This window comes from Bacillus sp. LSHTCR4 (genome assembly GCF_057197025.1).
Genome location: NZ_JBXUNO010000006.1, coordinates 115,343 through 173,013 on the forward strand (window position 1 = coordinate 115,343; position 57,671 = coordinate 173,013).

Annotated in this window: 50 protein-coding genes and 1 pseudogene (2 of these 51 running past the window's edge); 16 read left to right on the forward strand and 35 right to left on the reverse strand. The window is 34.8% G+C overall.

Features of this window, described 5'->3' with window-relative positions:
- A protein-coding gene (locus tag AC2CGR_RS25360) for an ABC transporter substrate-binding protein (protein WP_087967089.1) crosses the window boundary here: on the forward strand, positions 1 to 83 show its end. It extends 871 nt beyond the left edge of the window; 83 of the gene's 954 nt are visible here — the last part of the coding sequence; its start codon lies off the left edge, out of view; it ends in the stop codon at positions 81 to 83.
- 381 nt (positions 84 to 464) lie between these two features.
- Positions 465 to 1,850 (forward strand): peptide MFS transporter, encoded by a 1,386-nt coding sequence (locus AC2CGR_RS25365; protein ID WP_000338322.1) that lies wholly within the window; start codon positions 465 to 467, stop codon positions 1,848 to 1,850.
- 41 nt (positions 1,851 to 1,891) lie between these two features.
- Here AC2CGR_RS25365 and AC2CGR_RS25370 read toward each other — a convergent pair whose 3' ends face one another.
- Both AC2CGR_RS25370 and AC2CGR_RS25375 read right to left on the reverse strand, forming a co-directional pair.
- A complete protein-coding gene (locus AC2CGR_RS25370; RefSeq protein WP_000382683.1) occupies positions 1,892 to 2,071 on the reverse strand; it encodes an acid-soluble spore protein H in 180 nt (59 codons plus the stop codon).
- A gap of 189 nt (positions 2,072 to 2,260) precedes the next feature.
- On the reverse strand, positions 2,261 to 2,548 hold the full coding sequence (locus tag AC2CGR_RS25375; protein WP_000081427.1) for an ArsR/SmtB family transcription factor: 288 nt from the start codon (positions 2,546 to 2,548) through the stop codon (positions 2,261 to 2,263).
- A gap of 811 nt (positions 2,549 to 3,359) precedes the next feature.
- On the opposite strand from AC2CGR_RS25375, the gene AC2CGR_RS25380 reads away from it, so the two are divergent.
- Complete coding sequence (locus tag AC2CGR_RS25380) at positions 3,360 to 4,979, forward strand: L-lactate permease (RefSeq protein ID WP_087967092.1); 1,620 nt, start codon at positions 3,360 to 3,362, stop codon at positions 4,977 to 4,979.
- 39 nt (positions 4,980 to 5,018) lie between these two features.
- Here AC2CGR_RS25380 and aspA read toward each other — a convergent pair whose 3' ends face one another.
- The 3 genes from aspA to gloA2 all read right to left on the reverse strand — a co-directional run bounded on the left by aspA (position 5,019) and on the right by gloA2 (position 8,406).
- On the reverse strand, positions 5,019 to 6,452 hold the full coding sequence (aspA, locus tag AC2CGR_RS25385; protein ID WP_029437426.1) for an aspartate ammonia-lyase: 1,434 nt from the start codon (positions 6,450 to 6,452) through the stop codon (positions 5,019 to 5,021).
- A 161-nt stretch (positions 6,453 to 6,613) separates the two neighbouring features.
- Positions 6,614 to 7,912: a hemolysin family protein gene (locus AC2CGR_RS25390; RefSeq protein ID WP_087967095.1), complete on the reverse strand. Its 1,299-nt coding sequence runs from the start codon at positions 7,910 to 7,912 to the stop codon at positions 6,614 to 6,616.
- 107 nt (positions 7,913 to 8,019) lie between these two features.
- On the reverse strand, positions 8,020 to 8,406 hold the full coding sequence (gene gloA2 / locus AC2CGR_RS25395) for an SMU1112c/YaeR family gloxylase I-like metalloprotein (protein WP_087967096.1): 387 nt from the start codon (positions 8,404 to 8,406) through the stop codon (positions 8,020 to 8,022).
- Positions 8,407 to 8,497: 91 nt separating this feature from the next.
- Here gloA2 and AC2CGR_RS25400 point away from each other — a divergent pair, with 91 nt between their 5' ends.
- The 3 genes from AC2CGR_RS25400 (at position 8,498) to AC2CGR_RS25410 (ending at position 12,377) form a co-directional block, all read left to right on the forward strand.
- Entirely contained in the window at positions 8,498 to 9,676 is a 1,179-nt protein-coding gene (locus tag AC2CGR_RS25400; protein ID WP_087967098.1) for a NupC/NupG family nucleoside CNT transporter, read from the forward strand.
- A gap of 187 nt (positions 9,677 to 9,863) precedes the next feature.
- Entirely contained in the window at positions 9,864 to 10,880 is a 1,017-nt protein-coding gene (locus AC2CGR_RS25405) for an LCP family protein (protein ID WP_327918740.1), read from the forward strand.
- Between the two features lie 234 nt (positions 10,881 to 11,114).
- Positions 11,115 to 12,377 carry a VanW family protein gene (locus tag AC2CGR_RS25410; protein WP_087967102.1) on the forward strand — a complete coding sequence of 421 codons (1,263 nt, stop codon included), beginning with the start codon at positions 11,115 to 11,117 and terminating at the stop codon, positions 12,375 to 12,377.
- 48 nt (positions 12,378 to 12,425) lie between these two features.
- Here AC2CGR_RS25410 and AC2CGR_RS25415 read toward each other — a convergent pair whose 3' ends face one another.
- Both AC2CGR_RS25415 and AC2CGR_RS25420 read right to left on the reverse strand, forming a co-directional pair.
- Positions 12,426 to 12,698 carry a hypothetical protein gene (locus tag AC2CGR_RS25415; protein WP_048552733.1) on the reverse strand — a complete coding sequence of 91 codons (273 nt, stop codon included), beginning with the start codon at positions 12,696 to 12,698 and terminating at the stop codon, positions 12,426 to 12,428.
- Positions 12,699 to 12,713: 15 nt separating this feature from the next.
- On the reverse strand, positions 12,714 to 13,232 hold the full coding sequence (locus AC2CGR_RS25420) for an RNase A-like domain-containing lipoprotein (protein ID WP_000822712.1): 519 nt from the start codon (positions 13,230 to 13,232) through the stop codon (positions 12,714 to 12,716).
- Between the two features lie 398 nt (positions 13,233 to 13,630).
- Here AC2CGR_RS25420 and AC2CGR_RS25425 point away from each other — a divergent pair, with 398 nt between their 5' ends.
- The gene (locus AC2CGR_RS25425; protein WP_029437419.1) at positions 13,631 to 14,179 is read left to right on the forward strand and encodes a TVP38/TMEM64 family protein; all 549 of its coding nucleotides are present in this window, start codon (positions 13,631 to 13,633) and stop codon (positions 14,177 to 14,179) included.
- A 63-nt stretch (positions 14,180 to 14,242) separates the two neighbouring features.
- On the opposite strand, the gene AC2CGR_RS25430 is transcribed toward AC2CGR_RS25425, so the two are convergent.
- The 3 genes from AC2CGR_RS25430 to AC2CGR_RS25440 form a co-directional block, all read right to left on the reverse strand.
- Entirely contained in the window at positions 14,243 to 15,943 is a 1,701-nt protein-coding gene (locus AC2CGR_RS25430; RefSeq protein ID WP_029437418.1) for a M4 family metallopeptidase, read from the reverse strand.
- A 168-nt stretch (positions 15,944 to 16,111) separates the two neighbouring features.
- Positions 16,112 to 16,243 carry an NprX family peptide pheromone gene (locus AC2CGR_RS25435; protein WP_000735750.1) on the reverse strand — a complete coding sequence of 44 codons (132 nt, stop codon included), beginning with the start codon at positions 16,241 to 16,243 and terminating at the stop codon, positions 16,112 to 16,114.
- A gap of 1 nt (position 16,244) precedes the next feature.
- Positions 16,245 to 17,516, reverse strand: coding sequence for a tetratricopeptide repeat protein (locus AC2CGR_RS25440; protein ID WP_087967107.1), 1,272 nt, complete (start codon positions 17,514 to 17,516; stop codon positions 16,245 to 16,247).
- Between the two features lie 200 nt (positions 17,517 to 17,716).
- On the opposite strand from AC2CGR_RS25440, the gene AC2CGR_RS25445 reads away from it, so the two are divergent.
- Positions 17,717 to 19,180, forward strand: coding sequence for a nicotinate phosphoribosyltransferase (locus AC2CGR_RS25445; protein ID WP_074564762.1), 1,464 nt, complete (start codon positions 17,717 to 17,719; stop codon positions 19,178 to 19,180).
- Positions 19,181 to 19,406: 226 nt separating this feature from the next.
- On the opposite strand, the gene AC2CGR_RS25450 is transcribed toward AC2CGR_RS25445, so the two are convergent.
- The 7 genes from AC2CGR_RS25450 to fdhF form a co-directional block, all read right to left on the reverse strand.
- Positions 19,407 to 21,773, reverse strand: a complete 2,367-nt coding sequence (locus tag AC2CGR_RS25450; RefSeq protein WP_087967108.1) for a heavy metal translocating P-type ATPase — start codon at positions 21,771 to 21,773, stop codon at positions 19,407 to 19,409.
- A gap of 23 nt (positions 21,774 to 21,796) precedes the next feature.
- Positions 21,797 to 22,174: an ArsR/SmtB family transcription factor gene (locus AC2CGR_RS25455; protein ID WP_000918377.1), complete on the reverse strand. Its 378-nt coding sequence runs from the start codon at positions 22,172 to 22,174 to the stop codon at positions 21,797 to 21,799.
- Positions 22,175 to 22,440: 266 nt separating this feature from the next.
- A complete protein-coding gene (locus AC2CGR_RS25460; protein ID WP_042515738.1) occupies positions 22,441 to 23,856 on the reverse strand; it encodes an amino acid permease in 1,416 nt (471 codons plus the stop codon).
- A 103-nt stretch (positions 23,857 to 23,959) separates the two neighbouring features.
- Positions 23,960 to 25,093, reverse strand: a complete 1,134-nt coding sequence (ald, locus tag AC2CGR_RS25465) for an alanine dehydrogenase (RefSeq protein WP_001219742.1) — start codon at positions 25,091 to 25,093, stop codon at positions 23,960 to 23,962.
- Positions 25,094 to 25,461: 368 nt separating this feature from the next.
- The gene (locus AC2CGR_RS25470; RefSeq protein WP_484481327.1) at positions 25,462 to 27,333 is read right to left on the reverse strand and encodes a glycerophosphoryl diester phosphodiesterase membrane domain-containing protein; all 1,872 of its coding nucleotides are present in this window, start codon (positions 27,331 to 27,333) and stop codon (positions 25,462 to 25,464) included.
- 155 nt (positions 27,334 to 27,488) lie between these two features.
- Positions 27,489 to 27,971 carry a helical membrane plugin domain-containing protein gene (locus AC2CGR_RS25475; protein WP_001040529.1) on the reverse strand — a complete coding sequence of 161 codons (483 nt, stop codon included), beginning with the start codon at positions 27,969 to 27,971 and terminating at the stop codon, positions 27,489 to 27,491.
- A 12-nt stretch (positions 27,972 to 27,983) separates the two neighbouring features.
- Complete coding sequence (fdhF, locus tag AC2CGR_RS25480) at positions 27,984 to 30,920, reverse strand: formate dehydrogenase subunit alpha (protein ID WP_087967110.1); 2,937 nt, start codon at positions 30,918 to 30,920, stop codon at positions 27,984 to 27,986.
- Between the two features lie 300 nt (positions 30,921 to 31,220).
- Between fdhF and fdhD the strand changes: the two genes are divergently transcribed.
- A complete protein-coding gene (gene fdhD / locus AC2CGR_RS25485; RefSeq protein WP_087967112.1) occupies positions 31,221 to 32,027 on the forward strand; it encodes a formate dehydrogenase accessory sulfurtransferase FdhD in 807 nt (268 codons plus the stop codon).
- A 225-nt stretch (positions 32,028 to 32,252) separates the two neighbouring features.
- Positions 32,253 to 32,759 carry a GNAT family N-acetyltransferase gene (locus AC2CGR_RS25490; RefSeq protein WP_484481328.1) on the forward strand — a complete coding sequence of 169 codons (507 nt, stop codon included), beginning with the start codon at positions 32,253 to 32,255 and terminating at the stop codon, positions 32,757 to 32,759.
- 505 nt (positions 32,760 to 33,264) lie between these two features.
- Here AC2CGR_RS25490 and AC2CGR_RS25495 read toward each other — a convergent pair.
- Positions 33,265 to 33,387, reverse strand: a complete 123-nt coding sequence (locus tag AC2CGR_RS25495) for a hypothetical protein (protein ID WP_001068392.1) — start codon at positions 33,385 to 33,387, stop codon at positions 33,265 to 33,267.
- Positions 33,388 to 33,716: 329 nt separating this feature from the next.
- Here AC2CGR_RS25495 and AC2CGR_RS25500 point away from each other — a divergent pair, with 329 nt between their 5' ends.
- From AC2CGR_RS25500 to AC2CGR_RS25510, 3 genes are all read left to right on the forward strand, one after another.
- A complete protein-coding gene (locus tag AC2CGR_RS25500; RefSeq protein ID WP_000238949.1) occupies positions 33,717 to 34,388 on the forward strand; it encodes a response regulator transcription factor in 672 nt (223 codons plus the stop codon).
- Positions 34,389 to 34,453: 65 nt separating this feature from the next.
- A complete protein-coding gene (locus tag AC2CGR_RS25505) occupies positions 34,454 to 35,917 on the forward strand; it encodes a HAMP domain-containing sensor histidine kinase (RefSeq protein ID WP_087967114.1) in 1,464 nt (487 codons plus the stop codon).
- Positions 35,918 to 36,062: 145 nt separating this feature from the next.
- Positions 36,063 to 36,575 (forward strand): GNAT family N-acetyltransferase, encoded by a 513-nt coding sequence (locus tag AC2CGR_RS25510; protein ID WP_000351212.1) that lies wholly within the window; start codon positions 36,063 to 36,065, stop codon positions 36,573 to 36,575.
- Between the two features lie 43 nt (positions 36,576 to 36,618).
- Here AC2CGR_RS25510 and pdxR read toward each other — a convergent pair whose 3' ends face one another.
- Complete coding sequence (pdxR, locus tag AC2CGR_RS25515; RefSeq protein WP_087967115.1) at positions 36,619 to 38,010, reverse strand: MocR-like pyridoxine biosynthesis transcription factor PdxR; 1,392 nt, start codon at positions 38,008 to 38,010, stop codon at positions 36,619 to 36,621.
- A 120-nt stretch (positions 38,011 to 38,130) separates the two neighbouring features.
- Between pdxR and AC2CGR_RS25520 the strand changes: the two genes are divergently transcribed.
- On the forward strand, positions 38,131 to 39,057 hold the full coding sequence (locus tag AC2CGR_RS25520; RefSeq protein WP_087967117.1) for a DMT family transporter: 927 nt from the start codon (positions 38,131 to 38,133) through the stop codon (positions 39,055 to 39,057).
- Positions 39,058 to 39,172: 115 nt separating this feature from the next.
- Positions 39,173 to 39,697 (forward strand): DUF4871 domain-containing protein, encoded by a 525-nt coding sequence (locus AC2CGR_RS25525; RefSeq protein ID WP_087967119.1) that lies wholly within the window; start codon positions 39,173 to 39,175, stop codon positions 39,695 to 39,697.
- 83 nt (positions 39,698 to 39,780) lie between these two features.
- On the opposite strand, the gene AC2CGR_RS25530 is transcribed toward AC2CGR_RS25525, so the two are convergent.
- The 14 genes and pseudogenes from AC2CGR_RS25530 to AC2CGR_RS25595 all read right to left on the reverse strand — a co-directional run bounded on the left by AC2CGR_RS25530 (position 39,781) and on the right by AC2CGR_RS25595 (position 54,419).
- Entirely contained in the window at positions 39,781 to 40,980 is a 1,200-nt protein-coding gene (locus tag AC2CGR_RS25530) for an NAD(P)-dependent malic enzyme (protein WP_087967121.1), read from the reverse strand.
- 59 nt (positions 40,981 to 41,039) lie between these two features.
- Positions 41,040 to 42,386: a 2-hydroxycarboxylate transporter family protein gene (locus AC2CGR_RS25535; RefSeq protein WP_074540599.1), complete on the reverse strand. Its 1,347-nt coding sequence runs from the start codon at positions 42,384 to 42,386 to the stop codon at positions 41,040 to 41,042.
- Positions 42,387 to 42,508: 122 nt separating this feature from the next.
- Positions 42,509 to 43,216: a response regulator gene (locus AC2CGR_RS25540; protein WP_087967123.1), complete on the reverse strand. Its 708-nt coding sequence runs from the start codon at positions 43,214 to 43,216 to the stop codon at positions 42,509 to 42,511.
- Positions 43,213 to 44,817: a sensor histidine kinase gene (locus tag AC2CGR_RS25545; RefSeq protein WP_087967126.1), complete on the reverse strand. Its 1,605-nt coding sequence runs from the start codon at positions 44,815 to 44,817 to the stop codon at positions 43,213 to 43,215. The genes AC2CGR_RS25540 and AC2CGR_RS25545 overlap by 4 nt, the downstream gene beginning before the upstream one ends.
- Positions 44,818 to 44,895: 78 nt before the next feature.
- Positions 44,896 to 45,843, reverse strand: coding sequence for a methyl-accepting chemotaxis protein (locus AC2CGR_RS25550; RefSeq protein ID WP_442868810.1), 948 nt, complete (start codon positions 45,841 to 45,843; stop codon positions 44,896 to 44,898).
- Positions 45,835 to 46,878 (reverse strand): annotated as a pseudogene (locus AC2CGR_RS25555) (HAMP domain-containing protein); the annotation flags it as partial. The gene AC2CGR_RS25550 and the pseudogene AC2CGR_RS25555, both read right to left, overlap by 9 nt.
- Positions 46,879 to 47,125: 247 nt before the next feature.
- On the reverse strand, positions 47,126 to 47,872 hold the full coding sequence (locus AC2CGR_RS25560) for a C39 family peptidase (protein ID WP_131101362.1): 747 nt from the start codon (positions 47,870 to 47,872) through the stop codon (positions 47,126 to 47,128).
- A 13-nt stretch (positions 47,873 to 47,885) separates the two neighbouring features.
- Positions 47,886 to 48,707: a transporter gene (locus AC2CGR_RS25565; RefSeq protein WP_087967131.1), complete on the reverse strand. Its 822-nt coding sequence runs from the start codon at positions 48,705 to 48,707 to the stop codon at positions 47,886 to 47,888.
- A gap of 222 nt (positions 48,708 to 48,929) precedes the next feature.
- Complete coding sequence (locus tag AC2CGR_RS25570; RefSeq protein WP_131101359.1) at positions 48,930 to 50,165, reverse strand: sensor histidine kinase; 1,236 nt, start codon at positions 50,163 to 50,165, stop codon at positions 48,930 to 48,932.
- An 11-nt stretch (positions 50,166 to 50,176) separates the two neighbouring features.
- A complete protein-coding gene (locus tag AC2CGR_RS25575) occupies positions 50,177 to 50,848 on the reverse strand; it encodes a response regulator transcription factor (RefSeq protein WP_087967134.1) in 672 nt (223 codons plus the stop codon).
- 150 nt (positions 50,849 to 50,998) lie between these two features.
- A complete protein-coding gene (locus tag AC2CGR_RS25580) occupies positions 50,999 to 51,703 on the reverse strand; it encodes a metallophosphoesterase family protein (protein WP_087967136.1) in 705 nt (234 codons plus the stop codon).
- A gap of 514 nt (positions 51,704 to 52,217) precedes the next feature.
- On the reverse strand, positions 52,218 to 53,090 hold the full coding sequence (locus AC2CGR_RS25585) for an ankyrin repeat domain-containing protein (RefSeq protein WP_102990409.1): 873 nt from the start codon (positions 53,088 to 53,090) through the stop codon (positions 52,218 to 52,220).
- A 436-nt stretch (positions 53,091 to 53,526) separates the two neighbouring features.
- Entirely contained in the window at positions 53,527 to 54,030 is a 504-nt protein-coding gene (locus tag AC2CGR_RS25590) for a nitrous oxide reductase accessory protein NosL (RefSeq protein WP_029437389.1), read from the reverse strand.
- Between the two features lie 134 nt (positions 54,031 to 54,164).
- Positions 54,165 to 54,419: a hypothetical protein gene (locus AC2CGR_RS25595; RefSeq protein WP_029437388.1), complete on the reverse strand. Its 255-nt coding sequence runs from the start codon at positions 54,417 to 54,419 to the stop codon at positions 54,165 to 54,167.
- A gap of 252 nt (positions 54,420 to 54,671) precedes the next feature.
- Between AC2CGR_RS25595 and AC2CGR_RS25600 the strand changes: the two genes are divergently transcribed.
- Positions 54,672 to 55,976: a CitMHS family transporter gene (locus tag AC2CGR_RS25600; RefSeq protein ID WP_000880457.1), complete on the forward strand. Its 1,305-nt coding sequence runs from the start codon at positions 54,672 to 54,674 to the stop codon at positions 55,974 to 55,976.
- Positions 55,977 to 56,019: 43 nt separating this feature from the next.
- Here AC2CGR_RS25600 and AC2CGR_RS25605 read toward each other — a convergent pair whose 3' ends face one another.
- Together AC2CGR_RS25605 and AC2CGR_RS25610 are read right to left on the reverse strand one after the other, a co-directional pair.
- Positions 56,020 to 56,712: a response regulator gene (locus tag AC2CGR_RS25605; protein WP_087967138.1), complete on the reverse strand. Its 693-nt coding sequence runs from the start codon at positions 56,710 to 56,712 to the stop codon at positions 56,020 to 56,022.
- Positions 56,712 to 57,671: the 3' portion of an ATP-binding protein gene (locus AC2CGR_RS25610; protein WP_087967139.1), read on the reverse strand. 651 nt of this gene lie beyond the right edge of the window; the window shows 960 of its 1,611 coding nt (coding positions 652–1,611); its start codon lies off the right edge, out of view; the stop codon is at positions 56,712 to 56,714. The genes AC2CGR_RS25605 and AC2CGR_RS25610 overlap by 1 nt, the downstream gene beginning before the upstream one ends.

The following is a 57,671-nucleotide window of genomic DNA, read 5'->3' on the forward strand; positions in this document are numbered from 1 at the left end:
ACGATGTGATTTGGAATACAGCTGGCGGTGTAATGGCTGCTAACCTACTATTAGATGATATCGAAAAACGCTTTGTTAAATAGTATTTCCTTAACCAGCTCCCCTTCTGTGGAGCTGGTTATTTTTCAATTCACTTAAATGTCACATTATTTCGTTTTGTATTTTTATTCCCAATATGTTATATTATAAAAGTAAATAGAATATACTTTCTCTATATCAGAATAAATATTTTAATCTAAATTTTCTGATTAATCACTATTTTATTTTCTTTTAGAATTCAATTATTACATTTGAAAACGCTTATCATCTCGTTTTCAGGGCAAAATACAGTAACGGTCGAAGAACAATAGAAATTTTTTAGAAATTTTCTTTCTATTTCCATATAATTCTATTGACTTCTAAATATTTTGTAAATTAAAATGATTACATAAATATCCGTTATACAGGATTAGGGGGAAACAAAAATGGATGCAGCTTTAAAATTAGACAAAGCTGGAGAGCAACAATCACCAAAAAAACATCCACCAGGATTGTACTTGTTGTTCTTAACAGAAATGTGGGAAAGATTTAGTTATTATGGAATGCGTGGCCTTTTAGTTCTTTATTTAACGACTGCTGCGGTTAGTGGCGGGTTAGGATTTGATAAGGCGTTTGCAGTGCAATTATATGGTACTTTTACAGCGGCAGTATATTTCATGCCAATTATAGGTGGATGGCTAACGGATCATTATATTACAAGACGTCATGCCATTACTCTCGGCGGAATTATTATGGCAATCGGCAACTTTGTACTATTCTCAATGAATACAAAAACAGGACTATTTCTAGGATTAATACTATTAGTTATTGGTAATGGGTTCTTCAAACCAAATATTTCTACACTGTTAGGTGAATTGTATAGTGAAAATGATTCACGTCGTGACAGTGCATTTACTATCTTCTATATGGGTATTAACGTAGGTGCTTTCTTCGCTCCACTTATTTGTGGATTTTTAGCAGAAGATTTCTTTAAAACAAGCGTTGATGGCGTTATGGTTATGGGATATAAATACGGATTCTTAGCAGCTTGTATCGGTATGATTATTGGACAAATTGTTTTCAACTTATTAGCTCCTCGCTATCTTGGTACAGCAGGAACAACAGTTGTTGGTAAAAAAACAAAAAATCAACCTGCAGTCGAAAAGAAACCTTTAACAAAACAAGAAAAAAACCGCACTTGGGCAATTGTAATTTTAACTTGTTTCGTAGTATTCTTCTGGGCAGGCTTTGAACAAGCTGGTAGTTCTTTAACACTTTATACAGATAAATTTGTTGATCGTACAATTTTTGGATGGGAAATTCCAACATCTTGGTTCCAATCCGTTAATCCAGCGTTCATCGTACTCCTTGCACCATTCGTATCTATGCTATGGTTAAAACTTTCTAAATCAAAGCGTGGCGATTTAAAAATACCAACAAAAATGGCATTTGGTATGATTTTATTAGGTATAGGTTACCTTGTTTTAACATTAGCGGTTCTAAAAACTGGAAGTAGTGAAGCTGATATAACTGTTAAAGCAAACTTATTATTCATCGTTATCACTTATATGTTCCATACAATTGGAGAACTATTCTTATCACCAATCGGTCTATCAATGGTAAGTGCAATTGCACCTGTTAAATTAGCATCATTACTAATGGGTGTATGGTTAGCTGGTTCAGGTATGGCTAACTGGTTAGCTGGTAAACTTGCTTCCTTTACACAATCATTAGGATACCTTGAAGTATTTGCAAGTATTGGCATTATCGTTATCGTCTTAGGACTTGTACTCCTTCTCTTCTCTAAAAAAGTTGCGAGTATGATGGAATAATACAAAAACAGACGCTTCTAAAATCAGAAGCGTCTTTTCTATTACTTCTCCTCTAAAGCCGTCACGTTCACGTGAACGCTTTCTCCAGGATTAGATACATCATACACTTGAGCAACCCCGCTCTGCTCGTCACAGCTCTCAATCCATACTGGTACGCCCTCATATGTAACGTCAATTCTACTTGAAGAAGATAAAATTTGTTTCACACGTTTTACATCCATACTACCATTCCTCCTTTTACTTGCTACACTCCTTTCTATCTTTTCTTTTCCCTTTAGAATATATTCCATATAGCAGCATGTTAATTAATAGCCTTTTCTTCCTTACATTCCAACATTTTCTCATGTTACCTTTCTGACAAATAAAAAAAGACGTATATCCCATACGTCTTTTTCCATAATATTCAAATTTTAAGAAAATAATGTTTTTACTACTTCACTTACTTTATCATTATGAATTTGATAATACACTTCTAGTCCTCGTCGTTCAAAGCGTACTACTTTATTTTGTTTTAATTTCGTTAAATGTTGCGAAACTGTTGATTGCGGAATTTCTAACACTTCCTGTAATTGTGTTACATTACAAGTTCCGCGCTGCATTAGTTCCATTACTAGGCGTAGACGCAACGGATGCGCTAACGCTCTTAACATTTGTACATCTTCTTCTGAAATATGACATTCGAATTGATTTTGGCTCATAAAGTTCCCCTCATTTTCGTTTTTATTTTCTTTTTATTTATTTATATATCTGTTCTTATATTTCCTGTTACGACATAACTTTATCAACCTATAAAGCTGAAAATTTTTTCCACCTTAACCAGCAAAGAACTCCGGAAAAATTCCTTGCTGATTTTGAATATTATACTATATGATATAACGAAAAAGCAAAACAACGGGCTGCAAATACTTTGCTTGCAAACGTTGTTTTATCAGGCTTTTTGTTATATTTTCACCTCATTGCAACGTGCAGTAATGATATTGTAAAATACCGTCTATAATTGATAACCTATCGTAACGTATTTGGGTTATATTTAACCTCTTTGTTACGCTAAAAGGAATTTTCAGTAAAAAGAGCTGCCGTAACATTAAATATTAACTTATTACTTTTTAATTAATATTCAATCGCTTGAACTATGATGGAACACTTCCTATTAAGTACATTTACTGTCCCACCCCTGACCTGATCAAATGGGACAAGCGGTACATTCTGCAGCTCTATATTCGATACAAAGACGGTCTCTACTATAGAGCTGTAGCATCAATACTGTATAAACAACTACAAGAAAAGAATATGCAAATCCTTTATCCCGCCCACTCAAATAGATTTGAATGGGCTTTTTGTCTACTTTATGAACAAAGTATTTCTTTTAACACTATTATGGAATAATTATACTTTTTTACGTTGACAATAGTGTTGAAGGAGAATATACTAAGCATGTAAGTTGATTGTGAATAGTTTCACAAATAATGTGAATTTCTTCACATAAAATAGATAGGAGTTGTCATTATTATGAGTACTTGGACACAAATTTATGACCCATTAAACAATATTTGGTTATCTGCTCTAATCGCAGCACTTCCAATTTTTTGCTTCATTATTTGTTTAGTGGGATTCAAAATGAAAGGTTACATGGCTGGTCTTTACAGTGTAATTGTTGCTATTATTCTTGCTATATTTGTTTATAAAATGCCTACAACTGCAGCAGTAGCATCTGCCGGATTTGGTGTTTTATCTGGATTTTATCCAATTTGTACTATCGTTATCGCAGCTATCTTCCTTTACAAATTAACTGTTAAAACAGAACAATTCAATGTCATTCGTGATAGTATTTCAAGTATTACAAATGATCAACGTTTACAAGTATTATTAATCGCTTATTCTTTCGGCGCTTTCTTAGAAGGCGCAGCTGGTTTCGGTGTTCCAGTTGCTATTACAGCTGCATTACTTGTAGGTATGGGCTTTAATCCATTAAAAGCAGCGGGTATTTGCTTAGTAGCTAATATCGCTGGTGGTGCTATGGGGGCTATGGGTATTCCAGTTACAGTACCTGCACAATTAACTGGAATAGATGCATTAACTGTCGGTCGTCAAGCAGTTTACATTTTGCCATTCATTAGCATTGTTTTACCGTTCTTACTTGTTTCAATGGTAGATGGATTTAAAGGCATTAAAGAAACTTGGCAAGGTATTCTTGTAAGTGGTGTTTCTTTCGCAATTACTCAGTTCGTTGTAACTTACTTCTTAGGTGCAGAACTTACTAATATTTTCGCAGCCGTTGTAAGTATGATCTCTCTTGCATTATTCTTACGTGTTTGGCAGCCAAAATCTTCTGCTAAAGAAGAAAAACAAGAAGAAAAAGTATCACATACATTCAATCAAATTTTATATGCTTGGTCTCCATTCGTATTCTTAACTGCATTCGTAACAATCTTTAATTTAAAACCAATTAAAGCTTTATTTGCTCCGGATGGTCCATTAGCAAACTTAGTATTTAACATTCAATTCCCTGGTCTTCATAATCAAGTTATTAAAACTGCACCAATCACAAAAGCTGATACACCTTTCGCAGCTGTTTTCAAATTTGATGTATTCTCATCTACAACTACTGCAATTGTATTAGCAATTATCGTTTCACTTATCGTCTATCGTGTAAACGGCAAAATGATTAAAGAATTAATGATTGAAACAATAAAAGAATTAAAAGTTCCAGTATATACAATTTGTAGCGTTATCGCTTTAGCTTACGTAGAGAACTACTCTGGTATGTCATCTACACTTGGACTTGCATTCTCTTCTACTGGAAATGCATTCCCTATTCTTTCTCCAATCTTAGGATGGATTGGCGTATTCATTACTGGTTCAGTAGTATCTAGTGGTTCACTATTCGCACCACTTCAAGCAGTAACTGCCGATCAATTAAACATCGTACCATCTACTCTCGTTTCATTAAACGTAGTTGGTGGCACAATAGCAAAAATGGTTTCACCACAATCTGTAGCAGTTGCTTGTGCGGCAGTTGGACTAGTTGGTAAAGAATCGGTTCTATTTAAAACAGTGATGAAATATAGTTTAATCTTCTTAGCTATTATTAGCTTACTTCAATTAAATGCTGTATTTAATATCTTTTAAAAATAAAACACCGATCCAAATGGATCGGTGTTTTTCACATTACATCTTCTTATCCTTTAATAAAGAAGCTCCAGCAATTTCAGGATGCGTCATTTCAAATGGATCTAAAATAATATCCAATTCTTCTTCTGTCAGTACACCATGCTCTAAACATAGCTCCCTAACAGATTTTCCTGTTTCAATTGCTTCACGTGCAATACGAGATGCTGCTTCGTAACCAATATGAGGGTTCACTGCCGTAATAATTCCAACACTTTTCTCAACATATTGCTTTAGCAATTCTTCATTTGCTGTAATTCCTTTAATACAATATTCACGGAATACACGGAATCCGTTATTCATAATACTAATAGATTGAATTAAATTAAATACGAGCACAGGCTCCATTACGTTGAGCTCCAATTGTCCTGCTTCTGACGCTAAACAAATTGTATGATCATTACCAATTACTTGGAAAGCGACTTGATTAATTACTTCTGCCATAACAGGATTTACTTTACCCGGCATAATAGATGAACCTGGTTGACGAGCTGGTAATTGAATTTCCGCCAATCCAACACGTGGACCAGATGCCATAATACGAAGGTCATTCGCAATTTTAGACATGTTCATCATACATACTTTTAATGCTGCAGATACTTCTGTGTATGCATCTGTATTTTGCGTTGCATCAACTAAATGCTCTGCACCAACAAGTGGGAATCCGCTAAATGTTCGCAAGTGTTTAACCACTTGTTCAATGTAGGTAGGGTTTGCATTTAATCCCGTACCAACAGCTGTCGCCCCCATATTCACTTCATATAAATGTTGGCGAGACTGTTTAATTCTTTTTATATCACGCGCAAGCACTCGGCTATACGCTTCAAATTCTTGACCAAGACGAATCGGCACAGCATCTTGTAAATGCGTACGTCCCATTTTAATGACATGATCGAACTCTTTTGCTTTTGCACGAAAAGCAGCATGAAGTTCTTCCATTGTAATAAGAAGTTCTTCTAGCATCATAAGAGTTGCAATATGAATCCCCGTTGGAAACGCATCATTCGTTGATTGAGCCATGTTTACATGCGTATTTGGGCTGATTTTTGCATACTCGCCTTTTTCATATCCCATACGTTCTAACGCTCGATTAGCGATTACTTCATTTGTATTCATATTAATAGAAGTTCCAGCACCGCCTTGAATTGGATCTACGATGAATTGATCATGGAATTTTCCATCAACAATTTCTTGCGCTGCCTCTGCAATTTCGTGTCCAATATCTTTCGCTAAGTAACCAGTATCCATATTTGCAAGTGCCGCCGCTTTTTTTACAATTGCCATTGCTGTAATGAGTGACGGATGAATGCGATACCCTGTAATCGGGAAGTTTTCTACAGCGCGTAATGTTTGTACACCATAATAAGCTACATTCGGTACTTCCTTTTCACCTAAAAAGTCTTTTTCTATACGTATATCCTTCGTTGCTATCATTTTCATCACCTATACTTTTCATTCTAAATCCCTATTTAAAAAATTCGCCCTCTAAAAATACGAGTATCGTTCAGAAGAATTTTTCAGTGTCCACCTTCACTATATAGCACCTTTTTTGAAAGCGCAAACATTTAATTTTCTATATATACCTTTTTAAAAAATCATTCTTCTACCTTCTTTATTTCCACTCGTTTAATTTGATGCATATCTTTTTCCAGAACTTTAAAAGAAAAGCCGTGTTTTTCAATAATATCTCCTTCAGCAACGATTTGCTTTTGTACCATAATCCAGCCACCAATTGTATCTACATCATCAGCAATTAAATGTATGCCAAATAAATCATTTACTTCACTAATAAGCACTTTTCCTTCTACAATTTTACATCCTTCACTTATATGTTCTATAGGCGGGTGTTCATCTTCATCGTATTCATCTCGAATTTCTCCAACAATTTCTTCTAAAATATCTTCCAGTGTAACAATCCCCGCTGTACCGCCATATTCATCATACAACACAGCTAATGGAATGTGTTTTCTTTGCATTTGTAATAGTAAATCATGAATTGGAATATTTTCTAGCACTTCAATAACTGGTCTTGTATATGGCATAATCGAGCACTCCTCGTCCCGATTACCATCCATGTAACGAATAAACAAATCTTTTACATTAACCATCCCAATAATTTCATCTTTATCTTCACCAAATACAGGATATCTCGTGTACTTTTCTTGTGCGATTACTTTAATATGTGTTTCAAATGGTTCGTCTTCATATAAGCCTACAACTTCCGTACGAGGCACCATAATTTCCTTTGCGACTCTATTATCAAATTCAAAAATATTATTTACATATTTAAATTCCCTTTGATTAATCTCTCCGCTCTCATAGCTCTCAGATAAGATTAACCTTAATTCTTCTTCTGAATGAGCTACTTCATGTTCAGAAGCTGGATGTAATCCGAATAAACCAGTTACAACCCTTGCTGAACCGTTTAAAGCCCAAATAAACGGATACATAACTCGGTAAAAGTAAATAAGTGGCTTTGATAACAATAAGCTAACTTGCTCCGCTCTTTGTATAGCAAATGTCTTCGGAGCAAGTTCACCAATGACAACATGTAAAAATGTAATCACTGCAAAGGCAATAATAAATGAAACTGTACTGGAAATTGCAGGTGAGAATTTTAATTTTAAAAACAACGGCTCGAGTAAATGTTTAATGGTTGGTTCCCCTAACCACCCAAGCCCTAAAGCAGTAATTGTAATACCTAGCTGACAGGCCGATAAATATTCATCTAAATTTGAAGTGACCTTTTTAGCTGCCAATGCTCCTCGTCGTTTTTCACTAACGAGTTGATCAATCCGACTGCTACGTACCTTAATAATTGCAAATTCAACAGCTACAAAAAAACCTGTTAATGCAATAAGGATGACTACCATCAGTAATTTTAAAATATCCACATATGCCCTTTAGCTTTCTTAGCTAAAGTTACACCTCCTTTTAAAAAGAAGTTTCACTTTAGTTTCTTCATTTACTCAAAAGCAACCCTATATAAAATTCACCAATTTCAAACCTCATACAATTCTAAAGGTAGGCCGTCAGGGTCTTGGAAAAAGACGAATTTCTTCTCCGTTATTTCATCAATACGTATTGATTCCGTCTCAACACCACATTCGTTTAAATGCTTCACAGCTTCTTCTATATTTGTAACAGCAAATGCTAAATGTCTAAGTCCAGCTGCTTCTGGGAAACTCGGCCGCTTTGGCGGATTTGGAAATGAAAATAATTCAATTTGATACGCTTCCCCTACGCATAAATCTAACTTATAAGAATCTCTTTCCTTTCTATATACTTCATTTATCACTTTAAAACCCAATACCCTAGTATAAAAATCCTTTGACACTTCGTAATTCGAACAAATAATAGCAACGTGGTGCACTTTACTTATATTCATAATTTCTCTATTCCTTTCTTTACCAAAGATGCATATTCTCCCTTGAAATGAAAAACATATATAGCAGAATATCTCTTTTAGGGGGCTTACTATGAAATTTATTACTTTTTTCATGGGACTTATCGTTGTTTTCTTCCTTGCTTATATTGCTAGTAACAATAAGAAACATATTAAATTTAAACCTATTTTCATCATGCTTATTATACAGTTAATTTTAACCTATTTGTTATTAAATACAGAAATCGGTCTCATACTTATTCGAGTCATTTCCAGTCTGTTTACAAAGCTACTCGAGTATGCTGCTGATGGTATAAACTTCGTATTTGGCGGCCTTGCCAATAAAGGTGAAATGCCTTTTTTCCTTACTGTCTTATTACCAATTGTCTTCATTTCCGTCTTAATTGGTATACTGCAACATTTCAAAATACTACCATTTTTCATTCGTTGGATCGGTTACTTCCTCAGCAAAATAAATGGTCTTGGGAAATTAGAATCTTACAATGCTATCGCATCTGCCATTGTAGGCCAATCAGAAGTTTTTATTACGGTCAAAAAGCAATTAGCTCAAATTCCAAAACACCGTCTTTATACACTTTGTGCATCTGCTATGTCAACCGTATCTATGTCTATCGTAGGTGCCTATATGACAATGATCGAACCTAAATATGTAGTAACCGCACTCGTTCTCAATTTATTTAGCGGTTTTATTATCGTACTTATTATTAATCCCTACGACGTGAAAGATGACGAAGATATTTTAGAAATAAAAGGCGAAAAGCAAAGCTTTTTTGAAATGCTTGGAGAATACATTCTAGATGGCTTTCGAGTAGCTATCGTTGTCGGTGCTATGCTTATCGGATTCGTCGCATTAATGAGCTGCATTAATGATCTATTCCTCATTATATTCGGCATTACTTTCCAGCAATTAATCGGCTACGTCTTTGCACCAATTGCGTTTCTTATCGGTGTACCAAGTTCCGAAATTGTCTCGGCTGGTAGCATTATGGCAACGAAGCTTGTAACGAATGAATTTGTAGCCATGATGGATCTTAGTAAAATTTCTAATAGCCTTTCTCCTCGTACAGTTGGTATTATTTCTGTTTTCCTCGTTTCTTTTGCCAACTTTTCTTCTATCGGCATTATTTCAGGTGCGGTAAAAGGGTTAAACGAAGAACAAGGAAACGTTGTTGCCAGGTTTGGCCTTAAATTACTATATGGAGCTACTCTCGTTAGCATTTTATCTGCAATTATCGTAAGCATTATGTTGTAATTAGGTAAAATTTTATCATTTTCTTATTTCTATCTTTTGTATACAATAACGAATAGGTGTCTTTATAAATAATCAAGACATCTATTTTTTATACATGTACAATCGCTTTTATTTAGCGTACAATATTTTTTATGTGTTTGAATGCGCTTCTAGATGTATACACTTTGATAGTTTTAAAGGAGAAAAAATGATGAAATCCAATATGAACAAAGATACTCGAGCCAAAAAAGGACGCTCAAAGAAAAAACGCCTACTTTGGTTCCTGCTTATTCCATTACTGGTTGTAGCACTTGGAGCAGGGGGCTATTCCTTCCATATATACAGTAAAGCAAAGTCTGTGTTAAGTAATGCCTATGCTGAACTGGGCCGTGGGGATAAATCCAGCAAACGTGAAAAAGCCGTTAAACCTATGACTGATAACATTTCTGTACTCATTATGGGAGTTGATGAAAGTGAAATCAGGGACAAAAATTACGGAAAAGCAACTCGTACAGATGCGCTATTACTTGCCACAATTAATAAAAACGATAAATCTGTTAAACTTGTCAGTATTCCACGCGACTCACGTGTGTACATTAAATCACGTGAAAAATACGATAAAATTACACATGCGCACGTATTCGGCGGTGTAGACAGCACGATTGATACGGTAGAGAATTTTTTAGATGTTCCAGTGGATTACTATGTAAAATTCAACTTTAAATCCTTTATCAAAATTGTTGATTCCCTTGGTGGGATTACTGTAGATGTTCCAGTGGAGTTCACAGAACAAAATAGTAAAGATGAAGCAGATGCAATTCATCTTAAAAAGGGACGTCAACACTTAAATGGCGAAGAGGCATTGGCACTAGCAAGAACTCGTCATATTGATAGTGATTATATGCGCGGTCAACGACAACAGCTTGTTTTAGAAGCTATTGCTGAAAAGGCATTATCTCTGAATTCCATTAATAAAATCGGTGGTTTATTAGACGCTGTTGATAAAGACTTAAAAACAAATTTAACTTTTGATGATATGATGACAATTGCGAAAAATTCAATGGGTTCAAACTTAAAAATGGACAAATTGCAAGTAGAAGGTACTGATAAATATATAGGTGGTATTTATTATTACGTTCCAAACGAAAAAAGCGTCAATAATATTTCCACAACACTACAAGAACATCTCGGTGTTACGAATAAAAATGAACATAAAAAATTATAATAAAAAGGCTGCTAGAACTTTCTAGACAGCCTTTTTATTATAATTTTCAACATATTTCTTGTACATATTGTGACAAAAAGAGACAATTATTACAACAGTGTAACATATTTTATAAAAACATTACACACACAGTGAAAATAATAGTATACTAGTACGTACATAATGTTATTTTCATCATTTTTATACAAAAAATGTAATACATATATTTATACAAAAATTTCTGGGGGGAAATAAATGAAGCTAAGTAAAATACTGATCGGTTCTGCAATTACTGGAGGCATATTACTTTGTGTAGGCGGTGTTGGTGGATATCAATATGTATCCAAACTGAATAATCAATTAGATACTACTGTATTACCCAATACTACATTTGAAGGTATTTCTCTCGATGGAAAAAATAAAAAAGATATTCAAGCCATTATTGATCAAAAGATAACTGAGTTAGATCAAAAATCACTTACTTACATATTCCAAAATGATAAACAAACTTACACATGGAAAGATTTAGGGATAAATTATAAAGAAAAAGATATTATCGACAAAATCTTTAAAGAACAAGAAGGAAACGCAATGAATCGTTACAAAATGCGGAAGCAGGCTGAAAACGGTGAATTAAAACGTGACTATAAATTAACACCTCAATTAAATACAACTGCTTATGAAAGCTTTATGAAGGATAAATATAATGAAACATTAAAAGATCCTGTTAATGCAGAATTAAGTATTGAAGGCACTACAGTAAATATTAGCCAAAGTCAAAACGGAGAAAAAATCGATAAAAGAAAGTTAACCGATTTAACGAAACAGGCCATTACTTCTGGTACATCTGACGTTACATTACCAGTTACACTATTAAAACCTGAACGTTCTACAGAAGATATACAGAAAATGGGGATTAAAGAAGTAATCGCTGAATATTCAACTCCAATGGCTGGTCGTAACGGGAATCAATCCTTTAACGTAAATAAGTCAGCCAATACTTTAAGTGGCGTTATTGTCGCACCTGATGAAACATTTAGTTTTAATGGCCGCGTTGGTGTAACGGATGCTGCTCATGGTTATAAATCCGCAGCCGTATTTTCACAAGGTAAAGTTATACAAAGTGCAGGCGGAGGCGTTTGCCAAGTAAGTAGTACTTTATATAGCGCAGCTTTAAGAGCAGATTTAGGAATTGTTTCTCGAAGCAATCATTCTATGCCAGTAAATTATTTACCACTTGGGCAAGATGCAGCAGTAGCAGATTATGGTCCAGATTTAAAATTTAAAAACAATACAGGCAATCATATTTATATTCAAGCGTTTTCAAATGGAGGTAGTATTACTACACGCATTTTCGGTACAAATACTGGTAAAAATGTTGAAGTTTCTTCTCAAGTAATTAGTAGGACTAATGATAAAATAACAGCAGTTACGTATAAAAAAGTAACACAAAACGGTGAAGTGATATCTAATGGACAAATTTCAAAAAGCGTATATAAAAGCGCTTCAAAACAATAAGACACTATCAAACGAACAAATTTCAAAAATAAAAAAGGCGTGATCTACTCACGCCTTTTTCTTTTGCAATAATAATAAAAAGGTTGCAAGATGGTCTTTCGTTTCTTCTAACGACCACATACGATTCCCTTGCTTCGCAGCTAATACGCACGCCTCTTCCCAAGCATCCTTTTTCTTCATATATAATAATTCATCGCGTAATTTCAAAACAATTTCTTCGTCTTCTTGCCCTATAAACTCTTCCATCACGCCTACTATTTCATCTTCATGGATACTTAACGTACAATACGATTTGAAAAAATATTGTAATGTCGTATACATATTTACTCCCCCTTCTTATTTATCAGATGGATAAGAAGTAATGATCTTATATCCTAAATCTCCTGACTTATCTCTTGCTAAAACAGTAACAGTTTTTACTAACTTGTCTTTTACATTCATATTTTTCTTTATTACCGTTTTTCCAACTGGGAATGAATGCGTTGTATTTAATACGAGACGAGCCTCTTTAGAATTTTTTAACCAATCTTGAATTTCCTTATCATGCTGCTTCAAACTATCTTTTACAGCTTTCGTCGCTGTTTCCTTGTCATAGTATGTACTTGCTGCTGATACTTTATCTGTCTTCAAGCGATTCTTCAAATCTTCTTCTGATTTGCCTACATGTCTTTCAATCGTGTGACCATTTTTAGGTGGCCCTTCCATTTCATCTAAAATATTATCACTAATTTTTTCTACTGATGTCGATTGATTCCCTGTTTGTTTCTCTGTTTTTTGTTCTTTTCCTGCACATCCACTTAAGATCAGCATGAGTGCCAATAAACTACTCAAGAAAAGACTACTTATTCGTTTCATCATATCACCTCTTTCATGATTATTATCGTAACTCCACTAAAAGTCAATTTCACACCGAAAAAACATACACATTTTTTAAATTCCTCATCTATTTTGCCATATTACCACCTATTTTTCATAAAACCGCTATTTTTGCCTCTTACATAAATATACCCCTATGTTTTTATAATTATTTCCCAAGTTAAAACACCTATCGAAACACCAATAAAACCCTTTAAAATAGGGATTTTATTGGTGTTTTTTAAAAAAGTTAAATATACCCCTCTTCCCGTATACATAGTACCCATATAAGGTATACAGTTGGTGTTTTTTAACGTTTTTCTACATTATGTAAATTTGTACTTGCCTACACAATGGAAATATGGTGTAATGCAAAAAAAGATAAAGGATTTTAAACAATGGCTGAAACAATTCAAAACTTCTTAACAGACTATTATTCAATCGCAATTCCACTTAGTATCTTAATCAACATAGTCATTAGTCTTTTAGGTGTTATTCCTAGTATTTTTTTGACCGCTATTAACATACAGCTCTTTGGTGTAACAAACGGAACCATTATTTCGATCGCTGGTGAGGCATTAGGGGCTATTATCTCGTTTTATATTTATCGTATAGGCCTTCAGAGATTCACTCACAGCAAAGTAAATAAGTACCCAAAGGTAGAACGCCTACTTTATGTAGAAGGTAGAGAGGCCTTTCTACTCGTTCTATCGTTTCGGTTCATACCTTTCATCCCATCAAGTATCGTGACTTTATTTGCCGCTCTAGGTAAAATGTCATTACTATCCTTCAGTATTGCCAGTACGATAGGGAAAATACCGGCTTTGTTAATCGAAGTATATTCGGCCTATCATGTTATGAATGGAACAAATGAAGCAAAGTGGATTGTGACAATCGCAGGTTGTATCGGATTATATTATTTGTGGAAAAAATGGAGAAAAAAATAAAGAAGGAGCATAGGCTCCTTCTTTATTTTTGAGGTATTTTATTAATAGCTATCCTTTAGATCGTTAGTTAATACCAACAGCACTAAATGATTGCTTAACTGCTGCTACTTCCGCAGAATTTGCACCATATAAATCAGCTGCAGCTTGTACTGCACCAGCACGAGCTTGGCTAAATGTAGTAGATTGCGTGAAATATTGTGTGTTTGCACGGTAATAAATTGCACCTAACTTATCTTTACCGATACCAGTTACAGTTACACCGTAATGCGTACCGCCATTCGCTAATAAATAAGCTTGTTTATTAATAATACCACTGTTTGTATGAACCCCACCGTTATCACTTGAACCAGTGTAACGCTTAGAATAATGGTCTGGATCACCATATTTCGCTGGATCACTCATAGAACGAAGTGCATCTCCTGCTTTACCAGGCGTGTAAATATCTTCACCAATCTCCCAATCTGGGTTACGGTTATCATAGAATTCTACTAAAGTACCAAAAATATCAGAAATAGCTTCATTTAATGCGCCTGATTCATTTTGATAAATTAAATTCGAGCTATTTTCCGTAACAGCATGCGTTAATTCGTGACCAATTACATCAATACCACCCGATAAAGAAGTGAACGTTACACCATCACCATCTCCGTATACCATTTGTGATCCGTTCCAGAATGCATTATTATAATTGCTTCCGTAATGGACTGTTGATTTTAACGGTGCTCCTGCATCATTAATAGAGTTTCTATTAAATGTAGCTTTATAATAATCATATGTTTTACCTGCATAGTAATGAGCATCTACTGCCGCTGCATCATACGCTGCATTGAAAACATTATCTGCATCTGCCCATAATGTTCCTGGTAATGTCGAGCGGTTTTTCGCATCATATGTGAAAATTGTTGCTCCGCGTGTATTATCTTGCAAGTAGTAAGATGATCCAGATAACGTTGTATTAAGCGACTTCGTATCTCCTAATACACCTTTACCAGTTCCTACTTTATTTGTTCCTGTTACAGGCTTTACAACTGCTTTTGCATCTTGCTTAGGAGCCTCTTGTTTGACTGGTGACTTATCATCATTCGTCACATGATCGATTGTATTAAATTTATTTAATACTTTACCGCTTTCTGCTTCAATGAAATAGTAGTAGTTTCCTGGGCTTGGATCTAAGAAGTTTAGATTTACAACGTATGCATATGTTGTTTCCTCACCGTTTTGATATACATATAAATCCGCTTTTGGTTCTACCTCATATTTAGGTGTAACCCCTAAATCTTTTTGCGCAATTTCAATCGCTTTTGCGCCTTCGATCTTATTTTTATTTTTTAACTTTTCTTTTTTGTCTAAATCAGGTGCAACTGTTCCAGACAATACTTTTAAAGAACCATCTTTACTTACGTGAGCTACTTGTGTAGAACCCCATACAGGTACTCCTTCGTATACTTGCTGCAAACGTAATACTGTTGAATCAGTTACAGCATCTTTCTTCACTTGTTTCACTTTGAAAGAATCTTGCGCACTCTTTTCCCCTAACTTATAATCACCTTTTGCCGCGTTTAAGTAATCAAACACAACAGATTCTGCTTGCTTACCAGTTGCTCCAGTTAAATCCCCAGAAATAAACTCCGGTGACTGTACTGTCTCATTGTACTTCTTAGTAGAGAGCACATTTTTAGAATCCGCAAATGCAGAGCCTGTCCCTCCAAACGTTGTAACTGCCATTCCTGTCGCTAACACTAACGCTAAACTTTTCTTTTTCATGAATCTTCCCCCTAATAAATTATTTTTTGAAAAAGAGTAGTTTCATATTAGCATTATGTTTCCACTATTAATATACTAAAAATTCAAATAATTATTTTCTCAAGTTTTGTAGAATTTTGAGGAACAAATATTGAAAAACCCCTTTCCGGTTGGAAAGGGGTTTTTTCATTACGATTCAATTGTTTCAACTATTTGTTGTGTTCCTTGCGTCAAAACATCTGGTCTTGATGAATACTGTTCAATAAACTGTGTCAAGAATACAACCCCAATTACCATACCTAAAAACATCAACTTTTTCATATTATTTCTCCTCCCCTTTTTCCAGTAATGAAATAGTTTCTTTATAGTAGCGACTACTCTCTTCGAAGTTACGAATCCCTTCGAAATAATGTGCAATTTCTAAATATACTTGTTTTAAATACACTAAATTACCTTCACCTTTAAAAAATGGTATAGCTTCTAATTCTAGAAATTTCTTATATTCATCCGATGTGCGGAAATATTTATATTGTAAAATAATTAATAAATATAATACCCTTTTATGCTTTTCATGGCGCTGAGCAATAGAGATACCTTTTTCTATCCACTGGTTTGCTTCATCCATTTGTTTTAAATGAATGCACTGTAATGCTGTATGATATAAAGTATCTAAGTAATTATCATCTTCATGTTGATGATATTGCAAACTTTTCAAATAATATTCCTTAGCCTTTTCATATTGTTTTTGGTTACCATAGACTTCGGCAATATTACTTAATGCGATACTCATAATTACCTCATTTTCAGAAAACGAACTCGCTTCACGTAAAATACTATTGTACATATCCAAAGCCTCTTTGTACTGCCCTTGCCTTACAAAACAAATTGCAATAATAAATTGACAGTTTATCACATTACGGAATTTATATTCACTACGGAATCCCTCTATTGCAATGTTGGCAAAATGCAGAGCTTTATACGGATTTTCTAAATGACTATACGCTAATGCTAAATTATAATAAATACCATTCTCATGATAATTTAGCTCTTTCGCCATTTTTTCTGTTTCAATTAAACTCTCCAATCCTATCTTCCATTTGTTTTGTAAACAATTCAACAACGAAACATTATATGTGAATAACATTTTTTGAAACGGGGATAATTTTTTATACCCTTTTTTTAATTTATTTAATCTTTCCACTCCGTTATCAATATCACGTTTAATCATAAGATAACGTACATATAATAGCTCATAATAATTCATAATTTCAAAATCCGTTACTTGCTCTATTTGTTCTTGTAAATCAGCATATATTTGCTCAATGCGTTCTCTTTCTAAATGGACGATAGCTTTATGCCAATCCTCCAACTTCCCCTTCACATCTTCTTCTACATCTCTCAAATCCGTCACGGCAATTTCTAATCTTGCGCAGAGCAATTGTAGAATCTCTTCTGATGCTTCGATCTTTCCATTTTCGATTTTACTTAAGTATGAGACAGAACAAATGCCCTGACATAATTCTTCTTGTGTCATTTTTTGCTGTAGCCGTTTGTAAAAGACTTGTTTGCCTATTTTTTCTAATGTTTGTTGCATTGTCCTCCTCCATTCTCATTTACCCCCATTACTCTAATAATACATAAAATCTTGAGAAATATAAATTGATAAATGTTAATTTTCTAAAAAATATGCATTATTTCATTTTTTTCCCTCTTGACTACACTTTCATATCCATTCTTTGCTACGTGCGGTGAAAAATTGGTATACTATAACCAAATTATGGAGGTGTTTTCGCGATGACTTATTATAAAGACGATAGCTATGCCTTACATACAGATTTATATCAAATTAATATGGCTTATACATATTGGAAAGATGGTATTCACAATCGCCGCTCGGTGTTTGATTTATACTTTCGAAAACTTCCATTCGAGAATGGTTATGCTGTTTTTGCTGGTCTTGAAAAAATTGTAGAGTACATAGAAAATTTCAGCTTTACCGAAAGCGATATCGCTTATTTAGCAGAATTACAATTTGAAGAAGAATTCCTTCATTATTTACAAAATATGAAATTCACTGGGACGATTCGAAGTATGCAAGAAGGTGAAGTTGTCTTTAATAACGAGCCTTTATTACGTGTTGATGCACCGCTTGGCGAAGCACAAATTATTGAAACTGCCCTGTTAAACATTGTGAATTACCAAACATTAATTGCAACAAAAGCAGCTCGTATGAAGCACGCTGCAAATAACGATGAACTTTTAGAGTTCGGCACAAGACGTGCCCACGAGTTCGATGCAGCCCTTTGGGGCACACGAGCTGCCTTTATTGGTGGTTTCTCATCTACAAGTAACGTACGGGCTGGGAAACGCTTCGGAATACCTGTAGCCGGCACACATGCGCACTCTTTCGTTCAAGCATATCGCGATGAATATGTCGCATTTAAGAAATACGCTGAAACTCATAAAAAATGCGTCTTTCTCGTTGATACATATGACACATTAAAATCTGGCGTTCCAAATGCAATTCGCGTCGCGAAAGAGTTTGGAGATCGCATCGATTTTTACGGAATTCGCCTCGATAGTGGTGATATGGCTTATTTATCTAAAAAGGCAAGAAAACTACTAGATGAAGCTGGGTTTACAAATACAAAAATTATTGCTTCTAGCGATTTAGATGAATATACAATTATGCACTTAAAATCTCAAGGAGCAAAAATTGATGTATGGGGCGTTGGAACAAAATTGATTACGTCCTTTGAGCAACCAGCTCTAGGAGCTGTTTATAAACTAGTTGCGATTGAAGATACTGATGGAAAATTAAATGATACAATTAAAATTTCATCTAACCCTGAAAAAATTACTACTCCAGGACTGAAACGAATTTATCGCATTATCAATCGAGTGAACGATCATGCTGAAGGCGATTATATTGCATTAGATTGTGAAGAACCAGGAAAAGAAGAACGCTTAAAAATGTTTCATCCTGTTCACACGTATATAAGTAAATTTGTAACAAACTTTGAAGCACGCGAACTGCATAAAGACATTTTTGTTAACGGTGAAAGAACATATGAACTACCAGGCATATTAGATATTCAAAAATATAATGAACAAAGTCTCGCACTATTTTGGGAGGAGTATATGCGAACTTTAAATCCTGAAGAGTACCCTGTCGATTTAAGTCAAGAATGCTGGGATCATAAAATGAATTACATTCAAACTGTTCGAGAACAAGTCGAAAAAAATATACAAAAATAAAACAGAGAAGCTCCTCCTTCTCTGTTTTTTTCAATGCTATATATCTTTGTGAAAAATATATTAAAATAATAAGACAAATATTTTTTTATTTGTAAATTTAAATATTTAGTTATTTATTTATAAAATAATATTTGTTATTATTTTATTGAGTCAATTTCAACAGAATAACCTAAAAAAGAGGACGCATTAACGGGCAGTAAGACCCCCCACTGATTAAAGTTTCACTTTATAAATCTTTCACTCGTAGTACACGCATTGCATTTAACACTGCCAGTAGTGTCACACCAACATCTGAGAAAACAGCTTCCCACATTGTTGCAATACCGAAAGCACCAAGTAGTAAAACTAATCCTTTTACCCCTAATGCAAAGATAATATTTTGCCACACAATGCGTCGTGTACGTTTTGCAATGTTTACAGCTGTTGCAATTTTTGATGGCTCATCAGTCATAATAACGATATCTGCCGCTTCAATTGCTGCATCCGATCCTAAACCACCCATTGCAATACCCACATCGGCTCTCGCTAATACCGGTGTATCATTAATACCATCACCAACGAAAGCAACTTTTTCTTTTCCATGCTTCGCTGCATCAATTTTTTCAATCTCTTCTACTTTTTGTTGCGGTAATAGTTCTGCGTGAACTTCATCTAAACCTAATTCTTTACCAACAGCTTCCCCAACTGGTTTTGCATCACCAGTTAACATGACTGTCTTCTTAATACCTAGTTCTTTTAACTTTTGAATTGCTTGTTTTGAATCTTCTTTTACCTCATCAGAGATAACGATATAACCTGCATATTTTCCATCTACAGCAACGTGAACTAATGTACCTACCGTTTCTGGTTGCTTAAATGTAATGTTCTCTTTTCTCATTAATTTAGCATTACCTGCAAAAATTTCTTTTCCTTGTACTTTTACGACTGTACCGTGACCAGAAATTTCGTTATAACCATCGATTATTTTTTCATCAACTGATTTTCCATATGCATTTCGAATCGATTGTGCAATTGGATGGTTAGAATACACTTCAGCAAATGCTGCATACTCTAATAATTCCTCATTTGTAATGCCTTCGCTCGGTTCCATTTTTGTAACTTTGAAGACACCTTTTGTTAATGTGCCTGTTTTATCAAAAACAATATATTTCACATCATTTAAAGCTTCTAAATAGTTACTTCCTTTTACTAACACACCACTTTTAGATGCACCACCGATACCTCCAAAGAATCCAAGAGGAATAGATACAACTAACGCACATGGACAAGAAATTACTAAGAACACTAAAGCTCTATAAATCCAATCAGAGAATGTAGCTCCTTCTAAAATAAGTGGGGGAATAAACGCCATGATCGCTGCTGTAATTACTACAACTGGAGTGTAGTAACGCGCAAACTTCGTAATAAAGTTTTCTGTTGGCGCTTTTTTACTGCTTGCATTTTGAACTAAATCTAAAATTTTTGATACAGTTGATTCACCAAATTCTTTTGTAACCTCAATTGTTAATACACCATTTTGGTTCACAAAACCACTTAGTACATCATTTCCAACTTCAACTTCACGTGGTACAGATTCACCAGTCAATGCTGAAGTATCTACCATTGATGTTCCTTCAACTACTTTCCCATCTAATGGTACTTTCTCACCAGGTTTCACGATAATATAATCGCCGATTTGTACATCTTCTGGTGATACTTGTTTCGTTTCATTACCAACCTTTACATTCGCGTAATCAGGACGAATATCCATTAATGAAGTAATTGATTTTCGAGAACGGTTTACCGCAATACTTTGGAATAGTTCCCCTACTTGATAGAATAACATTACTGCAACCGCTTCTGGGTATTGTTGAATCGCGAAAGCTCCTAGTGTGGCAATTGCCATTAAGAAGTTCTCATCAAACACTTGACCACGAGTTATGTTTCTTACCGCTCTCCAAACAATATCTCCACCGATTAATAAATACGCAAGGACGAATAATGGAATTGTGATCATTTGTGGTAAGCCAGCTAATGCAGCGATTGCTGTCAAAATTCCGCCAACCACTAATCGTCCTACCATCTTTTTCACATTTGCTTCACCATGATCATGACTATGTCCATGGTCATGACCACCCTTTTCTTCACGAACAACTTTCACATCTGGTTCTAACTTTTGAACGACATTTGTTATATTGGCTACAGTCGCTTCTAATTCTCTTTTATTCGCTACCTCAACTCGTAATTTCTTTGATACGAAATCAACAGTTGCTGTTGAAACAGTCGGCATTTCTTTCACTTTATTTTCAATCTTCATCGCACAATTTGCGCAATCTAAACCTTCTAATATAAATACTTCTTTTGCTACTTTTGTATTTTTTTCTTCTTGTACTTTAATGTGCGGTTCTAATTTTGTAACGAGTTGTTTTGCTTCTGTAACAACTTCGTTTTCTTTATTTTGTTCTGTCTCTAAAACCATTGTTTTTGTTGCAAAATTTACAGAGCAAGAATTTACTCCTTCTATATTCCCAACACCTTTTTCAATTTTCATTGCACAGTTCGCACAATCTAAACCTTCTAACATCAGTTTCTTTTTCACTAATGCTTCAGCCATCGTTCTCCCTCCTCGCATTCTTTTTATTCTTCTTCGTTTACGTGTTCAAACGCTTGCTCGAAGATATGAATTACGTGCTGGTCAGCTAACGAGTAATAAACGACCTTTCCTTCTTTACGATTCTTTACAAGTTTCGCTTGCTTTAACACACGAAGCTGATGTGAAATAGATGATTGTGTCATTCCTAATAAATACGCTAAATCACAAACACACATTTCAGCTTCAAATAACGCATGTAATATTCTCGTACGTGTACGATCGCCTAATACTTTAAATAATTCAGCTACTTTACTTAAACTTTCATCAGTTGGAATTGTTTGTTTTACTTGATCAACAACTTCTTCATGGATTATCGTTTGAGAACATGTCTCTTGTGGTGTTTCTACTTTATTTCCAGCCATCATAGCTCACCTCTTTATTTGAACATATGAACAATCATTCATATATCTTATACTTTTATTATATGAGCGTCCATTCATATGTGTCAATGAAATCTCATACATTTTTTTGAACATTTCGTTCACATTTTAAAAAGATCTACACATATTTTCCGCATCAATTACATTCTCATACAAAAAAGGATGTACACTTTGCACAAAAGAAAAAGCCTTGCGCGTTCCCTAGACGCACAAGGCTTACTATACTTATATCCCTTTTAATTAAGCTTTTAATTAGCTTGTTCTAAATTATCCTGCGAACTTCCATCGTCTTTTAAATGACTATGTTTTTTCGAATAAACAAAGTATACAACCACTCCGATTGCTAACCAAATACCGAAGTAGATCCATGTTGTTAATGGTAGGTTAAACATTAAGAATAGACAACATGCGATTGAAATAATCGGTAGCGTTGGTACAAGCGGTACCACAAAACCACGTTTTAAGTTCGGATGTGTTTTACGAAGAATAATAACTGACACACCTACCATCGCAAATGTTAACAATGCTCCAATATTCGCTAAATTCGACAATTCTTTTAAATCGATAAATCCAGCAATTAAAGCACTACCAATACCTGTTAACCAAGTTGAGAATACTGGCGCTTCTGTCTTCTTATTAATTTTCGCAAATGATTTCGGTAATAAACCATCACGGCTCATCGCGAAGAATACACGTGTTGTTGCATAAATGTAAGCAAAGATTACAGCCATAATACCAATTACAGCTCCAACTGCGATTACACCTGCTACTTTATCTTGTCCCACAACCTCTAACACATATGCCATAGCTTCTGGTACATCTAACTCTTTATAAGAAACCATACCTGTCATCACGAGACAAACTACAACATAAATGATTGTACAAATAATTAACGAAGCAATAATACCAATCGGTAAATCACGTTGTGGATTTTTTACTTCTTCAGCAGAAGTTGCTAATGCATCAAATCCTAAGAAAGCGAAGAACACTGCTGCGCCTCCGGCAAAGATTCCGCTCATACCGTATGGTGCAAATGGTGTCCAGTTTTCTGGTTGTACGTAAAACGCACCAACTGCAATGAATAAAATAACAATACCAATTTTGATTAATACCATTATGTTATTCACACGTTTACTTTCTTTCGTACCTCTTGATAATAACCAAGTTAAAACTAAAGTAATGACTACTGCTGGTAAATTCACAATTCCACCTTGTGATGGAATCTTTAACAGCTCTGTTGGAATTTCTAATCCAAATCCACTCACTAAGTTATTGAAATAACCTGTCCATCCACCAGCTACTGCGGCAGTTGTTACGACGTATACAGATAGTAATGTCCATCCCATTAAGTGGGCAATAAACTCACCAATTGTCGCATATGAATATGTGTACACACTACCTGAAACCGGCAGTGTAGATGCAACTTCTGCATAACATAATGCTGCAAATCCACAAACAATCGCTGCAATCATGAATGAAAAAATAACTGCTGGACCAGCATCTCTTGCTGCTACTAATCCTGTTAATACTAGTACTCCTGTACCGATTATCGCACCAATCCCTAGCATTGTTAGGTCAAATGCCCCTAGCGTTTTCGTTAAAGTTTTACTTTTACTTTCCCCTAACAATTGCGTAACGGATTTCTTTTTAAATAGGTTGGCCACGATGTATGCCCCCTTTTGCCAAGAAGAGCTAAGAGATATTCACTCTTAGCTCTTATCATGTTGTTTTATATATTGTTCGATTTTGTTTTGTATAATGCTTCTATTAGCAAGATACTGTTTCTGCTTCTAATAATTCTTTAGCACCTTTGTACTCTACACCGTGAGCTTCTGCAACTGCTTCGAATGTTACATAGCCATCTAATGTGTTAATACCTTTTAGTAACGCAGAGTTGCCTAGGCAAGCTTCTTTGTAGCCTTTGTTAGCAATTTGTACTGCATATGGTACTGTTACGTTTGTTAATGCAAGAGTTGATGTACGTGGAACCGCACCTGGCATGTTTGCAACTGCATAATGAACCACGCCGTGTTTTTCGTAAGTTGGGTTATCATGAGTTGTAATACGGTCAGTTGTTTCGAAAATACCACCTTGGTCAATCGCGATATCTACAACAACAGAACCTGGTTCCATTGATTTAATCATTTCTTCTGTTACAAGTTTTGGTGCTTTTGCACCTGGGATTAATACTGCACCGATTACAAGATCAGACTCTTTTACAGCTTCTGCAATATTGTAAGGATTAGACATTAAAGTTTTTACTTGGTTTCCGAAAATGTCATCTAATTGACGAAGACGTTCTGCACTTAAGTCGATGATTGTTACATCCGCACCTAGTCCAACTGCAATTTTAGCAGCATTTGTACCAGCTTGTCCACCACCGATGATTGTTACTTTACCACGTTTAACCCCTGGAACACCTGCAAGTAAGATACCTTTACCGCCTTTGTTTTTCTCAAGGAATTGTGCACCAATTTGTGCAGCCATACGACCAGCTACTTCACTCATAGGTGCAAGTAATGGTAGAGAACGGTTTTCTAACTGTACTGTTTCATATGCAATAGAAACAACTTTCTTTTCGATTAATGCTTTTGTTAATTCTGGTTCTGGAGCTAAGTGTAAGTATGTGAATAAGATCAAACCTTCGCTGAAGTGTTTGTATTCGCTTTCAATTGGTTCCTTAACTTTCATAACCATTTCCATGTTCCAAGCTTCTTCAGCTGTATCAACAATTTTCGCTCCTGCTTCAACATACTGAGCATCTGTAAAACCAGATCCTAAACCTGCACCCTTTTGAATGAATACTTCGTGATTGTTACGAATTAAATGTACAACACCTGCTGGTGTCATTGCCACACGGTTTTCGTTGTTTTTAATTTCTGCTGGTACCCCAATACGCATAATGAAATGCCCCCTTATAATTAACAGAAAAAAGAAAGTCTTTTTTCTTTTTTTAATAATTAATAACTTATGTCCTTATTCTAGCATAACTTAAAAATTATGAAAACGCTAACATACCATTTTTTTAAAGTTTATATATTTAGAATAGTGTAAATATATAAAACATTGATTCTATTAGGATTCTCGTTCCATTCCATTATCTATCACTCTATTTTTATTATACTCTTCCAAAATGAGTACCGACCATTTATTATTCGACAATAATGTAACAATGTAAGAAACCCCAATAACGCCGTATACATATACAGTTGTGAATTTACATAATACTTTAGGGATATATTCTTTTCATAAAAAACAGCTGCTAGCATTTAGCTAGCAGCTGGATAACTTATAAATAACTTGGAAAATAAATCATCTGTTGTCTCAGTAATTTTATCAAACAAATCACTTTCTTCCTCTTCTTGCTCTTTTAACATCTTAATTGTTTCACGTGCATCTTCAGGATAGTCGGTAATGATACCATCTACGTTTAATTTATAATATCCCTTTAAACTTTCCATATCATTTACCGTCCATACGTAAATTGGCTTGTTTAACTTCCTTGCTTCTTTTACTAATTTCTTATTTAACATATATTCTTCTGCTACATAAAAATCAGCCTTCACATTTTTTAAGTTAGCTCTACTCGCATACAGTATATATCCTACTTTTATATCTGGATTTGCACGCTTAAACTCTTTAATAAGCGGATAGTGTAACGTTTGAATGACACATTGTTTCTCAAATTCATTATCTTTAATCGCTTTTAATACTTTGTTTACAAAATCTTTTTCGCCACCATGAAGCTTCACTTCAATATTGAGTTTGATTTTTCCCTTTGCCAACTTAATGATCTCATCAAGTGTACTTATTTGTCCTGAAAACCCATCTTGACTAAGAGTAAGTTGTCTTAACTCGTCCATCGTTAAATCTGACACATGAACATTAGCATTAGCAAGGCGTTTCAACTTCAAATCATGTATAACTGCTAATTCACCGTCTTTTGTTTGTAATACATCAATTTCAGCATAGTCTGCTTTTGCATCAATAGCACCTTGAATGGCTTCTTTCGTATTTTCTACTCCTTTTGATATATACCCACGGTGCGCCATAATAATCGGTTCTTTATATGAATTTGAAATAAACGTTACTATGAAGGCAACAACCATCCCGGCAGTAATAATTCCTACAATATATACACCAATAAATTTCCAACGATGTTTTTGGAAGAAACATTTATCTGCTTTCGTTTTCGAATAATCTAACCCTTCTTCTAATAAAACATCTTCAACTGGCACCTTTTGTAAATACAATCGCGTAATCGCCATAATATAAAATGGTGTCACGATAAAGCTAAATAAATACAATGTACTCGTTAAAAATACAGACATTGTAGATTCCGCTAATAATGCAAATGTTCCTTTCGGATTTGTAAATTCATAAACACCCCATAGACACAATAAATATATTCCTAAAAATAGGATATACACAATTCCTATTGAAATAAAAAATCCGACTAAAAAGAGTAGTACTTTAAAAAAGCTTTCTTTTACTAACTTTGCACTTTTACGTGCTGCCACGCGAAATGGCTTTTGCTCTAAAACAACAATAGGTAGAACAAAAATCCAGCGAAGGTTCAAATACGCAACTACAGCAAAGAATGTGTAATAACCAACTTGTCCCATGGTTGTCTTGAACAGTTCTCCTGTAATGAAGTTAGGAATTTGAATTTGCGGGATTAATGCTGTTTCATATCCCATATTTAAAAGAGGTAACAATACGACAGCATATAAAATAAATCCCGGTAAGCAATATGTGAAAAGGGTAGGTAAATACGTTACTGTTTTATACAAAATTGGACGTAATCTCACCTTTTGCCTTTTATGAGCAAAGTACGAAATAATAATAAGCACCGCAAATTCCGTAAAGATAAGAAACAGCGCTAACAATGATAAAATTACAATTGCCAAAATGCCATAAGGCGTCTTTAAAAACGCTAATAATTCATCATTTGTCGCGTTTGCATAACCACCAAAATACAATAACTTATTAAAAATGATCCCAAATAGCGGGACAAATACAATCGCTGCTAATAATTTATAAGCGAGTTGAAAGGTTAATACATTCCAAAAAGCAAATTTAACTGTTTGAAAGGAATGTCCTATTACTCCTGGTATAGATAGTCTTTTACGGTGTTGCATATATTCCTCCACATTCTAAAACGATATTTGAGATGGATTCCATATTTCCATTTCTAATCCATCTTTTTAATAATAATATATTCCGCTTAACATGAACACTCTTATACATACAATGAAAAAAGTGATGGTTACTCCCCATCACTTTTTCACTTACTCTATTTTTTCTCTAATCCTTGTCCAAATGCTTTCAAGAAGCTAAAACCGAATGTAATGGCTCTATTGATATCTGGATCTTTTAACACTTTAAAGAAATCCATCACTTTTGTTTTTTTACCACTATTTAATTCATCTGTTGCAAATTGTAATCCAGTAACTAAGCTGGATGTAATTTGTTTCGTTACTTCCGGATCAACTGAAGATAAAGCTTCTCCTGCCCCCATCATATTGTTGAGTGCATTTTTAACTGGTTCACGATTTAATTGCTCCACAGCGATCTTTGAAACATCTTCCTTCGCAGCAAGTAAACTAATCGCCGCATCTAATATACCAGCCTTCTGCAACTGCGCTAACAGCTGCATCGTTTCTTCTACTGCTTCACGATTATTAGATAGCTCATTTAGAAGTTCATCTGCTACTTGCTGTTTCTGTTCTTCTTCTGTTACAACTTTCTTTTTAATTAAAGTAATTTCTTTTGCCACTATCTCCGCCCCCTAGTCCACAAGTGATACGTATTGTTTTCTTTGCCATTTTTGCTCGATTTCAACACCATTTTGCGGATTACGCTTTTTATCTCGCGGGTTTGAAGATGGTAACGGACGATTTCCTTTTTCACGTAATACACGCATTTTCACCATCGTTTGTTTGTACGCCGGTGTACACGTATAAAGGTCTGTTGCCGTCCCAGTTAAAATATTAATCGCTTCTTCATTTATCGTTGCATGCATCGGTAGGTATAGCTCTTTCCCCGTTACACGATCTGTAACAAGTGCCTGTACTTTAATTTTCCCAAATGGTGATGCTAATTCTACAAGACCACCATCTTTCACATTACGCTCTAGGGCAAGTTCCGGCGAGATTTCAACGAACACTTCAGATACTTTAGATAAAATACCAGCCGACTTATTCGTCATATTTCCTTCATGGAAATGTTCTAGCATGCGTCCATTATTTAAAAGTAAATCATACTCATCTGGCGCTACAACTGGTGGTACCCATTCATCTAATGATAAACGAGCTAGTTTATCTGGGAAGTTAAATCCGTCTACATATAATAGCGGTGTATCACTACCATCATGGCTACCCCAACATAAACTATTCCAACCTTCTAGACGGTCGTACGTTGCTTGAGAGTATAACGGTGCAAGTGATGCGATTTCATCCATAATTTCACTTGGACTTTCGTAATTCCAATCCCCGCCGAGTGCACGAGCAACTTTTTGTAAAATCCACCAGTCTGGTTTTGAATCACCAAGCGGTTTCAATACTTCATATAACCTTTGAATACGGCGCTCTGTATTCGTAAACGTTCCTTCTTTTTCTAAGCTTGGTGCCGCTGGTAAAATAACATCAGCAAAACGAGCTGTTTTTGATAAGAACATATCTTGAACAACGAGGAAGTCTAAATTCGCTAAAATATGTTGCACATGGTTCGCATTGGAATCGACTAAAGCCATTTCTTCACCCATGACATACATACCACGTAGTTTTCCTTCTTCTGCCGCAAGTAACATTGCAATATTATTTAATCCTGGTGCTTTCGGAATGGTTGTGCCGTATGCTTTTTCAAACTTAGCACGAAGCGTATCATCTGATACTGCTTGATAACCTGGAAGCCAGTTTGGTAATGTCGCCATATCACAAGCACCTTGTACGTTATTATGACCTCGTAATGGATATGCGCCTGCACCAGGACGACGATAGTTCCCCGTAACAAGCAGTAAATTGGAAATAGCAGCAGATGTTGTACTTCCTCCTGTATTTTGCGTTACACCCATTCCCCAAAGTATGCAAGTACCATCTGCTTCATATACCATACGAGCCATTTCTTTCAGGTGTTCTTTCGAAATCCCCGTAATTTCTTCTGTATACTCAAGCGTATACTTTTCTAACATTGTGCTATATTCATCAAAGTTCTTCACATTTTCAGCTAAAAACTTTTTATCGTGCCACTCTTGATCAATAATATATTTCGTAATACCAGCAAGCCATACGTAATCCGTACCTTGGCGCGGATGAATAAATAAATCCGCACGCTCTGCCATTTCATGTTTACGAAGATCTGCTACAATCAGTTTTTGCTCGTGTAATTTATGAGCACGTTTTACCCGCGTCGCAAGCACAGGATGTCCTTCTGTTGGATTCGCACCAACGATAATGACAAGGCCTGCTTCAGCTATATCTTTCACTGTTCCAGCATCTCCGCCCATACCGACAGTTTTAAATAAACCGTCTGTTGCTGGAGATTGACAATAACGAGAACAATTATCCACATTATTCGTTCCATATATTTGTCGAGCTAGTTTTTGCATAAGGTAATTTTCTTCATTTGTTACTTTCGATGAAGAAATAAATCCAAATGCATCGCTGCCGTATTCAGATTTAATATGCTGCATGTTAGAAGCAACAACTTCTAATGCCTCTTCCCAAGTAGCTTCAACAAACATATCTCCTTGGCGAATTAATGGCTTCGTAATTCGATCTTCACTATTTACAAAGTCCCATCCAAATTTACCTTTTACACATGTGGAAATTCCATTAACTGGTGCATCTGAAACAGGTTGCACTTTTAATATATGGCGATCTTTCGTCCATACTTCGAATGAACAACCGACACCACAAAATGTACAAACTGTTTTTGTTTTATTCACTTTCGTCTTACGCATCGCAGCCTCTACTTCTGAAACTGCTAAAATGCTACTATATCCAGGCTCTACATCCTTTACAAAATCAATCATCGGATCTAACACATCTGATTTTAATCCTGTCATGAATCCAGCTTCACCTAACATTGATTTTTCCATTAACGCATTACATGGACATACCGTTACACACTGCCCGCAACTTACACAAGATGAGTCATTTATACTTACACCATTGTCCCATATAACACGCGGACGATCTAAGCTCCAGTCTATCGATATCGTTTCATTAACCTGTAAGTTTTGACATACTTCTACACACTGTCCACAAGCAATACATTGATTTGGATCATACCGATAAAACGGATGTGACATATCCACTTCACAAGCACTTACTTTCGGCTCGTACGGATATTTCTGCTCTTCAATTCCCATCATATGTACTGTATTATGAACCTTACAATTACCGTTATTGTTATCACATACGGTACAATACAATAAATGATTCTCTAATATTCGATCCATAGCCTCAGTCTGTGCCTCTTTCGCACGCTGTGACTGTCTTTCAATATGCATACCGTTCTCTATTTGCGTTGAACAAGCACGCATTAACTTCCCATCTACTTCTACAATACATGTATCACAAGTTTGAATTGGATCTACTTCTGGTACATGACAAATTTGAGGATGTTCCAAATTACTCTCATTAAATAATTGTAGTATTGTCTTTTCACCTGATGCTGAAAATTCTTTACCATCTACGGTTACACGGACTGTCTGTTCTGCCATAGTTTCCCCTCTCCTTACAACCAACTGTACAATATATTTATGAATCCGTTTTCACAAATGCATTACTGTACATATTTTTGAAACGTCCTGCCCAAATACTTTTCTTTTGAAGTCGATTCTAGATGTTGATAAGGCATCACTACGAAAGCTTAAAAATTTCACTATTCTACATTTCTATTATATCGTATATATACAATAATAACCAAAATAATCTGATACCTTCCTTCTAACAGATGTTTTTATTTTTTCAATGTTTTATGATGAATGTGGGAGAAAATACATATAAAAGGGGAATTTAATATGGGGCCTACGCAAGAGACTTATACAATTGTACGTTATCAATCTGGTACATTTTCAAAACAACTTGATGAGATTGTTACGGAATCTCCTATTACTATTAAATTAAATGGTGAAGAATATGTAACAGTTGTATGTACACCAAATTATATTGAAGACATGGTTATTGGTTTTTTAATTTCTGAAGGAGTTATTTCTTCCTATAAAGATGTTGAAGAACTATGGATCCAAAAAGACAACGGAATTGTTCATGTAACATCATCAAAAATAAATCCGCTCTACCACACTTTATATAATAAACGATACATTACTTCTTGCTGCGGAAAAGGTAGACAAGGCTTTATTTTCGTTAACGATGCCGCAAAAGCAAAAGATTTACATGATATACATGTAAAAATTACTCCTGAAGAATGCTTTTACTTAATGAATACTTTACAACAATCTTCCACTACCTTTCGCCAAACCGGCGGTGTTCACAATACTGCGCTATGTGATCGAAACAATATCCTCCTATCAAGAATGGATATTGGAAGACATAATGCATTAGATAAAATATACGGTCATTGTTTGCGCAACGATATACCTGTTAAAGGAAAAATCATTGCATTTAGCGGGCGTATTTCATCCGAAATTTTACTCAAAGTTTCAAAAATCGGATGTGAAATTGTTCTATCTAAATCCGCTCCAACAAAACTAGCATTGCAACTCGCTCACGATTTAGGCATTACAGTCGTAGGATTTATTAGAAATGACTCTTGTAATATTTACACGCATCCACATCGAATTGATGGTTATCAATCGAATAACTAAAATAACTCCTCAATCGAGGAGTTATTTTAGTTATAAAAATGTAATATATTAAACACTTGAATAGTTAATAAAGTTAATATATAATTTCATTACATATTAAAAACAAAAACATTGTAGCATATATCTTTTCATTCTTTTACAAATTAAAAGAGACTGCTCACAAAACACATATACAATCTTATAAAAGGTTCACTTTATTTGAAATCAACCAAGGAGGTTACAACTATGGAAATTCGCTTATTAACGACAGAGGACGCAGAAATATATTTAAAAGTTTGTATGGAAGGTTTAACGAAGAACCCGGAAGCTTTTAGCTCTTCTTATGAAGATGTTCTTAAACATGAGAATCCTGTAGCTGCTATGGCAAAACGATTAAGCAATCCGGATAAGTATACTCTAGGTGTCTTCAAAGATAACGATTTAATCGGCATTGCTACTTTAGAAACAAAGCCTTTCATTAAACAAGAACATAAAGCAAAAATCGGTTCCGTTTTTGTTTCCCCTAAAGCACGTGGCCTTGGAGCAGGACGAGCTCTTATGAAAGCAATTATTGAAAATGCCGATAAATTACATGTAGAACAACTTATGCTCGATGTTGTAGTTGGTAACGATGCAGCAAAAAAATTATATGAGTCATTAGGTTTCCAAACTTACGGCGTACAAGAGCGTTCATTAAAACATAACGGTCAATATTGGGACGAAGAACACATGGTTTTGTTCTTAAATGATTAATACTTCAATATAGTTTTCCAAAAGCATCTTTCTATTAAGAAAGATGCTTTTTTCATTACAACAATGTAATCTTCATGTCACCTTTATCGATCGTACCAAACCTTTCCATTCATTATACTAAAAATATAAAGTGAAACTTTACTCAGTGGAAAGCTTTACCTCCACTGAGTATTAGTTGAACCAATCGGGCATTTATGGACAGTTGACCTTCCATCTAACTTCTTTGCATCTACTAAATTTTGGGATGGAAGTCTTACTGCCCATTAATGCGGGATAAAGTGAAACTTTACTCAGTGGGGAACTACACCCCACGCTAATCGCATGTACTTGATATGTAGAGGAGAATGTGACATGAAACAAAACAAACGAGCTATGCTTTTAATATTTACTACAGCAATTGTAACTTCTGGATTAGCAATTTTACCCTGGTTTATTATATAGAAATATCCCCCTTAACAATGAAAAAAGCTTATTGCTTCTTAAGAAGCAATAAGCTTTTTTTATATTATAAAATCCCCAAAATTTTATTTACACAACTTATAATAATAACCATAGATACGGCAACGCACATGACAACCGTATTACGATCTTGCTTTTCTTTTTTTGAAATTTCTTCTTTTGGATTCATGTGTATGATCTCCTTTTAAAAAAAGTGTGAGATAGGAAATTTTTCTTATCCGATGCGAGGTGAATACGAAAACCCTCTCTATCTCACATACACAATAGAATGGAATTGTCATTTTATAAATAAAATGACATGACGTTATGTCGCAACATAGGGTATTTTGTGTCGCTACGTTTTCTATTATAAAAAATAGTTGTGCAAAACTAGTGCATTTTTTATGTCAATTACTCTGAGCGAGAAATAACTCTTCCACTCAATCACATAAAAAGAGTTTTTTATTATTTTCATGTAAACTATACAAATAGAATGAACAGTTTGGGGTGCACAAGATTATGGTAAAAATTTTATTAGTAGACGATGAAGAACGTATGTTACGATTATTAGATCTGTTCTTAAGTCCTCGTGGCTATTTTTGTATGAAAGCTACCTCTGGCCTTGAAGCACTAAAGTTAATAGAACAAAAAGACTTCGATATTATTTTGTTAGATGTAATGATGCCGAATATGGATGGCTGGGATACTTGTTATCAAATCCGTCAAATTTCCAACGTTCCAATCATTATGCTAACAGCTCGTAATCAAAACTACGATATGGTTAAGGGCCTTACTATGGGCGCAGATGACTATATTACAAAACCATTTGATGAGCATGTATTAGTTGCACGAATTGAGGCTATATTACGCCGTACAAAGAAGGATGGATTCGTTAGCTTCAATGGTATTGAGTGGGATAAAACGAAACATACCGTCACAGTATATGATGAAAAAATCTCACTAACTCCTATCGAGTTCTCGTTGCTTGGACTATTTTTACAAAATACAAACCGTGCTTATAGCCGAGATGATTTAATTGAAAAAATTTGGGGTTATGAAACAGACATTGAATATAGAACAATCGATTCACATATTCGCAATATCCGTGATAAACTACGCAAAAAAGGATTTCCAGTTGAAAATTACTTAGAAACTGTCTATAAAGTCGGATATAAATGGAAAAGTGAATAATTATTTCGGTCAGTGAGCAATAGTATATCACTGACCCTTTATATGAAATAAGGTATGGTGAGAAAATGAGTAAACTTTCACTTAAAATTGGGACATACTTTTTAATATTAGCTTTATGTATTGAAACAATTGCTTTCGTATCTTTTTACAAAAGCATTTCAACAATGCGGATTGAGGAAGAAACACTTGCTCTTTTAGAAAAAGGTAATCGCTATAGTAACAAAATTACAAGACGTTCCAAGTGGAGTGTACATGCTCAAGAAAAGACAAACATCGAACGTGCTGAATACAATAAAAATCCTAACCGTCCTATATACCCAGAGTTCGATATCGCGGATGAGGCTGAACACTTAGTTGAATCAGAATCAATTGCTAACTCTGATATAGCTATCATTATAACGGACAATAATGGAAAAATCATTTCCACTTCAGAACCTGTAACAAAGACTATGCAAAAACAACTTACTTGTAAAACAGAACAAATCCCCCAAAATGGATTAATCGTCGAGAAGAACTGGAAAAAATCAAAATTCATCACAACGGTAAGCCCAATTAATACAAAAGAGTTTCAAGGAAAATTATATATGTTATTAAAAACATCTTTCTTAGAAAATATGTTACTTAAACTCATGAACCAATTTCTTATCATTAGTGTTTTGACAGTTATTTTAACAACTATTTCTGTCTTTGTTTTTTCTCGTGTTATTACAGAACCGCTTATAAAAATGAAGAGGGCAACAGAAAAAATGTCAAAATTAAATAAACCAATTCAATTAGGTATTAAACGGAATGATGAACTTGGAAGCTTAGCAAAAACGATTGAAGATTTGTCCAGTGAACTGACTTATATGAAAAAAGAAAGAAACGAGTTTCTCGCTAGTGTTGCTCATGAATTATTAACCCCATTAACTTATATGAAAGGTTATGCGAAAGTGGCAAAGAGAGACTCTTTAACGAAAGAAGAGCGTGAAGAATACTTGCAAATCATTGAGGATGAAACAGATAGTGTAACCGATCTCGTTCAAGATTTATTTATGCTTGTACAATTAGAACAACACCAGTTTGTTATAAAGAAACAAAAAGTGCTTCTTAGGCCTTTTTTAGAGCGAATGGTTGAAAAAACAAAAACAACATTAACGAATAAGCAAATGCAACTCCATGTATATTGTAAAGATGATTTAGAAGTTTGCATAGACGAAAGACGTATGGAACAAGTTATGTTAAATTTATTACACAATGCTTATCAACATTCGCTAGAAAACACCACTATTACAATACGCGTACTCACAGAAATAAATTCTTTTACAATAAGTGTACAAGATGAAGGTGAAGGTATTCCTGAAGAAGATATCCCGCATATTTTCGATCGTTTTTATCGTGTTGACAAATCCAGAACGAGAGCTACTGGAGGAAAAGGTATCGGGCTAGCTGTTGCGAAAGAAATTGTGGAATTGCATAATGGTTCCATTCTAGTAACAAGCAAATTAGGCGTAGGAACAAACTTTATAATCAAGCTACCTTTTGAATAATATGTGTGTGAAAACACCAGTAGTAGTAAACACTACTGGTGTTATTTTGTTCATAAAATCAGCTCATATAAGCTAAGCTTTTGAAATTATTCTTATTTCAATATAAAATAAAGGTACATTTGCAAAGATTTGGAGGGTGATATAATTGGATATCCATGTATTAACAAAAGACGAAGCGGAAATTTACTTAGAACTTCGTGTAGAAGGATTAAAGCAAAACCCTGAAGCTTTTAGCTCTTCTTATGAAGATATTATTAATAAAGAGTGTGCAATTGAATATAAAGCACAAAAATTAGCACAAGATGAAAACTATACGCTAGGTGCATTTAAAGATGGAAAATTAATCGGGGTTGCGACACTGGAAACGAAACCATATGTAAAACAAGAACATAAAGCTAAAATCGGTTCTGTCTATGTGTCTCCAAAAGCACGCGGACTTGGAGCAGGAAAAGCACTTATTAAAGAATGTCTTGAACTTGCTAAATCTTTAGAAGTAGAACAGGTTATGCTTGATGTTGTTGTTGGCAACGATGGAGCAAAAAAACTTTATGAATCATTAGGATTTAAAACATTCGGTGTGCAAGAACGTTCATTAAAATATAACGGACAATATTGGGACGAAGAGCATATGGTCTTATTCTTAGATGAAAATAAATAATAAAAAACATCCTCTCGTGTATGAGGATGTTTTTTTACTTTTTTCAAAACCACGCTGTATTTAATAGTTGTATCGCTTGTGCAATTTTTTCTTCTGATAAAATCGCAAACCCAAGTAAAACTACATTTTCAGGTGCAGTACCATCTTTGTAGTACGTAGAAACAGGATATAGTTTAATACTATATTTTGCCGCTTCTTTAATTAGTTCTTCTTCTCGCATTCCATTATGCACTTTTAATAAAATGTGTAATCCCGAATCTTCTCCTATCACTTCAACACGATTAGAGAAATACTTTCCTATTTCAAAAACAAGTCGATCTCTCTTCTTTCGATAGACGACACGCATTTTATGAATATGTTTTTCCCAATAGCCTTCATTTAAAAACCTTCTTATCACTTCTTGATCCATTCTTGAAACACTTTGCGTATAAAACAAATATTCCTTTTGATATTTTATAATCAAATTCTTCGGTAATACTATATAGCTCATCCGTAACGAGGGCAATAAAGCTTTTGATAGCGTCCCCATATAAATAACTTTCCCCTCTGTATCTAATCCTTGTAGTGCCGGAATTGGCTTTCCTGAATAGCGAAATTCACTATCGTAATCATCTTCAATAATATACCTGTCTTTCTCTTTCTTCGCCCATTGTAAAAGCTGCGTCCTCCTCGTAATAGGCATAATCATTCCATATGGGAATTGATGAGATGGAGTTACAAATACAACATTTGCATCGCTATTTTCTAAATCTGCCATACAAATTCCGTCCCTGTCTAAAGACAACATTTGAACCTTCTCTTCTCCCTGTTCAAAAACAACCATTTTCCTATGATAACCTGGGTTTTCAACTGCATAATTACTTCCCTTCAACAATTGAAAAAGTAATTTCACTAATATTTGTGTTCCCGCTCCCAATACAATTTGACTAGCTGAACAACGCACACCTCTAGATTCATACAAATATTTCGCAATTTCCTCCCTTAAGCTCAATTCCCCTTGAGGATGTCCAAGAAAAAGTAACTCATTATTATGTGGCTGCCATACATCATTTATAAGCTTGCGGTACATAGTGAACGGAAAAGTTTTTGTATCAACCCCTGTTTGGGTGAAATCAAACTTATAGTTCTCCTCCCGAAACGGTACTTCTTCTACTTTCGCATCGCTTCCTTCTACATAAATCATTTGTTCAACTTTGCATACAAAATAACCTTTTCTCGATGCCGACTCAATATAACCTTCTGCAAGTAATTGCTCGTAAGCCGCTTCTACTGTATTCTTACTCACTTGTAAATAGCTTGCCAGTTTTCTTTTTGCAGGTAATTTTGTAAAAGCCGGAATCGTTCCATCTTTAATCTCTTTTTTTATATACTCATACAATTGCACATACAATGCTATTTTGCTTTTCGCATTTAAATTAGGCGTTAATTCTAACATAATATCTGACCCCTCAATAAAACTGAAATCTGATACTTTTTACAGTACCAGAAGTTATATATAATTCCTTTTATCATGTCACACATAAAAAATCAAATACTCGAGAGGAGATGCATGATTATGAACAACGGTAGACGGATTGGACTCATTATGATTATTACAGGAGCTACCTTATGGGGATTATCTGGCCCGATGATTCAGTGGCTATTTCAACATACCAACGTATCATCAATTGATTTTTTAACAATTCGCTTGTTGCTTGCGGGATTATTTATTTTATCTTTTTTACTGATAAAGAAACAAAACATATTTCAAATTTGGAAACACCCTAGACATTCTATACAACTTATTATTTTCTCTATTCTCGGCATGCTCGGTGCGCAATACGCCTTTATCGAAACAGTTCATATTAGTAACGCGGTCACAGCGACATTATTTCAATTTCTAGGTCCTGTTCTTATTACCATTTATGTCGCATTTGAACAACGAAAATTCCCTGCTTCTATGCAACTACTCGCAATTATAACTGCATTAACGGGAACGTACTTTATTATTACAAACGGTTCAATTGAAAATATTGTTTTATCGAAAGAAGCCATTATTTTTGGCCTATTAACAGCAATTGGATTTGCATTTTATACCCTCCATCCAGCTTCTCTTATTAAAGAATGCGGAACAACCATAGTAATTGGCTGGGGGATGTTAATCGGCGGCATCACCCTGCTTATTTGTAATCACTCGTTTGGATGGAGTCAGCTTTCACAAACCTTTACACCAACAACTTTTTCTATGCTTATCCTTATCATTATAAGCGGCACTCTTTCTTTCCTTCTTTATATCGGTAGTCTGAAATATTTAGCAGCAACAGAAACAAGCATTTTATCTAGTATTGAACCACTTGTAGCGGCCATCGTTTCAATCGCTTGGCTAAATGAATCTTTTGGAGCCTATCAATTATTAGGCGGCGTATGTATCATTCTTTCTGTTATTTTCTTAACGATGCCGCAAAAAGAGAATGAGCCAACCTTTACAACTGAACAAGTATAGAAAATGTCAAAAGAGGTCGTACAAAATTTACGATCTCTTTTTATACTTTAAAGGAATTGTCCTGCTTTCTAGCAAATACAATTACACTAACAATAAAAATTAGGAGTGTGGCACCATGAAAAAAATCGGAACTATGCTACTTTTCTCCTTTCTCATCGCTGGATGCTCGCAAGCTCAACCCGATTCCGAAGTACCTAACAAAAAAGCCATCTCAACATCATCAACTCAAGCTAACGCACCTTCCTTCTTTCATCTTAGTGTTTTAAAAGATGTGAATTGGGAAGAAGCTCCATCCTTTGTAGATGGAAAAATACCTTTAAAAGGCATCGAAGGAAAAATCGCAATGGCTGATACCTCTATTATCTCAAATGAACCAAATGAAATAATGTGGTACTTTTTAGATCCTGAAAGGCCAACTGGAAAACTCTCTATTATTGCACTAAAACAAGGGTCAGTAACGCCAACACCAGTCCTCTTTCAACAAGAAAATTCCAAACAAACTTGGACTGCTTCAAATGCAATAGATTCTACTACAAACGAACTCCCTCTCACTATATCGCTACCTTCATCTGGACTATGGCTATTAAATATATATATGAATGAAAGATATTATGATCAATTTGTAATTACTGCTGAGTAAAGTGACAGAACTAAAACACACTCTCCTTATTTTGATTTCTTATCTCAAAAAAGCAGTACCTTTTTAGGCACTGCTTTTAGCTATTAATAACTTGGTATTTTCGTAATTTGCGCCACGCCTGAATCAATAGCTGCCTTCGCCACAGCTTCAGCAACACTTGGAACAACTCTTTTATCTAATGGATTTGGGATTACATAATTCGCATTACGTTCTTCGTCCGTAATGATGTTAGCGATCCCATACGCTGCCGCTAATTTCATTTCTTCTGTAATATCAGTCGCGCGCACATCTAACGCACCGCGGAATATTCCTGGGAACGCCAATACATTATTTACTTGATTCGCATAATCCGAGCGCCCGGTTCCTACTACAGCTGCCCCAGCCTTTAATGCATCCTCTGGGAAGATTTCTGGAATTGGATTCGCCATAGCAAACACAATTGCTTTCTCATTCATCGTCTTTACAAGCTCTTCCGTTAGTACATTAGGAGCAGATACACCGATAAAAATATCAGCTTGATAAATCGCTTCTTTTAACGTTCCACGTACATGTTCTCGATTTGTCTTTTTTGAAACCTCAATTTGCGCTTCGTTCATCCATGCTTCACCTTCACAAACAATACCTTCTAAACTAACTAACGTAATGTGCTTTGCACCAGCCTTTAATAATAATTTTCCAATTGCAATTCCTGCCGAACCAGCACCGTTAATAACAATTTTCACATGATCCATTTGTTTGCTAACAACTTTTAATGCATTAATAACAGCTGCTAAGACGACAATAGCGGTTCCATGTTGATCATCATGGAATACAGGAATATTTGTTTCTGCTTTTAATCGCTTTTCAATTTCAAAACAACGTGGTGCCGCAATATCTTCTAGGTTAATTCCTGCAAACGTAGGCTCTAAATTTTTCACAAGGGTAACGATTTCATCCACATCAGTCGTACCTAAACATAACGGGAAAGCATCTACATTCGCAAATTTCTTAAATAAAATACTCTTCCCTTCCATAACAGGCATAGCTGCTTTCGGTCCAATGTTCCCTAAACCAAGTACCGCTGTTCCATCTGAGACAACTGCCACCATATTACCGCGTGCTGTATAGTCATACACTGTGTCTTCATCTGCTGCAATTGCTTTGCAAGACTCCGCTACACCTGGTGTATATGTCAGACTTAGATCATCCGCTGAATTTACTTCTACTTTACTTGTAATTTCAATTTTTCCTACTAATTCTTTATGCAATAACAATGATCTTTCATTAATTTGATTTTCTAACATACTTATAATCTCCCCTTAATTTGACAAGCTAGCTATATGAATATAGCTAGCTTGTTTGATCATGAAAACATTTTTAATAAAATTGTCGCTGTTACAACCATTGCTGCCCCGCCTAAACGTGTTGAAATTTGCGCGAATGGCATTAATTCCATACGATTTGAAGCTGATAAAATTGCAACATCTCCCGTTCCACCTAAACCACTATGACATCCAGTTACAATTGCTGATTCAACCGGATACATTTTCATCACTTTCCCTACAAGAAAACCTGATGCTACCATTGTAAGAACAACTGATGCGCACACGACAACATATCCTACTGAAAGAACTGCTGCTACGTCTTTTAGCGGAATATATAGTAATCCTAGTCCAACCATTAAAGGCCAAGTTAAATTCTTCGAAATGAATTTATATAGATGGAATGCTCCTTGCTCCATTTTTGCTGGCATTAATTTAAAGTATTTCACAAGTGCTGCCGAGAAGATCATAATGATTGCCCCAGGAATACCGATGAACTTAGAAGCAAATCCTCCGAAGATGAAGAATGTACACGCAATTAATAAACCCGCTCCCATTAATGAGAAGTCAATTGGCTTCTCTGTATTTTGTTCTTTTAATAACTCGGCTTGATTGTCTGTTTTTACTAATACACCGTTACCACTAAGCTCCGGTTTCTTCTCACCTAAACGCTTCATATACCCTGCACTCACGATAGCGAACATATTTCCAATAATAGCCGCTGGAATAAGCTGTGATACAAATGTTGCTGATGATTCATTTAAAATATCACTATAAGCTAGCGACAATGGTAAAATCCCTTCCCCGATACCACCACTCACAATTGGTACGATGATAAAGAAGAATGTTTGCTTCATTTCAAATCCAAATAGTGAACCGACCAATAATCCTACTACTACAGAAGCTAACGTCCCTACCACTAAAGGTATAAACATACGAACGAAACCTTGCACTAATACTTTACGATTCATTCCTAAAATACTTCCGACTACTAAACAAGAAATATATAAATATAAAAAGTTCGATTTTTTCATTAACATAGTCGCAGCTTCCATTGAAGCTGGATTCATCCAGTTAAAAAATACAAGTAATGATGGAATAAATAACGAAAGTATTGCTGGACCACCGATGTTTTTTAAAATTGGAATTCTCATCCCAATGTCTCCTAAGAAAATACCCATGATCATAATAACTGCAAATCCACCAATCATATCTGCTGGCAATTTATTATATACAGATGCCCCATAAATAATAGCAGCCAATACTACATATAACGGTAAAGGTATAACACCGATTTTCACATTCATAATTTTAGAAGCGAAAGATTCTCTTTGTACTTCATTTCCTCCAGAAAATGATACCGCTTCCACATTCTTTTGAATTCCCATATGGCACCCCCTTGTTTTCTTAATAACAATATTAAAACGCTTTCAATAGTAAAAATAGTTTTTGTAAGTTTTGTAATTGATTTTGTAATTAAAAAAAGTATAAGCGACTTATAATAAGTCGCTTATACGTAAAACTCTATTTTATTTTGGTCAATACATCTTAATTTACTCACTGGTCTTCCTACATGTTGATACACCATTTCGTTTTCTAACACTCCAATTTCGGTCAAAAACATTACATACTTTCGAATAGAAACCCTTGAAACACCAACTAATTGCGCCATTTCATCTGTTGTAAACGCTTGTCCATTTAGCGACTCGATCTTCTGCCAAATTAATTGCATCGTTTGCTTCGTTAATCCTTTCGGAAGCTCTTTAGTGACAGTAGGTTCTCTTTTTTCTTTTTGCAAAATTAACGAATCTAATTCCGATTGACTAATTTTTTGTTGTTCTTTCATGAAAGTAAGTTTTTCTCGATATATAGTTAACGCCTCTTTAAATCGTTCAAATGTAAATGGCTTAATTAAATAATCTACTACGCCATATTGTAATGCTTTTTTAATACTCCCCATATCATGTACAGCTGAAATCATCATAATATCGATTTCTTTTTCTTGGTTCCGAATATACATTAAAAGCTCAAATCCAGTCTCTTCAGGCATAAAAATATCAAGTAATACTAAATCTACTCGTGATTCCTCTAATACTTCTATCGCCGATTTTACCGAATTAACTGCTTGAACAAGTTCAAACCCTCCTACTTGCTCTAAATAATGCGTATTTAACATTGCTACCATCGGGTCATCTTCTACAATTAAAACTTTAATCATATTTGCCTCTCATCCCTACCTTTAGGTATTTCAATTGTTATCGTTGTTCCCTGTCCTACTAATGAATACACATAAATTTCCCCATTTATTCGCTGTATACTTTCTGTTACAAGATACAAACCATAACCACGGTTATCCCCCTTTGTGGAATAACCTTTCTTAAATAATGCCCCTATTTCTTCTTCTGGTATACCTTTTCCCGTATCTTGTACTGTAATAATTAGTGTATCCCCATATTGTATCTCAACTTCAACTTGCTTCTTTTCACAATTCGTCACTGCCTCTAATGCATTATCAATTAAATTTCCGACAATCGTAATCAGTTCATGAGTAATACTTTCATCCTCTATTTCTGGCATGTAAGAATCTTCACTTATGATTAATTTTATATTTTTCTCTCTAGCATAGCTAAGCTTCCCGAGTAAAAAACCAGCAAATACTGGACTTTTTATTCTTTTCATAATCCCACCAATTTCATATTGATGCTCTGATACCATACCGCTTATATACTTTTGTAATTCTTCATACTGCTTCATGTGTGTAAGCCCTAATACGACATGCATTTTATTCATAAATTCATGCGATTGTGCCCGTAATGCCTCCGCATATAGTCTAATACCAGTTAATTCTTCTGCTAATTTTCTAATCTCTGTTTTATCACGAAATGTTGCAATCGCACCAACTATTTCTCCTTTTACATATAAAGGAACACGATTCGTCACAATCGTAATTCCATAAATATTTTGTTCTTCGTTTAATTGTACCTCTCCCGTTTGTAATACTTCTTTTATACGTGAATTAGGCATATACAACTCAACATCTTTACCAATAAAATCTTCTTCAAGACCACTTTTCTTAAACAATCGTTTTGCCTCATTATTTATTAAAGTTACATTGGCCTCTTTATCTACAGCAATAATACCTTCCTTTACAGATTGTAACATCGTATTTCTTTCTTCGAGAATTTTCGCTATCCTGTGAGGTTCAAGACCAAATAGACTTTTCTTTATATGTCTAGCTAGTAATATTGCTCCTATAATTCCGACTAGTATTCCAACTCCAACTCCAATATAAATGATATGTCTGCTTTCCTTAACTCTCTCTTTTACATTATCTGCTGAAATACCAACGGCCACCGCTCCAAGCTGTTCACCTGTTTCAGAAAATACAGGTACAAACACTCGCATTGAAATACCTAAAGTTCCTTCTGCCAGCGATACATGTTCCTTTCCTTTCAATGCAGGCCCTTCATCTCCCCCAATAAAATGATGACCTATTTTTTGAGGATTTGGATGTGATTTTCTTATTCCATTCATGTCCATAACTACAATAAATTGAACACCTGTGTTTTTTAATATTCTATTTGTATACGTTTGGATTGCAGAAGCATCTGCTTTCCCAATTAAACCATCGATTACAATCGACTCATTCGCCACAATGTGTGCAATTGTTTTTGCTTTCTCTGCTTGGCTATCCTCCGTCGTCCGTTCTACATTATGACTAATTAATATATCTGTCACAAGTAAAGAAAAAATTACAACTGTACAAACTAACAATGTAATCGTTTTCCATAAATTCCATAGTCTTTTTCTTTTTTTCATCCCGTTAATGACTCCCCTAATTGCTGAATAGAAAAATAAGTAAGGTGATATTATTTTCACCTTACTTATCTGCTGTTATTATACTTTAAATTTACTAGTCATCGCTTGTAGTTCTTCGGCCATCTCAGCTAAATTTTGCGAAGCTGAACTAATTTCTTCCATTGAATTCATTTGTTCTTCTGTTGAAGCAGCAACACTTTGCATACTAGCTGTATTTTCTTCTGCAGCCGCCGCAATTTCATCAATAGCATTTGTCACTTCATTTGCATCTCCAGCAATTCTCTTCGTTGTTTCTACCATTTGATTCACTTGAGAAACAATATGTGTAGTAGAACTTAAAATTTCCGTAAAACTTACTTTCGTTTTTGTTACAACATCAAGGCCTTGTTGGACTTCCCCATTCACATTATCCATCGCCTTAACAGTATGTTCAATATCAGCCTTAATTTCTGCAATTAAATTTGCAATCTCTCCAGATGATTCTCCGGACTGCTCCGCTAATTTTCTAACTTCATCTGCTACAATAGCAAATCCTCGTCCCTGTTCACCTGCTCTTGCTGCTTCAATAGCCGCATTTAAAGCTAATAAGTTCGTTTGAGTAGCAATGTTTTGGATTGCTTCAGAAATAGCTCCTACTTGCTTTGATTTTTCATCAAGAAGTTTAATAATAGCATCTGACTCGGATACCGACCTAGAAATAGACTGCATTTGTTTTGCTGTTTGTTCAACTAAATCTTCTCCCTCTTCGGCTCTTTCTCGCGCATGTAATGAGGAAATAGAAATTGACTCTGCACTTCCAGTTACATCTTGAATTGCTGTATTTACTTGTTGCAATGTAGCCGCACCTTCTTCAACACCTTGACTTTGTGATTCAGCCCCACCTGATACTTGTTCCATTGCAATTGTAATTTGGTCTGTCGCATCATTTGCTTGCTGTACGCTCGCTGTTAACTCTTCAGCCGATGCAGCGACATGTTCTGCTGAAAAACTAATTTGAGTAATCACATCTTGTAAAGAGGCAGACATTTCATTAAAGGAATTCCCTAATTTCCCTATGTCATCCTTGGAATGGATTGTAATTTTCTCTGTTAAATCTCCCTTACTAATTTTATGTGCCGAGTCAGCTATTTTTCTTAATGGTCTTGTAATAGACTTTGTAATGAAATAAATTAATACACTACCAAATACAATAGCGATAGCAATAACAATAAAAGTCTTATAAAATACTGGATTCGCAGCTTGGATAATTTCTTCATCAAACATAACTCCAACTACTTTCCAGCCCGTTTTCTCATTTGTTGCAAAGATTAAATTCTTTTTATCATCTTGTTCTGTATAAGAGACATTTCCTTGTTTTTCTTCATAAATCGGTTTAATCCAAGGATCAGTAACTTTTGCACCTGGTTTTCTAGATGGATGACTAACAATTTGCTTATTTTGATCTAAAATAACTGCATAACCTTTTTCACCAATGTTAATCATTTTGGAAATTTTCAAGATGTTATCTAGATTTAAGTTAATTCCTATAACACCTTTACCATCTTTTACTTCTTTTGCAATTGTCACTACCATATTTTTTGTAGATGCTGATTGATATGGTGCAGTAACAATTACTTTCCCTTTATTTTCATGTGCTTCTTTATACCAAGATCTATCTGTTGGATTATACCCATCATCCATTTGGATAAATGGTTCTCTTATAAACTTTCCTGTCTGCGTTCCAATATAAATACCTTCTACTTCTGGATGAAGTTTTATATATTGCGCTAACTTCGTTCTTACTATTTCTTCTTGTCCGTTTGGATATGTATCCTCTGTTAAGATGTCTGCAAAGTATGCTGCATCAACAAATTTCTCTTCTATATTTTGAGAAATAACAGTATTTAAAATTGAAATGTTTTCCTTTGCTTTACCTGTGATTTGTTGTTCAAAATTTGTTTTGGCAGTTTGATATGAAACACCACCGATAATAAGTCCTGGTATAGTTAAAATTAGAAAAAATGAAATGATTAATTTTTTCTTGATACTCATACATTTAACCCAGTTAAATATTTTTTGCATAATAAGCCTCCTTTATGTAATGTGAATACTTGTGTAATTTTATATAAGTAACATATATAAAACAATATATAATGATAACATGTAATTTTTTTGTCAATTATGCATTTTTACATATTCACTACTTCTAAAGATTTAAGCATAAAAAATAAGAGAACTTCAGCTTATTATATATGCTGAAGTTCTCTTATTTCGTAACAAAAAGCCCCCACAAAAACTCCGCTTACAATTCCTTACATCCCTTTCCTTACTAATTGCTTTTCACATAACTAACCGCCTGACTCCCCATTTGCATCCAGGCCTTTTCAAAACTCTCTCTCGGTACTTTTACATCTAAACTGTCACTTAGAGGATCTCGAATATATACAAATTCCTTATCATATCCAACAAGTACAACACAATGTTCATTATACGTAATAGAAACATCTCCACTATTTGTTTCCCATGTAGTAAATTCCTCTTCATCTAATGGCGCAAATGTTGCATTTGTAATCATGACTACCGGTTGTCCTGATTTTACACTCTTATAAAGTTCTTCTATACTCTTCCCTGTTAAGTCCACAGCTTTGTTAGGTAAATACTTTTTCGCTAATTGAAAAAGTGGTCCATGATATACACCATATCCTGATTCAGAAAAGGTATAAATATTTCCTACAAATCCTTCATTTGGATTCCCACGTACACCATCGTTCATAAAATCAACTTTCTTTATTTCATTTGCTAATTTCATCTTATCCACTGTAATGCCTGCGTATTGTAACATCATCGCTAAGCTCGTTACTTCGCAGCCTCTATCTAGTTCTGGTAATTGCTGAATGAAAGGTACATTTGATAAGATGACCTTTTCACCATCCTTACTAAACTCCGCTTCTTTTCCGCTTTGTATATTGAAGAATGTTAACTTCTCCACATACTTTGTAATTCCATTTGTATATACATTCCATACTGCTATAGCTAGTAAAGCCATACATATATACCACTTCCATCTCCGTATCACTCTCACGCCCTTTTTAGTTCGTTAAATACGAATAAAACGCCTCAGCATCCGTGCGAATCACCGGTACAAAATTTAGTTCTTTTCCTTTTTCAGGCTGATCTTTTTTTATTTTTTCGGCTAATTCTTGAACGTTCATATTCGTTTTATCCATATTAAGCTCATCTGCCATTTGTAATACTTTTTGTTCATTAATTTCTTTTAATACTTGATATATATCTTTACCATACAAATCAATATGATATTTTTTGGCTTCTTCCTGTACTTTTTGCTCATACACTTCTTGTGCTAACGTTTCTATCTCTTTTCCTTTTTGGGAAATCCCTAACTTCCCTGCTTCCTCTCTTACTTTCGTTCCATAGATTTCTTCCTCAATGTCCTCTATTTCTTTTCCATTTGTCGAAATGCCTAATTTATCCGCTTCATCGTTAATTTTAATCGTATTAATTTGATTAATTAAATTTACAATCATTGTATTCTCTATAGATATGCCTAGCTTTAACGCTTCTTGCTTTATTTTCGTTTCATAGATTTCTTCTGAAAGAGTTCCAACGTCTTTTCCTTCAATCGAAATTCCTAACTGTTCTGCTTCCCTTCCTACTTCCGTCTCATGGATTTCTTTTTCTAGCGTAATTTGTTCTTTCCCTGCCGTTTCAATCCCTAAATTCTCCGCCTTTTCTTCTGTATGCACAGCATGTATCTTTCCATTGTTTAATTGTTCTTTGCTGCGCTGCTTGTAATCTGTCTTTCCTTTTGATGTTTCAGAAGGAGAGGCACCCCCTAATATACTTAAACTCATTACTCCAATAGTGAATACCATCATCATTTTCTTTTTCAAAATTAATTCCTCCCTCTTACAACTTCTTTTCCATCATGCCCATAAATTTTTTAATACTATACATAATCGAAATAACATTCTGATTGATATAATCTGCTCAAACACCTTTTTATAATCGCTTCTTTATAGGGCGAAATTTCTGTATATAATACATGTTATAACTAGTTTCTTAACTTTCCCTTAAAAAAAGACGACCTTGTAAAAACAAGATCGTCTTCTCACTTATATTCTTTGGTTTTTAGGAAGAATCACTTCAAAGCAAGTACCCTCTCCCAATTGGCTCTCTACTGATATTTTTCCGTAATGTTTTTCTACAATCCAATTTGCGATTGAAAGACCTAATCCAGCTCCTTCTGACGTACTTCTTGCTTTATCCCCTTGATAAAAACGATCAAATAATTTCGGAATATCTTCTTCTTTCACTCCTATCCCGTCATCTTTCACCTGTATACGAATTGAACTACTCGTTTGCGTGCAATTGATTTGAATCTGCCCGCCTTCGTTCGTATACTTCATCGCATTATCTAACAGTATGACCATCATTTGATGAATTCGCTCTCTATCACCCATAAAAGATACGCCACGTTCTACTTTTAGTATCATTTCTTTTTCTTGATAAGAAGCAATCTCCTTATATGGAGCTACTATTTCTTCTAACAATTTATCGAGTTCAAATGTTTTCTTATCCATCTCAATTTGATTAGAATCAGAACGTGCTAGCAATAATAAATTACTAACGAGCTTTGATAACCTCCTACATTCTTTTGAAATTGTAGAAATATCCATCGCTTTTTCTTCTATCGTAGCGGATGGTGACTGGAATAAAACATCTGTTTTTGATTGAATAACTGCAAGCGGTGTCCTTAGTTCATGTGATGCATCAGAAACGAATTGCTGCTGTTTTTCCCATGAATTTTGAATGGGTACGAGTGCCCTACCAGCTAGGAAAAAGCCGATACCGATTGCACATACACTTCCTATGCTACAGCCTATAACGAGAATTAAAAATAAAGTATTTAACATGCCTTCTTCCGCTGTTATATCTCGTACGATTTGAACTATCTCTCCATTTTTTTGAAGGGATAATGTTCTAAAATATCGGCCTTGTACTTCAATATCTTGCAAAGTCTCTAACTTTTTGGGCGAAAACCTTTCCAAATTCTCTTCAAAAATAGCACGGAATTTACGGTTATCACCCACTATTTCCACTGTTTCCCCCTTCCAGGTTATTTCAGTTACCCGGGGATCTCCAATTTGAATATTCTCCATACGCTTTCTTGGTGGTACTTTAACATCTAATTTCCCTCTATACTGAGCTATCATTTTTATAGATTGATCTACTTCATTATAAATACGCTTATACGTGTACGAATAAATAATACTGCCTAATACGCCTATCAAAATGATAAATACTAACGAATTTATTATAGTCAATCGAATGCGCGTCTTCTGAAACATACTTCCCTTTTTCATTGTTCTTTTAATATATATCCAATACCTCGAACGGTTTGAATGTCTTTCTGATAACCGAATGGCTCTAGTTTTTTACGTAAATGATGCACATACACTTCTACAATCGCTACTGTCGTATCTGAATCAAATCCCCAAACACGATCAAAAATTTGTTCACGCATTAAAATCTTTCCGCTATTTTGAACAAGGTACTCTAGAAGCTCATATTGTTTTAACGTTAGCTTCATACCTTGTCCATCTACTTGAACATCTTTATCTTTTCCGAACAGTTCAATCCCTTTATAGCGAATGGTCTGCTTTGTTGTTAGACTACCACTTCGTCGTAACAATGCACGAATTCTTGCTTTTAATTCTGGAGCCTGAAACGGCTTAACAATATAGTCATCACCACCAAAATCCAACCCTTTCACGCGATCTTCTAAAGAATCTCTCGCTGTCAAAAACAGGACTGGTGTTTCAATCTTTTCATCTCGTATTTTTTGAATCACTTCAAACCCGTCCATCTCTGGCATCATCACATCAAGCAAAATAGCATCATATATATTTTGTAACGCTAGAAATAATCCATCTTCTCCATTCAATGCTGTATCTACTTCAAATTCATCGCGTAAAATTTGGACGATGGACTCTAATAGAGAAGCATTATCTTCTACTACAAGTAAGCGCATATTCTCACCTTCCACCATTTTGTTCAATTCTATTCACAATTACATTTTAACGTTTTTCTCGACATAAAATTTGGAAGACTTATTGTACAAGCTCTTCCTTAAATTTAGCTTAATAAAAAATTGAAAGAAATAAGATTCCTCTTATCTCTTTCAATTTTTTACTACGTATACCTTTTTGCTCGGCAATTCTAAACAATTTAGCTGGCCGCCATATACAGCACCGCCATCAATTCCTATAATACGATTACTCCCAAAATATACGCCACAATTCTCACTACCATGAAGCGTTTTTGTTTCCGTATGACCAAATATAACAACCTTTTCACCACTATACCCACTATGAAACTCATTACGAATCCACATTAACGTATATGGTTCACATTCCGAAACCTGCTTCAATGGCTCAACACCAGCATGTACAAATATATATTCTTCTGTTTCAATGTGATGATCTAATTCTTGAATAAACTTTACATGTTCATCTAATACACGAGATTGTAAAATCGGTTTTTGGAAATTCCCCTCATTAACCACAATATCTCCTTCTACAAATCCATAGCTGTATAACGTCTTATCTCCACCATTCCTTTTTACCCAATGGTTCCATGAACGTTCCTCATCTGTCGTTAACGCCTTAATCATCATATCTTCATGATTGCCCTTTAGAACGAAGGCTCCATCTTCTTTTAACTCTTTTACTTTTTCAATTACTGCACGCGCATTTGGACCACGATCTACATAATCTCCCAGTAAAATTAATTGATCCTGTTTTGCATCGTATTGAGCTTCTTCCAGTAACTGTTCGAACTTTTCTATTTCTCCATGAATATCACTAATAACAAGAATTCTTTTCATATTATCCCCTTCTTTCTAAAGCACTCTCTTTCTAATTATATTTCAAAACAACAGAATCCTTTGAACTCATATTCAAAATCACATTTATTACAAATACAACGATTATCCTTACAACAATGTAAGTCTCTTGTCATCCAATTCGATAGTTGCAATTGCTATATTTCCTTATACTAAAAGTAAGAAATGAAACAAAAAATAAGGAGAGATGAGAAATGAAAAAAGTGATGGAAGTTATGGTAGCAGTGGCAGAGGTTTTCGTAAATGGCAAACAAGTTGCAATGGAGTTAAACAAATAATGAAAAGGGAAAGATTCATTATAGATCCTTTACTCATATAAAAGAGATAAGACTTCTTCATTTTTTTGATCCCTTATCTCCTTGTAAAAAAACCGTATCCTTTTTCAGGATACGGTTTTCTTTACAAACAAAAATCCCATTCAAATACACATTACTGAATCCATCATACTCAATGACTTCTTCATTCTGTCTATCTAAATGGGATTATTTCATACTTGTTATTCTACCGGTTGCGGTTGTGGCTGTACTACTTCATTCGCTCCAGCTACCCTCAACATATTTGCAATATCTTTAAAACCTCTTTTTTCAGCATATTGCAATGGCGTAATATTTTCCTTATTGGCCATATTTACATCTGCCCCGTGGTCAATAAGCATTTGAATTACTTTCTTATGGTTTTCACTACCATTTCCTAATACGATTGCTTCTACTAAAGCTGTTCCACCACGAGCATTTGTATAATTCACATCAATATCTGTATGCTCTAATAATTCTTTTACGACCTCTACATGGCCACGCTCAGATGCAGAAATAAGTGCTGTTCCACCTGACTTAGTCGTTTCTTTCGTATTAACTCCTGCATTAATTAATACTTTTACAATATCCGTATATCCTTCTCTACTTGCATAAAGAAGTGGATTGCTATGTTTCTCATCTTTAATTTCAATATTAGCACCTGCACCAATTAATGCTTTCACTGTCTCTACATGATTTTGGTACGTTGCTGCAAGGACGGGTGTTTCTCCGTTGTCACCTTCTACATTTATATTCGCTCCATCTTGGATCAACTTCATAGCTGTTTCTGTGTCTCCAAGAGTTGCAGAAAGTAGCAACTGTTTGTCCATTAAATTTATACTTTTTTCTTCTTTGGATTCTTCCTGTTCTTTATGCTTTTCTTTTTTCTTTTCGTTTTTCACATGAACCGGTTTCGATTCTGGCTCTTCTTGCTTATCGCAAGCCACTACCGTCATTAAAAGTCCTAATAAAATACATAATAAAATTTTTTGTTTTCTCACAACTACAGCTCCTATGAAAGATAATGTTTTCTTAACCATTCCTCCATCACATACAATAACTCTTCTTGAGTACATTTATCCATAAGCTCTTTATATTCCTTCTTTAATTGGATTATCTTAAACTTATACTATGTTTCTCAACCTATTGGCATGATACGCCTGATGGCCTCATCATTAACATTATGAAGCAATTAGTTTAGCACGTTTTTACCGCATTTGTATACATTTCTAAAAAGTACATAAAGTGAAACTTTAATCAGTGGGAGGATTCACCCCACTGATTATTAGTTGAACCAATTGGGTATTTACGGGCTGTTGATCTCCCACCTAACTTCTTTGCTCCTGCCTAATTCTGAGGTGGGAGTTTTACTGCCCGTTAATACGGGGTAAATGATTGCTTTAGGTCACTATATTCCATTGTAACCGTTCTTCTAAAAATTTTACACCTTTTCTATATTTGCACCTGAATAATACTAGAAAAAGACAACTGTGCAGTTGTCTTTTTCTAGTATTAATGATGTCCACCGTGATTTCCCTTTTTCGGGTTCCCCATCATTTCTTTATTCATTTCCCATTTATGCTCTGCTAGCTCTTTATACGAAAGAACTTTCCCCTTATAGTTAGATACAAAGCTCTCTGCATCTTTTTTGTTTTTAAATGAAATGACATTATAAGCCATTGGTGTCGTTATTGTTTTATCATATACGTAAGTAGCATCTTCTAACGAGACCCAATCTTTCGAATCATAATCTCGAACAAATTTTTCTTTCGTCTTTTCACCTGGATTAATCTCCATCCATTTATACATACAACCGATATCATCAAACTTTAATGCTTTTCCATTTTCTAAAATGATTTCTGTTGCAAATTGATTATCCATTACCCCAATTTGGCAAATATCACACTTATCATGTTTCTCATCAATTGCCATAGCATCTGCTTGTTTCTTACCACATCCTACAATTGTAAAGACAAAGAATAAGCATATAGCAAACATCACATACTTTGTTCTCATTGTATTATTTCCTCCCTAACCCTATCTTCTACAAGGAGCATATCAAAAAATTGTGTGCGATTTGTGAAAAAACAATGTGTCTTTTGTAATATATAGAACAAAAAAGATGTGTAGTCATATCTACACATCTCTCATCATTCACAACCTGTAATTAATAAATCATCTTCTAGTCTAACTAATAATGTATCTGTATGAATTTGCTGCCCAACAACTACATTTACTAATCTTATATTTCCACTGATACCGACTGCAACCTTTTCAAGCTCACCGTTACTTTTTCGGATCATCATTAATTTTTCCCACTCATATACGTAAGAAGATTCATTAACAAAAATCTCTTCTACTTTTCCTTCATAAGAACTACAAATCTCTTCCATTCTTGTTTTCATATAAAATCTACTCCCTATTTCACACTTCAATATTTTCATCTTATTCTACCATTCTTATGGAGAGCAGCTTACTTTTTAAAAATTCAAATTAACTACCGTGAACAAAATGACCAAAATAAAAATTATGCTTCTAATGATGTTATTTTTCAAATTATTTACCTTTCAAATAGATGCTTTTATGATAAACAAAAAAACTTTTTTCTGAATTTTTATTTTATTTTGAAAGCGTAATCATTTTTGGGGGGAGATTACATGTTAGCACTACTTGGATTTGCGATGGTATTTGTCTTTATGTTTTTAATTATGACGAAACGTATGTCAGCACTAGTAGCATTAATATTAATTCCAATTACTTTCGCATTAATTGGAGGATTTTATGCAAATATGGGGCCTATGATGTTAGAGGGAATTCAAAAACTAGCACCTACTGGTATTATGCTTATGTTTGCTATTTTATATTTTGGAATTATGATTGATAGCGGGTTATTCGATCCTGTCATTAGTAGGATTTTGAAGTTTGTAAAAGGAGATCCTTTAAAAATTGTTGTTGGCACAGCAATTCTTACTATTATCGTTTCATTAGATGGGGATGGAACGACAACGTATATGATTACTGTTTCCGCAATGTACCCACTATATAAACGCCTTGGGATGAATCCACTTATATTAGCTGGGGTTGTTATGTTAGGTGCAGGGGTGACAAATCTTACACCGTGGGGTGGACCGACAGCTCGTGTTATGAGTGCACTTGGACTAGACGCATCAGAGCTCTTTACACCACTTATACCAGGAATGATTGCTGGTGCACTTTGGGTAGTTTTCGTTGCTTACTATCTTGGAAAAAAAGAGAGAAAGCGTTTAGGAATTATGGATGTACAATATTTAAAACAAATGCAAACAATGGATGAACAAGCTGCAACAGTAGAAGCTGCGGTTCATAAACGTCCTAAACTTCTATGGATTAACTTTTTATTAACTGCTACCTTACTTGTCTGTCTCATACTAGAAGTTATGCCGTTACCTGTTTTATTTACAATCGCTTTCGCTATTGCTGTTATGATTAACTATCCAAACTTAGAGCAACAGAAAGAGCGTATTGCTTCTCACGCAGGAAACGTATTAGCGGTTGTTTCTCTCGTATTTGCCGCTGGGATTTTCACTGGAATTTTATCAGGAACAAAAATGGTAGATGCAATGGCTAAAAGTGTAGTAACTCTTATACCAGACGCTCTTGGCCCACAACTACCAATTATTACAGCACTTCTTAGTATGCCATTCACATTTTTCATGTCCAATGATGCATTTTATTTCGGTGTACTACCCATTTTAACAAAAGCTGCTGCTACTTATGGAATTAGTGCAGCTGAAATGGGACGCGCTTCCTTACTGGGACAACCTGTTCACTTATTAAGCCCCCTTGTTGCATCCACTTATTTATTAGTCGGAATGGCAAAAGTTGATTTTGGTGAACATCAACGCTTTACTTTATTGTGGGCAGTTGGAACGACAATGGTGATGTTGATTACTGGAATTGTAATTGGGATTATTCCAATATAAGATAAAAAAACAGTAGAGGGCACATAGCCTCTACTGTTTTTTATTATGAAGAAACAAGAAAATATCTTCTTTCTGGTCTCCCTACACTCCCATATATAAGCTCCGCATGAACTTTCTTCCCAGATATCAAATACTCTAAATAGCGCCTTGCTGTTGACCTACTTACTCCGACCATTGAGCTTAGCACTTCTGCCGTAATACCTTCTTCATTCACTGTTAGCATATGATTTTTTATTTTTGCTAAAGTTAAGGGATCTATCCCTTTCGGGGCATATTCTATTTCAATTCCCTTTACGCCTCTTTGAGACCATAAATGTTCTATTTGTTCTGTAGATAATTGATTAGTTTTCTTTAACTGCATAATCTTTTTTTGATAACTTTCCAAACTCGCTTTAAAGCGATCAAACATAAGTGGCTTTACAATATAATCTGTTACTCCGCCTCGTAAAGCATGCCTCACTACATCTGTTTCCGATGCAGCTGTAATCATAATAATATCTGTATCATGCAAATTATGCCTAATAAATGTAACAAGTTCCGTTCCTTGCATATCAGGTAAATACACATCTAATAAAACGAGCTGTGGCTTCACAAGCTCTAGCCATTCCTTCGCTTGTTCTCCAGTCGTTGCTGTTCCAATTACTTTAAACCCCTCAATTTTTTCTGTAAAACGACGATGAATGTCCGCAATTCGAATATCATCTTCTACAATTAATACTTCGATTTCCTCACCCATTACAATTCGCCTCTCTCTTTTGGTAATGCAATAATAAACAACGCACCACCTAAATCCCCTTTTTCGATTGCAATACTTCCATTTAAATCTTCTACTAACTCTTTCACTTTTGCTAATCCATATCCTCGCTTCTCGCCTTCTTTCGTAGAGAAGCCTTTATAGAATATGCTAGTAATGACCTCATCATCAATCCCTTGTCCTGAGTCTTCCACTTCAATTACTATTTCTTCTCCGATATCAGTTACAAACATTCTTACTTTCTTATCATGTTCTTCATTTCTTTCAATCGCTTCAAATGCATTCGTAATTAAATTTCCTAAAATAGAAACGACATAATTACTCTCAATATGCGGGCTTAATTTGTCTAAGCTACTCTCTCTATCTAGCATAAAATCAATCTTCAACTCTCTTGCTCTATTATAGAATCCAATTAAAATCCCACCTAACCATGGATTTTGAATTCGTTTCATAATAAATTGAACAAAATCTTGATATACCGCTGTTTCCTTATGAATAAGCTCCAAAGCATCTTCATATAATTCTAGCTGGATAAGACCTGAAAGCGTATACAACAAATTGTTATATTCATGTGTTTGCGCTCGTAATGCCTCTGTATATTGCTTCGTCTGAGATAATTCTGCTGTTAACTGATCCATTTCAGATTTCAAACGCAAACTCGATACAACGCCAGTTACTTTATTCTTTACTTTAATAGGTAGACGGTTCGCAATAACAGCCTGTCCTTTTATATTTAATTGACGGTCAAACTGTTCTTCACCAGTTTGAAGTACATCTAATATCGTTGAATTAGGAATTACATCTAAAATAAATTCTCCAATAATATTTTGTTGTTCATCTAGCGAAAGAATATCATAGGCTGCTTGATTGACTAAACTAATTATGCCATTTTGATCAATGACAATAATCCCCTCACGTACAGATTGAATCACTGTACTATG

Bases quoted from the DNA above. Each gene is read 5' to 3' on its own strand.
- ald (WP_001219742.1), bottom strand. From the start codon at position 25,093: ATGCGTATTGGGGTACCAGCAGAAATTAAAAACAACGAAAACCGTGTG.
- pdxR (WP_087967115.1), bottom strand. From the start codon at position 38,010: ATGTTAGAATTAACGCCTAATTTAAATGCGAAAAGCAAAATAGCATTG.
- fdhF (WP_087967110.1), bottom strand. From the start codon at position 30,920: ATGGCAGAACAGACAGTCCGTGTAACCGTAGATGGTAAAGAATTTTCA.
- AC2CGR_RS25410 (WP_087967102.1), top strand. From the start codon at position 11,115: ATGAAGCTAAGTAAAATACTGATCGGTTCTGCAATTACTGGAGGCATA.
- AC2CGR_RS25435 (WP_000735750.1), bottom strand. From the start codon at position 16,243: ATGAAAAAGTTGATGTTTTTAGGTATGGTAATTGGGGTTGTATTCTTG.
- AC2CGR_RS25470 (WP_484481327.1), bottom strand. From the start codon at position 27,333: ATGCAACACCGTAAAAGACTATCTATACCAGGAGTAATAGGACATTCC.
- AC2CGR_RS25455 (WP_000918377.1), bottom strand. From the start codon at position 22,174: ATGGCTGGAAATAAAGTAGAAACACCACAAGAGACATGTTCTCAAACG.
- AC2CGR_RS25445 (WP_074564762.1), top strand. From the start codon at position 17,717: ATGACTTATTATAAAGACGATAGCTATGCCTTACATACAGATTTATAT.
- AC2CGR_RS25495 (WP_001068392.1), bottom strand. From the start codon at position 33,387: ATGAATCCAAAAGAAGAAATTTCAAAAAAAGAAAAGCAAGATCGTAAT.
- fdhD (WP_087967112.1), top strand. From the start codon at position 31,221: ATGGGGCCTACGCAAGAGACTTATACAATTGTACGTTATCAATCTGGT.
- AC2CGR_RS25420 (WP_000822712.1), bottom strand. From the start codon at position 13,232: ATGAAACGAATAAGTAGTCTTTTCTTGAGTAGTTTATTGGCACTCATG.
- AC2CGR_RS25490 (WP_484481328.1), top strand. From the start codon at position 32,253: ATGGAAATTCGCTTATTAACGACAGAGGACGCAGAAATATATTTAAAA.
- AC2CGR_RS25520 (WP_087967117.1), top strand. From the start codon at position 38,131: ATGAACAACGGTAGACGGATTGGACTCATTATGATTATTACAGGAGCT.
- aspA (WP_029437426.1), bottom strand. From the start codon at position 6,452: ATGATAGCAACGAAGGATATACGTATAGAAAAAGACTTTTTAGGTGAA.
- AC2CGR_RS25575 (WP_087967134.1), bottom strand. From the start codon at position 50,848: ATGCGCTTACTTGTAGTAGAAGATAATGCTTCTCTATTAGAGTCCATC.
- AC2CGR_RS25595 (WP_029437388.1), bottom strand. From the start codon at position 54,419: ATGAAAACAAGAATGGAAGAGATTTGTAGTTCTTATGAAGGAAAAGTA.
- AC2CGR_RS25605 (WP_087967138.1), bottom strand. From the start codon at position 56,712: ATGGGTGAGGAAATCGAAGTATTAATTGTAGAAGATGATATTCGAATT.
- AC2CGR_RS25600 (WP_000880457.1), top strand. From the start codon at position 54,672: ATGTTAGCACTACTTGGATTTGCGATGGTATTTGTCTTTATGTTTTTA.
- AC2CGR_RS25375 (WP_000081427.1), bottom strand. From the start codon at position 2,548: ATGAGCCAAAATCAATTCGAATGTCATATTTCAGAAGAAGATGTACAA.
- AC2CGR_RS25530 (WP_087967121.1), bottom strand. From the start codon at position 40,980: ATGTTAGAAAATCAAATTAATGAAAGATCATTGTTATTGCATAAAGAA.
- AC2CGR_RS25545 (WP_087967126.1), bottom strand. From the start codon at position 44,817: ATGAAAAAAAGAAAAAGACTATGGAATTTATGGAAAACGATTACATTG.
- gloA2 (WP_087967096.1), bottom strand. From the start codon at position 8,406: ATGAATATAAGTAAAGTGCACCACGTTGCTATTATTTGTTCGAATTAC.
- AC2CGR_RS25505 (WP_087967114.1), top strand. From the start codon at position 34,454: ATGAGTAAACTTTCACTTAAAATTGGGACATACTTTTTAATATTAGCT.
- AC2CGR_RS25540 (WP_087967123.1), bottom strand. From the start codon at position 43,216: ATGATTAAAGTTTTAATTGTAGAAGATGACCCGATGGTAGCAATGTTA.
- AC2CGR_RS25500 (WP_000238949.1), top strand. From the start codon at position 33,717: ATGGTAAAAATTTTATTAGTAGACGATGAAGAACGTATGTTACGATTA.
- AC2CGR_RS25590 (WP_029437389.1), bottom strand. From the start codon at position 54,030: ATGAGAACAAAGTATGTGATGTTTGCTATATGCTTATTCTTTGTCTTT.
- AC2CGR_RS25400 (WP_087967098.1), top strand. From the start codon at position 8,498: ATGAAATTTATTACTTTTTTCATGGGACTTATCGTTGTTTTCTTCCTT.
- AC2CGR_RS25585 (WP_102990409.1), bottom strand. From the start codon at position 53,090: ATGTACTCAAGAAGAGTTATTGTATGTGATGGAGGAATGGTTAAGAAA.
- AC2CGR_RS25440 (WP_087967107.1), bottom strand. From the start codon at position 17,516: ATGCAACAAACATTAGAAAAAATAGGCAAACAAGTCTTTTACAAACGG.
- AC2CGR_RS25580 (WP_087967136.1), bottom strand. From the start codon at position 51,703: ATGAAAAGAATTCTTGTTATTAGTGATATTCATGGAGAAATAGAAAAG.
- AC2CGR_RS25380 (WP_087967092.1), top strand. From the start codon at position 3,360: ATGAGTACTTGGACACAAATTTATGACCCATTAAACAATATTTGGTTA.
- AC2CGR_RS25535 (WP_074540599.1), bottom strand. From the start codon at position 42,386: ATGGGAATTCAAAAGAATGTGGAAGCGGTATCATTTTCTGGAGGAAAT.
- AC2CGR_RS25430 (WP_029437418.1), bottom strand. From the start codon at position 15,943: ATGAAAAAGAAAAGTTTAGCGTTAGTGTTAGCGACAGGAATGGCAGTT.
- AC2CGR_RS25525 (WP_087967119.1), top strand. From the start codon at position 39,173: ATGAAAAAAATCGGAACTATGCTACTTTTCTCCTTTCTCATCGCTGGA.
- AC2CGR_RS25370 (WP_000382683.1), bottom strand. From the start codon at position 2,071: ATGGATGTAAAACGTGTGAAACAAATTTTATCTTCTTCAAGTAGAATT.
- AC2CGR_RS25365 (WP_000338322.1), top strand. From the start codon at position 465: ATGGATGCAGCTTTAAAATTAGACAAAGCTGGAGAGCAACAATCACCA.
- AC2CGR_RS25415 (WP_048552733.1), bottom strand. From the start codon at position 12,698: ATGTATACGACATTACAATATTTTTTCAAATCGTATTGTACGTTAAGT.
- AC2CGR_RS25450 (WP_087967108.1), bottom strand. From the start codon at position 21,773: ATGGCTGAAGCATTAGTGAAAAAGAAACTGATGTTAGAAGGTTTAGAT.
- AC2CGR_RS25405 (WP_327918740.1), top strand. From the start codon at position 9,864: ATGATGAAATCCAATATGAACAAAGATACTCGAGCCAAAAAAGGACGC.
- AC2CGR_RS25550 (WP_442868810.1), bottom strand. From the start codon at position 45,843: ATGTCTGCCTCTTTACAAGATGTGATTACTCAAATTAGTTTTTCAGCA.
- AC2CGR_RS25425 (WP_029437419.1), top strand. From the start codon at position 13,631: ATGGCTGAAACAATTCAAAACTTCTTAACAGACTATTATTCAATCGCA.
- AC2CGR_RS25570 (WP_131101359.1), bottom strand. From the start codon at position 50,165: ATGTTTCAGAAGACGCGCATTCGATTGACTATAATAAATTCGTTAGTA.